Annotated in this window: 40 protein-coding genes; 16 read left to right on the top strand and 24 right to left on the bottom strand. The window is 65.8% G+C overall.

Annotated features, from left to right (window positions below; genetic code table 11):
* From F3J15_RS27220 to ureG, 7 genes are all read left to right on the top strand, one after another.
* On the top strand, positions 1-269 hold a 269-nt coding region (locus F3J15_RS27220; protein WP_205191006.1), incomplete at its 5' end, for an urease accessory protein UreD.
* Between the two features lie 236 nt (positions 270-505).
* Positions 506-808, top strand: coding sequence for an urease subunit gamma (gene ureA, locus F3J15_RS27225; protein WP_006406310.1), 303 nt, complete (start codon positions 506-508; stop codon positions 806-808).
* Between the two features lie 8 nt (positions 809-816).
* Positions 817-1122 carry an urease subunit beta gene (locus F3J15_RS27230; RefSeq protein ID WP_046545089.1) on the top strand — a complete coding sequence of 102 codons (306 nt, stop codon included), beginning with the start codon at positions 817-819 and terminating at the stop codon, positions 1120-1122.
* A gap of 29 nt (positions 1123-1151) precedes the next feature.
* A complete protein-coding gene (gene ureC, locus F3J15_RS27235) occupies positions 1152-2858 on the top strand; it encodes an urease subunit alpha (RefSeq protein WP_089445082.1) in 1707 nt (568 codons plus the stop codon).
* Positions 2859-2880: 22 nt separating this feature from the next.
* The gene (ureE, locus tag F3J15_RS27240; protein ID WP_166895105.1) at positions 2881-3492 is read left to right on the top strand and encodes an urease accessory protein UreE; all 612 of its coding nucleotides are present in this window, start codon (positions 2881-2883) and stop codon (positions 3490-3492) included.
* The gene (locus tag F3J15_RS27245) at positions 3479-4159 is read left to right on the top strand and encodes an urease accessory UreF family protein (protein ID WP_166895107.1); all 681 of its coding nucleotides are present in this window, start codon (positions 3479-3481) and stop codon (positions 4157-4159) included. Before ureE ends, F3J15_RS27245 begins: the two co-directional genes overlap by 14 nt.
* A gap of 17 nt (positions 4160-4176) precedes the next feature.
* A complete protein-coding gene (gene ureG, locus F3J15_RS27250) occupies positions 4177-4824 on the top strand; it encodes an urease accessory protein UreG (protein ID WP_046196649.1) in 648 nt (215 codons plus the stop codon).
* Between the two features lie 64 nt (positions 4825-4888).
* Here the strand turns inward: ureG and waaA are convergent, their stop codons facing one another.
* The 4 genes from waaA to F3J15_RS27270 form a co-directional block, all read right to left on the bottom strand.
* Positions 4889-6244 (bottom strand): lipid IV(A) 3-deoxy-D-manno-octulosonic acid transferase, encoded by a 1356-nt coding sequence (gene waaA / locus F3J15_RS27255; protein WP_166895109.1) that lies wholly within the window; start codon positions 6242-6244, stop codon positions 4889-4891.
* A gap of 37 nt (positions 6245-6281) precedes the next feature.
* A complete protein-coding gene (locus tag F3J15_RS27260; RefSeq protein ID WP_089445079.1) occupies positions 6282-7166 on the bottom strand; it encodes a Kdo hydroxylase family protein in 885 nt (294 codons plus the stop codon).
* A gap of 34 nt (positions 7167-7200) precedes the next feature.
* Positions 7201-8196: a lipopolysaccharide heptosyltransferase I gene (gene waaC, locus F3J15_RS27265; protein ID WP_089431360.1), complete on the bottom strand. Its 996-nt coding sequence runs from the start codon at positions 8194-8196 to the stop codon at positions 7201-7203.
* A gap of 174 nt (positions 8197-8370) precedes the next feature.
* Positions 8371-9765: a phosphomannomutase/phosphoglucomutase gene (locus tag F3J15_RS27270; protein ID WP_166895111.1), complete on the bottom strand. Its 1395-nt coding sequence runs from the start codon at positions 9763-9765 to the stop codon at positions 8371-8373.
* A gap of 263 nt (positions 9766-10028) precedes the next feature.
* On the opposite strand from F3J15_RS27270, the gene F3J15_RS27275 reads away from it, so the two are divergent.
* From F3J15_RS27275 to F3J15_RS27295, 5 genes are read left to right on the top strand one after another with little or no spacing between them, the layout of a single operon-like run.
* A complete protein-coding gene (locus tag F3J15_RS27275; protein WP_039361066.1) occupies positions 10029-11285 on the top strand; it encodes an oligosaccharide flippase family protein in 1257 nt (418 codons plus the stop codon).
* Positions 11282-12106 carry a glycosyltransferase gene (locus F3J15_RS27280; RefSeq protein ID WP_166895113.1) on the top strand — a complete coding sequence of 275 codons (825 nt, stop codon included), beginning with the start codon at positions 11282-11284 and terminating at the stop codon, positions 12104-12106. The genes F3J15_RS27275 and F3J15_RS27280 overlap by 4 nt, the downstream gene beginning before the upstream one ends.
* 51 nt (positions 12107-12157) lie before the next feature.
* Positions 12158-13294, top strand: coding sequence for a glycosyltransferase family 4 protein (locus tag F3J15_RS27285; protein WP_166895115.1), 1137 nt, complete (start codon positions 12158-12160; stop codon positions 13292-13294).
* Positions 13295-13309: 15 nt separating this feature from the next.
* The gene (gene galE, locus F3J15_RS27290; protein WP_166895117.1) at positions 13310-14332 is read left to right on the top strand and encodes a UDP-glucose 4-epimerase GalE; all 1023 of its coding nucleotides are present in this window, start codon (positions 13310-13312) and stop codon (positions 14330-14332) included.
* A gap of 27 nt (positions 14333-14359) precedes the next feature.
* Positions 14360-15466, top strand: coding sequence for a glycosyltransferase (locus tag F3J15_RS27295; protein ID WP_089445073.1), 1107 nt, complete (start codon positions 14360-14362; stop codon positions 15464-15466).
* 98 nt (positions 15467-15564) lie between these two features.
* Here F3J15_RS27295 and F3J15_RS27300 read toward each other — a convergent pair whose 3' ends face one another.
* The 4 genes from F3J15_RS27300 to F3J15_RS27315 are packed head-to-tail and all read right to left on the bottom strand — an operon-like array spanning position 15565 to position 20227.
* Positions 15565-17439 carry a nucleoside-diphosphate sugar epimerase/dehydratase gene (locus tag F3J15_RS27300; RefSeq protein ID WP_089445072.1) on the bottom strand — a complete coding sequence of 625 codons (1875 nt, stop codon included), beginning with the start codon at positions 17437-17439 and terminating at the stop codon, positions 15565-15567.
* A 12-nt stretch (positions 17440-17451) separates the two neighbouring features.
* Positions 17452-18468: a glycosyltransferase family 4 protein gene (locus F3J15_RS27305; RefSeq protein ID WP_089445071.1), complete on the bottom strand. Its 1017-nt coding sequence runs from the start codon at positions 18466-18468 to the stop codon at positions 17452-17454.
* A 5-nt stretch (positions 18469-18473) separates the two neighbouring features.
* Positions 18474-19439 carry an SDR family oxidoreductase gene (locus F3J15_RS27310; protein ID WP_089445070.1) on the bottom strand — a complete coding sequence of 322 codons (966 nt, stop codon included), beginning with the start codon at positions 19437-19439 and terminating at the stop codon, positions 18474-18476.
* Complete coding sequence (locus F3J15_RS27315; RefSeq protein WP_345891577.1) at positions 19436-20227, bottom strand: glycosyltransferase family 2 protein; 792 nt, start codon at positions 20225-20227, stop codon at positions 19436-19438. Before F3J15_RS27315 ends, F3J15_RS27310 begins: the two co-directional genes overlap by 4 nt.
* A 353-nt stretch (positions 20228-20580) precedes the next feature.
* Between F3J15_RS27315 and F3J15_RS27320 the strand changes: the two genes are divergently transcribed.
* Both F3J15_RS27320 and F3J15_RS27325 read left to right on the top strand, forming a co-directional pair.
* Positions 20581-22956, top strand: coding sequence for a glycosyltransferase (locus tag F3J15_RS27320; RefSeq protein WP_240159135.1), 2376 nt, complete (start codon positions 20581-20583; stop codon positions 22954-22956).
* Between the two features lie 115 nt (positions 22957-23071).
* A complete protein-coding gene (locus F3J15_RS27325) occupies positions 23072-23740 on the top strand; it encodes a NeuD/PglB/VioB family sugar acetyltransferase (RefSeq protein ID WP_089445067.1) in 669 nt (222 codons plus the stop codon).
* Between the two features lie 46 nt (positions 23741-23786).
* On the opposite strand, the gene F3J15_RS27330 is transcribed toward F3J15_RS27325, so the two are convergent.
* Together F3J15_RS27330 and F3J15_RS27335 are read right to left on the bottom strand one after the other, a co-directional pair.
* Entirely contained in the window at positions 23787-25691 is a 1905-nt protein-coding gene (locus tag F3J15_RS27330; protein WP_345891578.1) for a glycosyltransferase family 2 protein, read from the bottom strand.
* A gap of 55 nt (positions 25692-25746) precedes the next feature.
* Positions 25747-26706, bottom strand: a complete 960-nt coding sequence (locus F3J15_RS27335) for a glycosyltransferase family 4 protein (RefSeq protein WP_345891579.1) — start codon at positions 26704-26706, stop codon at positions 25747-25749.
* Between F3J15_RS27335 and F3J15_RS37880 the strand changes: the two genes are divergently transcribed.
* A complete protein-coding gene (locus F3J15_RS37880) occupies positions 26701-27117 on the top strand; it encodes a hypothetical protein (RefSeq protein ID WP_240159137.1) in 417 nt (138 codons plus the stop codon). The two genes, F3J15_RS27335 and F3J15_RS37880, sit on opposite strands and share 6 nt — an antisense overlap.
* Before the next feature lie 29 nt (positions 27118-27146).
* Here F3J15_RS37880 and F3J15_RS27340 read toward each other — a convergent pair whose 3' ends face one another.
* The 8 genes from F3J15_RS27340 to rfbB form a co-directional block, all read right to left on the bottom strand.
* A complete protein-coding gene (locus F3J15_RS27340) occupies positions 27147-28457 on the bottom strand; it encodes a glycosyltransferase (protein WP_166895128.1) in 1311 nt (436 codons plus the stop codon).
* Entirely contained in the window at positions 28444-29589 is a 1146-nt protein-coding gene (locus F3J15_RS27345; RefSeq protein WP_166895130.1) for a DegT/DnrJ/EryC1/StrS family aminotransferase, read from the bottom strand. Before F3J15_RS27345 ends, F3J15_RS27340 begins: the two co-directional genes overlap by 14 nt.
* A 77-nt stretch (positions 29590-29666) precedes the next feature.
* Positions 29667-30980, bottom strand: a complete 1314-nt coding sequence (locus F3J15_RS27350; protein ID WP_166895132.1) for an ABC transporter ATP-binding protein — start codon at positions 30978-30980, stop codon at positions 29667-29669.
* Complete coding sequence (locus F3J15_RS27355; RefSeq protein WP_166895134.1) at positions 30970-31776, bottom strand: ABC transporter permease; 807 nt, start codon at positions 31774-31776, stop codon at positions 30970-30972. Before F3J15_RS27355 ends, F3J15_RS27350 begins: the two co-directional genes overlap by 11 nt.
* A gap of 76 nt (positions 31777-31852) precedes the next feature.
* Positions 31853-32749 carry a dTDP-4-dehydrorhamnose reductase gene (gene rfbD, locus F3J15_RS27360; RefSeq protein ID WP_166895136.1) on the bottom strand — a complete coding sequence of 299 codons (897 nt, stop codon included), beginning with the start codon at positions 32747-32749 and terminating at the stop codon, positions 31853-31855.
* On the bottom strand, positions 32746-33294 hold the full coding sequence (rfbC, locus tag F3J15_RS27365; protein ID WP_089445059.1) for a dTDP-4-dehydrorhamnose 3,5-epimerase: 549 nt from the start codon (positions 33292-33294) through the stop codon (positions 32746-32748). The genes rfbD and rfbC overlap by 4 nt, the downstream gene beginning before the upstream one ends.
* Positions 33279-34172 carry a glucose-1-phosphate thymidylyltransferase RfbA gene (rfbA, locus tag F3J15_RS27370; protein ID WP_089445058.1) on the bottom strand — a complete coding sequence of 298 codons (894 nt, stop codon included), beginning with the start codon at positions 34170-34172 and terminating at the stop codon, positions 33279-33281. The genes rfbC and rfbA overlap by 16 nt, the downstream gene beginning before the upstream one ends.
* A gap of 11 nt (positions 34173-34183) precedes the next feature.
* Positions 34184-35245, bottom strand: a complete 1062-nt coding sequence (gene rfbB, locus F3J15_RS27375) for a dTDP-glucose 4,6-dehydratase (RefSeq protein WP_089445057.1) — start codon at positions 35243-35245, stop codon at positions 34184-34186.
* A gap of 339 nt (positions 35246-35584) precedes the next feature.
* On the opposite strand from rfbB, the gene F3J15_RS27380 reads away from it, so the two are divergent.
* Entirely contained in the window at positions 35585-36424 is an 840-nt protein-coding gene (locus tag F3J15_RS27380) for a symmetrical bis(5'-nucleosyl)-tetraphosphatase (RefSeq protein WP_089445056.1), read from the top strand.
* A gap of 32 nt (positions 36425-36456) precedes the next feature.
* Here the strand turns inward: F3J15_RS27380 and F3J15_RS27385 are convergent, their stop codons facing one another.
* From F3J15_RS27385 to F3J15_RS27410, 6 genes are all read right to left on the bottom strand, one after another.
* Positions 36457-37314 (bottom strand): lysophospholipid acyltransferase family protein, encoded by an 858-nt coding sequence (locus F3J15_RS27385; RefSeq protein ID WP_089445055.1) that lies wholly within the window; start codon positions 37312-37314, stop codon positions 36457-36459.
* Between the two features lie 19 nt (positions 37315-37333).
* Positions 37334-38614, bottom strand: coding sequence for a dihydroorotase (locus tag F3J15_RS27390; RefSeq protein WP_089445054.1), 1281 nt, complete (start codon positions 38612-38614; stop codon positions 37334-37336).
* A gap of 52 nt (positions 38615-38666) precedes the next feature.
* A complete protein-coding gene (locus F3J15_RS27395) occupies positions 38667-39698 on the bottom strand; it encodes an aspartate carbamoyltransferase catalytic subunit (protein WP_006476735.1) in 1032 nt (343 codons plus the stop codon).
* Positions 39699-39771: 73 nt separating this feature from the next.
* The gene (gene pyrR, locus F3J15_RS27400) at positions 39772-40284 is read right to left on the bottom strand and encodes a bifunctional pyr operon transcriptional regulator/uracil phosphoribosyltransferase PyrR (RefSeq protein ID WP_089445053.1); all 513 of its coding nucleotides are present in this window, start codon (positions 40282-40284) and stop codon (positions 39772-39774) included.
* Positions 40271-40720: a Holliday junction resolvase RuvX gene (gene ruvX, locus F3J15_RS27405; protein ID WP_089445052.1), complete on the bottom strand. Its 450-nt coding sequence runs from the start codon at positions 40718-40720 to the stop codon at positions 40271-40273. Before ruvX ends, pyrR begins: the two co-directional genes overlap by 14 nt.
* On the bottom strand, positions 40717-41295 hold the full coding sequence (locus F3J15_RS27410; protein WP_011351143.1) for a YqgE/AlgH family protein: 579 nt from the start codon (positions 41293-41295) through the stop codon (positions 40717-40719). The genes ruvX and F3J15_RS27410 overlap by 4 nt, the downstream gene beginning before the upstream one ends.
* Between the last annotated feature and the right edge of the window lie 325 nt (positions 41296-41620).

Genomic DNA, 41620 nt, shown 5'->3' on the forward strand with positions numbered 1-41620 from the left:
AGGGTCTGGCCGGCTTTCCCGCGTACGGCACGCTGTGGGCCGCCGGCGCCGCGTGCGACGCCGCGCTCGCCGAGTCGCTCGCCGCGCGGATGCCGTTCGATGCCACGCTGCGCGCCGGCGCGACCTGCGTGACGCCGGGCGTCGTGCTGGTCCGAGCACTGTCGACGTCGATGGAAGCGCTGCAACGGCACTTCACCGACTGCTGGCTGCACCTGCGGCCGATCGTGCACGGCGTGGACGCACGGCCGCTGCGCCTCTGGCAAACCTGAGCGCGGCCGCGCCACGCACCGTTTCGGCGCAGCGTCGCGGCGGGTGCTGCACGCTGTGCATGCATCGCGCACCACGAGCGCGCATCGCACTGCGTTCCATGCACATGGCACGCGCCTTGCTCCTTACATAACCGATACACGACGCACGCAAAACAGCGCGGTGCTACGATGACCCACACGTCCGCCCCGTCGCGCACGCACCGATAAAAATTACGTTTTCCTGAACGTTTGCCTTCATGAAACTGACTCCCCGCGAGAAGGACAAGCTGCTGATCTTCACGGCGGCGCTGCTGGCCGAGCGCCGTCGCGCACGCGGCCTGAAGCTCAACTATCCGGAGGCGGTCGCCTTCATCACCGCCGCGCTGATGGAAGCCGCGCGCGACGGCAAGACGGTCGCCGAGGTGATGCACTACGGCACGACGCTGCTCACGCGCGACGACGTGATGGACGGCGTGCCGGAGATGATTCCCGACATCCAGGTCGAGGCGACCTTCCCCGACGGCACGAAGCTCGTGACCGTCCATCACCCGATTCCGTGAGGCCCCGCATGATCCCCGGCGAAATCCTCACCGACGACGGCGAACACGAACTGAACGCGGGCCGCGCGACGCTGACGCTCGTCGTCGCGAACACCGGCGACCGCCCGGTGCAGGTCGGCTCGCACTACCACTTCTTCGAAGTCAACGACGCATTGTCGTTCGATCGCGCGGCCGCGCGCGGCTTTCGCCTGAACATCGCGGCCGGCACCGCGGTGCGCTTCGAGCCGGGCCAGACGCGCACCGTCGAGCTGGTGGCGCTCGCGGGCGATCGCGCCGTCTACGGTTTTCAGGGCAAGGTGATGGGGCCGCTGTAAGCCGCGCCCCGCTCTTCAGGAACAGCACCATGACACTACGCTTGAGCCGCCGCGCGTACGCGGAAATGTTCGGGCCGACGACGGGCGACCGCGTCCGGCTCGCCGATACCGAATTGCTGATCGAGATCGAACGCGACTTCACGACCTACGGCGAGGAAGTGAAATTCGGCGGCGGAAAAGTGATCCGCGACGGGATGGGCCAGTCGCAGCGCGTGGCCGCCGACGTGCCCGATACGATCATCACGAACGCGGTGATCCTCGATCACTGGGGCATCGTGAAGGCCGACATCGCGATCAAGCACGGCCGCATCGCCGCGATCGGCAAGGCCGGCAACCCGGACATCCAGCCGGGCGTGACGATCGCGATCGGCGCCGCGACCGAAGTGATCGCCGGCGAGGGTCTGATCGTGACGGCCGGCGGCATCGACACGCACATCCACTTCATCAGCCCGCAGCAGATCGACGAGGCGCTCGCCTCGGGCGTCACGACGATGCTCGGCGGCGGCACGGGGCCGGCCACCGGCACCAACGCGACGACCTGCACGCCGGGCCCGTGGCACATGGAGCGGATGCTGCAGGCCGCCGACGGCTGGCCGATCAACCTCGGCTTTCTCGGCAAGGGCAATGCGAGCCTGCCGCAGCCGCTCGTCGAGCAGATCGCGGCCGGCGCGATCGGGCTGAAGCTGCACGAGGACTGGGGTACGACGCCCGCCGCGATCGACAACTGCCTGTCCGTCGCCGACGATACCGACACGCAGGTCGCGATCCACACCGACACGCTGAACGAAGGCGGCTTCGTCGAATCGACGGTCGCCGCGTTCAAGGGCCGCACGATCCACACGTACCACACCGAAGGCGCGGGCGGCGGCCACGCGCCCGACATCCTGAAGGTGTGCGGCGAGTCGAACGTGCTGCCGTCGTCGACCAACCCGACGCGCCCGTACACGATCAACACGCTCGACGAGCATCTCGACATGCTGATGGTGTGCCATCACCTCGATCCGTCGATCGCCGAGGATCTCGCGTTCGCCGAATCGCGGATCCGCCGCGAGACGATCGCGGCCGAGGACATCCTGCACGATCTCGGCGCGCTGTCGATGCTGTCGTCCGATTCGCAGGCGATGGGCCGCGTCGGCGAGGTGATCATCCGCACCTGGCAGACCGCGCACAAGATGAAGGTGCAGCGCGGCGCGTTGCCGGAAGACGGCACGCGCAACGACAACTTCCGCGCGAAGCGCTACGTCGCGAAGTACACGATCAACCCGGCGCTCACGCACGGCATCGCGCACGAAGTCGGCTCGATCGAGCCGGGCAAGTGGGCCGACCTCGTGCTGTGGGAGCCGGCGTTCTTCGGGATCAAGCCGTCGATGATCCTGAAGGGCGGGATGATCGCGATGGCGCAGATGGGCGACCCGAACGCATCGATTCCGACGCCGCAGCCGGTCCACTATCGCGAGATGTTCGCCACCCGCGGCGGCGCGCTCGCGCGCACGTCGCTGACCTTCGTGTCGCAGATGGCCGCCGATGCAGGCATCGCGGAACGCTACGGGCTCGCGAAGCGGATCGTGCCGGTGCGCAACTGCCGCAACGTGACGAAGGCCGACATGATCCACAACGCGTGGCGCCCGTCGATCAGCGTCGACCCCGAAACCTACGACGTGATCGCCGACGGCCAGTTGCTCACCTGCGAGCCGGCCACGGTACTGCCGATGGCGCAGCGCTATTTCCTGTTCTGACCTGATTGCCGGTTTTCGATTCATGCGCACCCTCGACAAACGCATTGCCCCGAACGTGAAACTCGCCGCGTCGCTCGTCGCGCGCGCGCCGACGCTCACGCTCGCCTACGACGCCCGCTGCAAGAGCCGCCTCGCGGCGACGCTCGACACCGGCGAGGACGTCGCGGTCCTGCTGCCGCGCGGCACGATCCTGCGCGACGGCGACGTGCTCGTCGCCGACGACGGCGCGCTCGTGCGCATTGCCGCGGCGCCCGAGACCGTGCTGCGCGTGCGCGCGGCCGACCCGCTCACGCTGATGCGCGCCGCGTACCACCTCGGCAACCGTCACACGCCGGTCGAGATCGGCGACGGCTACCTGAAGCTCGAAGCCGACCCGGTGCTCGCGGACATGCTGCGCCGGCTCGGCACGCAGGTCGAGGAGACCCTTGCACCGTTCCAGCCGGAAGCCGGCGCGTACGGCGGCGGCCACAAGCACGGGCACGACGCGACGTTCGCCGAGGATTACGCGCTCGCGCAGCAGGTGTTCGGCGAGCATCACGGCAACGCGCATTCGCACGACCACGACCACGACCACGACCACGACCATCAGCATGGTCCCGGATGCGCGCACGGCCACGGCCATGACCACCACTGAACTCGTCGCGCTGCTGCACCTTGCATCGCCGGCGCTGCCGATCGGCGCGTTCAGCTATTCGCAGGGACTCGAAGCAGCGCTCGACGCGAACCTGATCCGCGACGCGGATACTGCGCGCGACTGGATCGCGAGCGGCCTGACCGACGTGCTCGCGCACGGCGAGCTGCCGTTCCTCGCGCACCAGCTCGCGCGCTGGCACGCGCACGACGCGCCGGCGCTCGTCGCCGAGAATGCGTGGTTCATCGCGAGCCGCGAATCGGCGGAACTGCGCCGCGAGACCGAACAGATGGGCTGGTCGCTCGCGCAGCTCTGCGCGTCGCTCGAATGGGGCGATGCCACGCGCCGCGCGACGCTCGCGGCGATTGCGCCGATCGCGCTGCCCACTGCATTCGCGTACGCGGCCGCCGCGCACGACGCGAGCGCCGACGCCGTACTCGCCGCGTACGCATTCGGCTGGGTCGAGAACCAGACATCCGCCGCGCTGAAGGCCGTGCCGCTCGGCCAGCTCGCCGGGCAACGCATCATCGTCGCGCTGCGCGGCGCGATCGACGCGGCCGTCCGCCGCGCGCTCGCGACGCCGCCCGACGCCGTCAACACGTTCGCGCCGCAGCTCGGCATCCTGTCCGCGCGGCACGAAACCCAGTATTCGCGGTTGTTCCGCTCCTGAACCCGACGCTACCCGCCATGAACGCACCTGCTCCCTCCTCCGCCCGCCGCACGAAGAAACTGCCGCCGCTGCGCGTCGGCATCGGCGGCCCCGTCGGCTCCGGCAAGACCACGCTGCTCGAAATGCTGTGCAAGGCGATGCGCGACAAATACGACCTCGTCGCGATCACCAACGACATCTATACGAAGGAAGACCAGCGGCTGCTGACGGTCGCGGGTGCGCTGCCCGAGGAGCGCATCATGGGCGTCGAGACGGGCGGCTGCCCGCATACGGCGATCCGCGAGGATGCGTCGATCAACCTCGAGGCCGTCGACCGGATGCTGTCGCGCTTCCCCGACGCCGACATCGTGTTCATCGAATCGGGCGGCGACAACCTCGCGGCGACTTTCAGCCCCGAGCTGTCGGACCTGACGATCTACGTGATCGACGTCGCGGGTGGCGAGAAGATTCCGCGCAAGGGCGGCCCCGGCATCACGAAGTCCGACCTGCTCGTGATCAACAAGACGGATCTCGCGCCGCTGGTCGGCGCGAACCTCGACGTGATGGCATCCGACACGAAGAAGATGCGCGGCGAGCGGCCTTACGTGATGACGAACCTGAAGGCGCTCGAAGGCGTCGCGGACGTGATCGCGTTCATCGAGAAGAAGGGATTGCTGACGGTCTGAGCGACGTGGCGGCATCGTCCGGTGCCGCCACGCCTCGCTCATGGCGGCATTGCGCCGCCTTCGCCTAGTCGTCGGAAGGGTCCTGCGTGTCCTGCAGCGTGCGCACGCCGCGTTCGGCGGGCGGCAACAGTGCCGCGAGCACGTCGACCGTGCGTGCGGTCGCGCCGCGATGACGCGATGCAAACGCCGCGCCGGCCGCGCCCATTGCGATGCGCCGCGCCTTGTCGGCGAACAGCGCGTCGAGCACGTGCGCGAGATCGAGCGGATCCTCGACCTGCAGCGCCGCACCGGCCGCGACCGCATCGGCGGTCGCCTGCGTGAAATTGAACACGTGCTTGCCGATCAGCACCGGCACGCCGACCGCGCACGCTTCGATCAGGTTCTGGCCGCCGAGCGGCAGCAGGCTGCCGCCGATGAACGCGATGTCGGCCGCCGCGTAATACGCGCCGAGCTCGCCCATCGAATCGCCGAGCAGCACCGTCACGTCATCCGGCAGCGGCTCGGCAGCCGGCCGGCCAGACGCGAGCGCGGCCGTGTCTGCCGCCCACACCGAGCGTCGCACGCACTTGAGCCCGCTGCGCTCGACGAGCGCCTCGACCTCGGCGAAACGCTGCGGATGACGCGGCACGAGCACCAGCAGCGCGCCGGGCGTGCGCATCGCCGCGAATGCGTCGAGCACCAGCGCCTCCTCGTTCTCGCGCGTGCTCGCGGCGACCCACACGGGCCGCGTGCCGATCGCCTCGCGCCACGCATGGCCGCGCGCCGCGAGTTCGGGTGGCGTCGTCATGTCGAACTTCAGGTTGCCGAGCACGGTCACGTTGCGTGCGCCGAGCGACGTCAGCCGCTCCGCATCGGCCGGGCTCTGCGCGAGCACGCGCGAGAAGCCGCCGAACACGTCATGCGTCGCCGCGCCGAACTTCGATGCCCGCCGGAACGAACGCGCGGACATGCGCGCATTGGTCAGCACCAGCGGCACGTCAGCACGGCGGCACTCGTCGATCAGCGTGGGCCACACCTCGGTTTCCATCACGAGGCCGAGCGTCGGCCGCCACGCGCGCAGGAAACGTCGCACCGCGCCGGGCATGTCGTACGGCAGGTAGCAGCGCAGCACGCGATCGCCGAAGATCTGTTCGCCGGTCGCGCGGCCGCTCGGCGTCATGTGCGTGAGCAGGATGCGCGCATCGGGACGGACGTGCATCAGCGCGTCGATCAGCGGCTGCGCCGCGCGCGTCTCGCCGACCGAAACCGCATGCACCCAGATCAGCGGCGCACGGTCGTCGCGCGAACGGCCGGCCACGTGGCCGAAGCGTTCGCCGATGTGTTCGCGATAGCCGCGCTCCTTGCGCGAACGCACGACAAGCCGGATGACGGCGATCGGTGCGACGAGCCACCACAGCGCGCGATAGATCACCCTCAGCATGCGGCGATCCTCATGTTGCAACGGAGAAGAGGCGCGCTCAAACCAGCGCCCTGCCCTTCAGGCGTTCGAGAATGCCGAGCGGCGCGCATTCGCGGCGCACCATCGCGTCGACCGGCAGGAAGAAGGTCTGTTCGAGCATGAACTGGCCGGACATCACAGCGTGCGAAGTCTGATCGGAGAAACATATCCACACGCTGCCCGGCGGAAACGGCATCGTTTGCTGTGGACAAGTCTTCTGGTAGTCGAGATCGGCCTTCATGCTGTCGTGCAGGTTCAGCATCAGGTGGTCGTACGCGCTGCGCGGCGATTTCGTCACGTGCAGCAGGTTCAGCAGCCATGCGGCGCCCGGCAGCTGCGGCTTGATGTGCGGCAGGAAGCGCTTCGCGACGTCCTCGAACGGCTCGCCGACGCGCCACACGCGCGGCACGCCGGCCGGGTTCACGTTCGTGAACACGCGCAGGATGCGCTCGCCGTAGTTCGGCCGCGACGGAAACGCGTCAACGTGCAGCCGGCTGTCGTCCTTGCGCCACGACGTCTGGCGCGTCTCGACCTGCATCAGCCGCAGGCTCGTCGGCGCGACGCGCAGCTTGCCGCGGTATTCGGGAAAGAGGCCGTCGACGAGCGTGCCGGCCTGCTGCTGGAAGCGCGCGACGAGCGCGCGCACCGCCGACTGCGTGACGCTGTCGCCGAGCACGCCGACGAGCGCGCCGCCGTTTGGCGCGAGGCTGATGTTCTTGCGTTTCGGGTCGGCGAGCGCCGGATCGAGCAGCGCTTCCTCGCCGCCCTCGATCGCGAAGCGCAGGTGCGGGAAATACAGCACCTTGCCTTCCTCGACGGCGGCCAGCAGTTGCTCGCGCGGCGCCGACAGGTTGTGTCCGCTCCAGTCGGCGGACGGGACTTCGATGATCTGGGATTCGCTCATGTTCGGTTCGCGTGGGTTCGCGCGTGTGACTGCGTTACAGGAGACCGAAGCCCGCGAGCGCCGACTTCACCTGCGCGATCGACGGGGGTTGCCCCGCCGTGCCGAGATTGACGACGTTCGGCGACCAGTAGCCGCCGGTCCGCCAGGCCGTCGCGAAATTGTACAGTTCGACCGTCGGACGCTTCAGCGCGGCCGCGATGTGAACCAGACCTGTATCAACCCCGACGATCGCATCCGCGCCGTCGATCAGGCCGACCACGGCCGGCAGCGACAGCTTCGGTGGCACGATCGCCGCCGCGCCGAACGCCTGCGCCAGCCGCTCGCTGGTCGCGCGCTCCGCGTCGTTGCCCCATGGCAGCACGAGCGATGCGCCGCGCCGCACGAGGGCCTGGCCGAGCTCGATCCATGCGGCGTCCGGCCACTGCTTGTCGGCACGCGACGTCGCATGGACGAACACCACGTACGGCACCGGCAGGTTCAGGCCGAGCGCGGCCACCGCGAGCGCCGCCGCGCGCGTGTCGAGGCCGAACTCGACCGGGTCGGCCGGCGTCGGCGCCGGGTCGCCCAGCGCGGCCGCGACGAGTTGCCGCGAGCGCTCGACGACGTGCGTGCGCGGCGCGATCGGCACGCGCTTGCGATAGAAGAAGCGCACGGGCCACTCGTAGCCGGCGCCGTCGGTGCGGTTGCCGAGCCCGACGAGCGGGCCGCGCGCCCAGCTCGCGACCCAGGCTGTCTTGATGAGGCCCTGGCAGTCGATCACGAGGTCGTACTGCTCGGCCGCGAGGCGCTGGCGAAACGCGCGGATCTCGCGCCACGTGGCGCCCGAGAACGGCTTCTTGCGCCAGCGGCGCAGCGAGAACGGCAGCACGTTGCGCACGCCGTCGACGAGCTTGACCAGGTCGACGAAGCTTTCCTCGACGAGCCAGTCGATCTGCGCATCGGGGTGGCGGCGCCGGATATCGGCGATCACCGGCATGTTGTGCACGACGTCGCCCAGCGACGACACGCGCACGATCAGGATCTTTTGCACGCTGAAAAAACGCCGGCAGGCAGCCGGCGACAAGCATAAAGGGGGGATTTTATCTCGCCCGGAGGGGCGGACAGACAAAAAGCGGCCGCGCACCTGAGGCACGCGCCGCTTTTCGGGGATGGCGCGACGATCGGACTCACTGTCGCGCCGGTGGCGGCCCGAGGCCGCCGATGCTCAGAACGGCAGCTTGACGTCCGGCTTCGCGGCCGTCAGCACACGGCGGAAGTCCTCCTGGATGCGCTTGAGCCCTTCCTGCGTCTCCGACTCGAAACGCATCACGACGACCGGCGTCGTGTTCGACGAGCGCGCGAGGCCGAAGCCGTCCGGGTACTCGACACGCAGGCCGTCGATCGTCACGACTTCCTCGGCGCCGTCGAACTTCGCCTCCTTCTGCAGCTTGTCGATCAGGCGGAAGTTCTCGCCTTCGTCGAGCCACAGCTGCAATTCGGGCGTGCTCATCGCGTCCGGCAGCCCGTTCAGCAGCGCGCTCGGATCGGCCGTCTTCGCGAGGATCTCGAGCAGGCGCGCGCCCGTGTAGAGACCGTCGTCGAAGCCGTACCAGCGATCCTTGAAGAATACGTGGCCGCTCATTTCACCGGCGAGCGGCGCACCCGTCTCGCGCAGTTTCGCCTTCACGAGCGAATGGCCCGTCTTCCACATCAGCGGCTCGCCGCCCTTCGACTTCACCCATTGCGCGAGGTGGCGCGTGCACTTCACGTCGTAGATGATCTGCGCGCCCGGGTTGCGCGACAGCACTTCTTCCGCGAACAGCATCAGCTGGCGGTCCGGATAGATGATCTTGCCGTCCTTCGTGACGACGCCGAGGCGGTCGCCGTCGCCGTCGAACGCGAAGCCGATCTCGGCGTCGGTGTCCTTCAGCGCCTGGATCACGTCCTGCAGGTTTTCCGGGTGGGCAGGATCCGGGTGGTGGTTCGGGAACGTGCCGTCGATGTCGGTGAAGCGCTCGACGAGCTCGCAGCCGAGCGCCTTGAACAGGCGCGTCGCGAGCGGGCCGGCCACGCCGTTGCCGGCATCGACGACGATCTTCATCGGGCGGGCCGGCTTGATGTCGCCCACGATGCGCGCGATGTATTGATCGGCCACGTCGAACTGTTCGTACGAGCCGCTGCCCGTCTCGAAACGCTCGTCGACGATGCGCTGGTACAGCGCCTGGATCTGCTCGCCGTAGATCGCGGCACCGCGCAGCACCATCTTGAAGCCGTTGTAGTCGGGCGGGTTGTGGCTGCCCGTAACGACGATGCACGAATCGACGCGGCGCTCGCCGCCCTTCAGCGCGAGCGGGACGTTCGCCGCGAAATAACCGACCGGCGTGGGCACCATGCCGACGTCGACGACGTCGACGCCCGCCGCACGCAGACCGTCGGCCAGCGCGCCGACGAGGTCCGGCCCGGACAGGCGGCCGTCGCGCGCGACGACGACCGCATCGCCGCCCTGCGCACGCACTTCGCTGCCGAATGCCCGGCCGATCCCGCGTGCGGTGTCGGTATCGAGCGTCTTGCCGACCACGCCACGAATGTCATAAGCCTTGAAGATGGATTGGGAGATCATCGATTCACTTCTCTCAGTTGCGTGCATGGAAAATTGTCTGGCTTGCCTGGCCGCCGCTCGCCGGTGCCGCGCATGATACATGCGGGCCCGGCACGGAGCGAAACCGTTGGCGCCGAACGGCGGGAGCGACCCCGATCCCACTTATAATCGCGGGTTTTGATGACGCGCATACCGCCCATTTTAATGCCTAGCCGTCCCGTCGCCGCCAACCTGCAGCCCCCGGGCGCCCTGCCGGCCGCCTCGCGCGCACGCCGCTGCCGCGCATGCTGAAGCGCTTCGGCAATCCGGACGTCGCGAAGGCCGTCGCGAATCTCGTCTGGCTGGGGCTCGAACGGCTCACGCAGATCGGCGTCGCGATCGCGATCAGCGGCCTGCTGGCCCGTTATTTCGGGCCAGATGTGTTCGGTAAATGGCAGTATGCGAATACGCTCCTCCTGGTACTGGCGCCGCTCACCTGGGTGTGCGGCGCGGAAATCCTCGTCCCGACCATCGTCCAGCGCCCGCCCGCCCAGCTCGGCGCGGTGCTCGGCAGCGCATTCGCGCTGCGCATCGCCGTCTCCGTCGCCGCACTCGTCGCGACCTGGATCGCGATCGCCGCGGGCGCCTTCGATCCGCTGGTCGGCGCGATGCTCGCGGGCCTCGCGGTCACGATGGTGTTCCGCGAGCCGTTCGTCGGCGTCATCAACGCGTGGCTGCAGAGCATGACCTACAGCAAGCCGCAGCTCGTCACCAGCATGGTCACGGCGCTGGTGAAGGCGCTGCTCGTCTGGCTGCTGGTCCGCGCGGCCGCAGGCCCCGCCCGCTTCGCGTGGCTGTGGGCGCTCGAGGCCGCCGCAATCGGCTTCGCGCTGCTGCTGTACTACCGGCATCGTAACGGCGGCGCGCTCGGCTGGACGTTCGACAAACCGCTGTTCAGGCACTTTGCAACGGCCGGCACGGTGTTCTGGCTCGGCCTCATCTGCATGTACCTGTTCCTGAAGCTCGACCGCCTGATGCTCGAGCGTCATGTTTCGTTCGCCGATCTCGGCCGCTACTCGGCCGCGCAGCAGCTCAACGAGAACTGGATCACGCTCGCGCTGATGCTCGCGCAGACGATCGCGCCCGCCTTCGTCTACCGCGTGCAGGACGTCGCGCGGCTGCGCCGCAACATTGTCCGGCTGATCGCGATGACGGCCTGCCTGATGACGGCCGGCGCGCTCGTGCTCGACGCCGCCGCCCCGCTGATCGTCGGCAAGGTGTTCGGCCACGGCTACGAGGCCTCGGTCGACATCTTCCGCTGGGCGGTCTGGCTGTCGGTGCCCGCCGGCATCGAGGCGATAGGCAATCTTATCGTTCTCAAATATCAAGCAAAATTCGTGTTGCTGTCGAAATGGCTGCTCGCGCTCGCGATCGCGGCACTCGTCAACCTGTTCGCGATCCCGCGGCTCGGCCTGTACGGCGCGCTCGTCGGGCTGGCGGCCGGCTATCTGGCCGCCGCCGCCGTCAATTTTTATTACATCCGTTTCAAGCTGCGACCATGACGTCCCCTGATTGCCCGACCCCGCTCGACGACGTGGCCGTGCTGATGCCGGCCTACAACGGGCACGACGACGTCGTTCGGACCCTCGCCTCGTTTCGCGAGGACACGCCCGTGCACGTGCTGATCGTCGATGACGGCAGCACGCCGCCGATCGTCGCGCCCGACCTGCCCGGCCTCACGATCGATGTGCTGCGCATGCCGCAGAACAGCGGTATCGAGCGTGCGCTCGCGGCCGGGATCGACGCGCTCGCCGCGCGCGGCTTCCGCTATGCCGCGCGCATCGACGCGGGCGATCTCGCCGCGCCGCAGCGCCTCGCGAAAGAGCGCGCGTACCTCGGCGCCCACCCGCGCGTGGCCTGTGTCGGCATGTGGACGCAAGTCGTGTCCCGCGCCGGCGAGCCGCGCTTCATGCTGACCCCGCCCGCCGATCCGCGCACGCTGCGCCGCACGCGCTTCCTGCGCTCGCCGCTCGTGCATCCGTCGGTGATGCTGCGCATCGACGCCGTGCGGGAAGTGGGGAACTATCGCGCCAAATACCGTGCGGCCGAGGATCTCGATCTTTTTTTACGGTTAATGCAACGCTACGATTGCGCGAACCTGCCGGAACTGGGTCTCTATTACGAACTGAACGAGGGCGGGATCAGTGCGACCAAGCGCCGGCGCCAGCTGGTATCGACGCTCACGCTGCTGCTGAGCCATTTCAACGCGCTGAACCCGTACGACTGGGCCGGCCTCGCCAAGAACCTGCTGCATTTCGTGACGCCGTACCGGACGTTGCAGCGGATCAAGCAGACGCTGTTCGCCGCGCGGCCGTCCGCGTGACGCCCATTCGGCGTATCCGGCATTTACGACGCTTTATTTATTCTTTTTTTCATGTCCGCCACCTCCCCGCTGCGCATCGCGCTCGTCTGCAACACGGCCTGGGCGATCTACACGTATCGCCACGGGCTGATCCGTGCGCTCGTCGCACGCGGCGCCGAGGTCATCGTCATTGCGCCGCACGACCGCACGGTGCCGCTGCTCGAGCAGATGGGCTGCCGCTACGTGGCGCTCGCGGTTGCATCGAAAGGCACGAGCCCGCGCGAGGATCTCGGCACGCTCGCCGCGCTGGTGCGTCACTACCGCGCGCTGAAGCCCGATCTCGTGTTCCATTACACGATCAAGCCGAACATCTACGGCTCGGTCGCCGCGTGGCTCGCGCGCGTGCCGTCGATCGCGGTGACGACCGGGCTCGGCTACGTCTTCATCCAGAAGAGCCGCGCGGCAAGCGTCGCGAAGCGCCTGTACCGGTTCGCGTTCCGCTTCCCGCGTGAAGTGTGGTTCCTGAACCGCGACGATCTCGCGACCTTCACCGACGAGCAGTTGCTCACGCATCCCGATCGCGCGCGGCTGCTGCACGGCGAAGGCGTCGATCTCGAACAGTTCGCGCCCGTGCCGTTGCCCGCCGGCGACGCCCCCGTCTTCATCCTGATCGGCCGGCTGCTGTGGGACAAGGGCGTGCGCGAATACGTGGAGGCCGCGCGCATCGTGCGCGCGCGCTTCCCGAATGCGCGCTTCCAGCTGCTCGGACCGCTCGGCGTCGACAATCCAAGCGCGATCGGCCGCGCGGATGTCGATGCGTGGGCCGGCGAAGGCGTGATCGAATATCTCGGCGAAGCGCACGACGTGCGCCCGCATATCGCGGCGGCCGACTGCGTCGTGCTGCCGTCGTACCGCGAAGGCGTGCCGCGCACGCTGATGGAAGCATCGGCGATGGGCCGCCCGATCGTCGCGACCGACGTGCCGGGTTGCCGCGACGTCGTCGCCGACGGCGAAACGGGCTTCCTGTGCCGCGTGCGCGACAGCGCGAGCCTCGCGGAGCAGTTGCTCCGCATGATCGAACTCGGAACGGCCGGCCGCGACGCGATGGGCGCGCGCGGCCGGCAGAAGGTCACGGCGGAATTCGACGAACAGCAGGTCGTCGAACGCTACCGGCGTACTATCCATTCGTTAACCGGTATCACCCTCTGAAGGAGCGCATCAGCAATGACCGCGAAAGGCACCATCCTCGTCACCGGCGGAGCGGGCTATATCGGCTCGCACACGACCGTTGAACTGCTCGGCAACGGCTACGACGTCGTGATCGTCGACAATCTCGTCAACAGCAAGGCCGAATCCGTGCGCCGCATCGAGCGGATAACGGGCAAGACGCCCGCGTTCCACCAGGTCGACGTGTGCGACGAAGCCGCGCTCGCGAAGGTGTTCGACGCACACCCGATCACCGGCACGATCCATTTCGCCGCGCTCAAAGCCGTCGGCGAATCGGTGGAGAAGCCGCTCGAGTACTACCAGAACAACATCGGTGGCCTGCTTGCCGTGCTCAAGGTCATGCGCGAGCGCAATGTCAAGCAGTTCGTGTTCAGCTCGTCCGCAACCGTATACGGCGTGCCCGAGCGCTCGCCGATCGACGAATCGTTCCCGCTGTCCGCGACGAACCCGTATGGCCAGTCGAAGCTGATCGCCGAGCAGATCCTGCGCGATCTCGAAACCTCGGACCCGATGTGGCGGATCGCGACGCTGCGCTACTTCAACCCGGTCGGCGCGCACGCGAGCGGGCTGATCGGCGAGGACCCGGCCGGCATCCCGAACAACCTGATGCCGTATGTCGCGCAGGTCGCGGTCGGCAAGCTGGAAAAGCTGCGCGTGTTCGGCTCCGACTACCCGACGCCGGACGGCACCGGCGTGCGCGACTACATCCATGTCGTCGATCTCGCGAAGGGGCACATCGCCGCGCTCGACGCGCTCGCGAAGCGCGACGCGAGCTTCGTCGTGAACCTCGGCACGGGCCAGGGCTACAGCGTGCTGGAAGTCGTGCGCGCGTTCGAGAAGGCGTCGGGCCGCCCGGTGCCGTACGAGCTCGTCGCCCGCCGCCCGGGCGACATCGCCGAGTGCTACGCGAACCCGCAGGCCGCGGCCGACATCATCGGCTGGCGTGCCGCGCTCGGCATCGAAGAAATGTGTGCCGACCACTGGCGATGGCAGGAGGGGAACCCGCGCGGTTTTGTATAATCCGCTGTCCATTTTTCGAGCGATCCCATGCTCAGCTTCGCGTCCGGCTTCATCGTTTCCCTGCTCGTCACGCTGTTCATCGTGCGCTATGCGCACCTTCACGAGAAATTCTCGATCGACAGCGATCTGGCCGGTGTGCAGAAATTCCACGTGCGGCCCGTGCCGCGGGTCGGGGGCATCGGGATCCTCGCGGGCGTCGTCATTGCCGCGCTGATCCTGTCCCGGCGCTATCCGACGATCGCCGGCAGCATTCTCGGGATCGTTGCCTGCGGAATGCCGGCGTTCCTGTCAGGCCTCGTCGAGGACCTGACGAAGCGCGTGTCGCCGCGCGCACGGCTGCTCTGCACGATGGGCGCGGCCGCGCTGGCGTTCTGGCTGCTGGGCATCGCGGTCAAGCGCATCAGCGTGCCGCCGCTCGATTTCCTGCTCGGCTACGTGGTCATCTCGGCGTTCATCACCGTGCTCGCGGTCGCGGCGCTCGCGAACGCGATCAACATCATCGACGGCTTCAACGGGCTCGCGTCGATGGTCAGCTTCATGATGTTCGCGTCGCTCGCGTATGTCGCGTTCCACGTCAACGACCCGGTCGTGATGTCCGCGTCGATCATCATGATGGGCGCCGTGCTCGGGTTTTTCCTGTGGAATTTCCCGGCCGGACTGATCTTCCTCGGCGACGGCGGCGCGTACTTCATCGGCTTCATGCTCGCGGAGCTCGCGATCATGCTCGTGATGCGCAACCGCGAGGTGTCCGCGTGGTATCCGGTGCTGCTGTTCATGTACCCGATCTTCGAGACCTGCTTTTCGATCTACCGGAAGAAATTCATCCGCGGGATGTCGCCCGGGATTCCGGACGGCGTGCACCTGCACATGCTCGTGTACAAGCGGCTGATGCGCTGGGCCGTCGGCACGAAGCACGCGCACGACCTGACGCGCCGCAATTCACTGACGTCGCCGTACCTGTGGCTGCTGTGCCTCGTCGCGGTGATACCTGCGACGCTGTTCTGGCGGCATACGGTGCACCTGTTCGTGTTCGTCGTGCTGTTTGCGCTGACCTATGTGTGGCTGTACATCAGCATCGTGCGGTTCCGCGCGCCGAGGTGGATGGTGGTGCGCAAACACCGGCCCAGTCGCTGAGCCGTTCTCGGCCCGGCATGAAAAAAGCGCCCTGCGGGGCGCTTTTCTTTTTGGCCGGCCGGCTGGCCGCTGCGGGGCGACCACACGGACCTCCGCGTTCAGCGGTTCGACGCGACCCGTACGCTCTTCAGCGCCGGAACGGCAGCCGTCTGATACTCGGGCACCCAGCGCCGCAGGTCGCGCCGCACTTCGTCATCGGGCAGGACACGATGCTGCATCAGCCACGGCAGCAGCTCGTCGAGGAAATTGTCCGGCACTTCCCGCGCCCGCGCGATTCGCAGCTTCGGATGCGGGGTACGCGTCGTTGCCTCGTCATCGGCGAGCAGTTCCTCATAGAGCTTCTCGCCGGGCCGCAGCCCGGTGAATTCGATCCGGATCTGCTCTTCCGAGAAACCGTACAGGCGGATCAGGTCGCACGCCAGATCGACGATCTTCACCGGCTCGCCCATGTCGAGAATGAAGATCTCGCCGCCATGCCCCATGCTCGACGCCTGCAGCACCAGCTGCGACGCTTCCGGAATCGTCATGAAGAAACGCGTGATCTCCGGGTGCGTGACCGTGACCGGGCCGCCCTTCGCGATCTGCTGCTGGAACTTCGGGATCACGCTGCCCGCGCTGCCGAGCACGTTACCGAAGCGCACCGTCTCGAACTGCGTGCGCCCGCTCGTCTGCTGCAGCGCCTGACAGGCCATTTCGGCGAGGCGCTTGCTCGCGCCCATCACGTTGGTCGGATTGACGGCCTTGTCGGTCGAGATCAGCACGAAGTGACGCACATCGTGGCGAATCGCCGCGCGGGCCACGCGATAGGTGCCGAGCACATTGTTGCGCAAGGCCTGCCACGCGTTGTGCTCCTCCATCAGCGGCACGTGCTTGTAGGCAGCTGCGTGGAACACGATGTGCGGCGCATGACGCGACATCACCTGGTCGAGCAGCAGCGAATCCTTCGCATCGCCGATGATCGGCACGACAGGCAGGTCGGGAAAGCGCTCGCGCAGTTCCTCGGTCAGCCGGTACATCGCATACTCGGACAGGTCGAACGCAACGAGTTGCGCCGGCGCGAAGCGCAGGATCTGCCGGCACAGCTCGGAGCCGATCGACCCGCCCGCGCCCGTCACCATCACGACGCGGCCGCGCAGCAGCGCCTCGACGTGCGGCGTGTCGATCGTCACCGCGTCGCGGCCGAGCAGATCCTCGAGATCGATGTTCCGCACCTGCGACAGGAAGCCCTGCCCCGGCATCAGCGCGGTCAGCGACGGCAGCACCATCGCCTTCACGCCGGCCCGCACGCACAGCGTCGCGACTCGGCGCTGTGTTTCGACCGACGCTGACGGAATCGCGATGATCGCGTAATCGACCTTCATTGCATCGGTCCAGTGCTTGAGGTCGTTGAACGAGCCCAGCACCTTGTAGCCGTAGATTTCGCGGCCCTGCTTCGTGACGTCGTCGTCGAGCAGGCCGACGAGGCGCCATTCGCCCGAGCGCGACAGTTCGCGGGCGAGGCTCGCGCCTGCCGTACCGGCGCCGAGCACCAGCACCGGCTTGCCCTTGCCGACGAGCCCGCCGTACAGGTAGTACTCCTTCGTCGCGCGATACAGCGCGCGTGCGCCGCCCATCGCCAGAAACAGCATCAGGGGCGACACGAGCAGCACCGAGCGCGGAATGATCGGCACCGGCTGGAACATCACGGCGCCAATCATCACGATCACGCCACCGCCACCCACTGCCTTCGCGATACGCATCAGGTCTGGCAGGCTCGCGAACACCCACAGCCCGCGATACAGGCCGAACACGTGGAACATCAGCGCGTACACGGGCAGCACCCACGTCAGCGCCATCAGCGCGCCGCTCAGGAAATCGGTCGGGACGCTACCGTTGAATCGGACGAGATAGGCGAACAACCACGCTGCAAGCACCGCCAGCAGGTCGAACAGGAAAGCACTCAATGACAGCCAAGATGCTTTGGATCGCAACATCGGCGGGAGACCTCAAGATTTGTTTTCGGTGGCCATGCCGACACGGCGCCAGCGCGCGTCGATCACGCAACCGATGCACGCAAGAACGCCATACCAGGCGACAAACAGCCCCCACTGCTGCAGTGTGGGACGGCCCAACGCCCACAGGGCTACAATTATGCCCGCGAGCATCACGAGGTACCAGTAGATGGCAGTGCGCCGATGACCGGTGCCGGAGCGAACCATGCGCTGATAATAATGCTCCCGGTGCGCCTGCCAGAACTTTTCGCCGCGTAACAAACGTCTCGCAAGTGTTACAGATGCATCCGCAATAAAGGGCGAGAACACCATCGCCGGAAACCAGATCGGCCAGACCCCGCCTCGCCACCCCCAGTAACCGAGCGCGCCCGCCATGAACCCAAGCGGAATCGAGCCCGCGTCGCCGAGAAACAGCTTCGCTGGATGGAAATTCAGCAGCAGGAAGCCGAACGCGGCGCCTGCGATCGCCGCGCCGCCCGCCACGAGATCCGGCTCCGGCTGCGCGCCCGCCAGGGCGGCGGCCGCATACGCGCCGAAGCCGAATAGCGCCATGCCACCGGCAAGGCCGTCCGCGCCGTCCATGAAATTGTACAGATTGGTCAGCCAAACCATTCCGAAACCGATGCCGACGAGAAGCCACCACGGCGCGGCGGCCGGATAGACGACGATCAGCGCGACGACCGCGGCAAGGTGTGCCGCGAACCGGACCCGCGCGGGCAGCCCGCGCCGATCGTCGAGTTGCGACAGCGCGGCGAGGCCCGCAGCGGCCACGGCGACCAGCCACATCGACGGCGCGAGCCACAGCATTGCGATCACGGACACCGGCACAATGCCCCAGCCGCCCACACGCGGCGTCGGCAGTGTATGCAGCGAACGGTCGTTCGGAATATCGGTCGCGAGGCGCCAGGCCAGCCCCGTCGCGAGCAGCGTCCGCAGGATAAGGGTCGAGGCGAAGGCAGCGGCTATTGCGACGCCGGCCACCGTGAGCCACGTGGTAATCGCGGGATGCATATTGTCTATTTCTGTTTGTCGCGCGAACGATACCACGCGGCGGTCGCCTCGAGGCCCTGTCTCGTCGTATAAGGTGGTCGCCAGTCGAGCATGCGCTTCATGCGGCCGGTGTCGAGCTGCAGGCTGCCCGTCAGGCGGTCGACGGCGGCGCTGCGGCCGGTCAGCCTGCCGAGCGTGCGTAGCATCGCGGCCGGTACAGGGAACAGCCGTGCCGGCCTGCCGAGCGCGTCGCCGACCAGCCTCAGCAACCCGGCCACCGACGGCGCGTCGTCGTCGGCGACATGAAAGCACTCGCCCGCTGCCCTTGGATCGGTTGCGCACCGCAGCAGCGCGTCAGCGAGGTTGTCGATATAGACGAGGCTGCGGCGTGCCTCGATCGCGCCGAGCGGGAGCGGCAATCCTCGCGCGACGGCGTCCATCATTCGCAGGAAGTTGGCCCGCACGCCGGGGCCGTAGACGAGCGGCGGACGGACGGTGACTACATCGATGCCCGCCTGCCGCCCGAATTGCGCGAGTGCCTGCTCCGCATGCAGTTTCGAACGGCCGTATGGATCCTGCGGTGCGGGTACGATGTCCTCCGCGAGCGGCACGCCGCGATCGCCCTCGGCGATTGCCTTGATGCTGCTGGCAAATACGAAGCGGCGTGCGCCGTGCGCATGCGCCGCTTCGGCAACGCGCAGCGTCCCTGCGACGTTGGTCGCCTCGAACGCGGCATCCGGATCTGGCGATTCGTCGTGCATCACATGGACACGCGCGGCCAGGTGGATCACGCAATCGGCCTCCAGATCATCCGGCCACGCGTGCGCGAGCCCGGCGAAATCCGGCGCGTCATGCACCCACTCGCGAACGCCGTCGACGCATCCGCCGGGACGGCGTACCAGCGCCGTGACCGTATGTCCTGCCGCGAGCGCCAGCCGGCAGACCGCACGGCCGACGAAGCCGTTTGCCCCCGTCACGACGATGCGAGTCACCACAGCCTCCAGCCAAAGCGGTTATAGAACTTGAACGCCGACGCCGCGAACATGCGGATGTGCGCGGAACCCTTGCGGGATGCGCCGCCGCCGTGATGAATCACGCGCGCCAGCGGCAGGTAGACCGTTCGTGCGCACTCACCGGTCCGCAAGCTGAGGTCGTAGTCCTCGAAGTAGAGGAAATAGCGTGGATCGAAGCCCTGCAGACGCACGAGCACATCGGTGCGGAACAGCATGAAACAGCCGCTGACGATAGGCGGATCCCACACGACGTCGGTTTCATTGATACGGTCGCGCATCTCGTAACTTGCCAGCCGTCGCTCGAACGGCGGGCGCAAGGCCGCAGGCAGGAATCCCCTGACCAGAAGATCCACCAGCGCCGGATAGCGGCGGCACAGATACTGGATCCGTCCCGATTCGTCACCGATGCGCGGCGACAGCAAACCTGCTTCAGGATGCGCGTCGAGAAAGTCGAGCGCGTGCACGAGCGCATCCGGCTCGAGGTCGATATCGGGATTCAGGATCAGATGATAGCGGCTGCGTGCCGCTTCCATCGCAAGGTTGTGCCCGCGTCCGTAGCCAACGTTGCCGTGACCGGACAGCACGCTACAGGAGATGCCGGCCTGCTCGAATGCGGCAAGATCGGCTGCGAAATCCGGCAAGCCGCCGTTGTCGACAAGGCAAACGCTGATGGCACCGCCGCCGCGCACGGCCCGGAGACGCGCGCACGCCGCACGAAGGCTGGAGAACGTACGAGCGAGGAGTGCCTCGTCCGGATGGTACGTCACGATGGAAATCGACAGTATTTCGTCGACGGGGTGCGGTGAGCGAGTGGATGCTTGCGGATGAGAAGTCACGTGCTGACTATTGTTTACATTTTGCGCGTAAGGCGCGTTACTAGTGTGCGCAGGCAGGCCAGCCCGCGCAACCGAGATTGCCATTTGTAGCAATTATGACGTGGCGGCGCGCGCCACAGGCGCCATGACCGGAAAAAGGGGCACAAGGCAGGGGCTCATCTGCACGGAGCGGGCAGCCCTCGCGTGCGCTGCCCCCGCCCCCGCGGGCGGGTGCGCGCGCCGAAACGCCAAATGCTTCTGTATATAATGCGTGACCTCGATACGCATCCGGCCAGCTGCACCCTATGTTTGATATTTCGGTGATTCTCAACGCCCACAATGAGGGCGGCATCATCAACCGGACGTTGCGGTCCCTGACTGAAGCGGCAGACTTCGCAAGAGCCCGCGGTATCACCCTGGAAATTGTCGTCGTCCTTGATAACCCGAACGAAGCGACCCGCTCCGTCATCGCGTCGGCAGATTTCTCCAGTTTTGATGGGGTCCAGACGATCGAGGTCTCGAACCGGTCGCTGGGCCTGAGCCGAAACTCCGGTTGCGCAATTGCACGAGGCGAATATTTCGCCACGGCCGACGCCGACGATCTCGTGTCGTTCAATTTCTTCGTCGAAGCGCTAGCGGCTGCGAAGCAGTACGGCAACGATGCCCTGCTGTTCCCGCAGTACCTGATCGCATTCGGTTCGATGTACTTCATTACCGAGTACGGCGAAGCGGATCTGATGCCGTTCCTGCTTGCGGACATCCATCCGTACGTGTCGCGCGTGTTCTTCCATCGCTCGACATTCGATCGTCTCAAGTACGTTCACTGCGACACGCAACGCGGCCACGCATTCGAAGACTGGCACTTCAATTCGTGTGCGATTGCGCTCGGGATGAAGGCGCACTACATCCCCGATACGGTTCTGTACTATCGTCAGCGCCAGCAAAGCATCATGGCAACCGCGCGCAACCAGAGCGTCGAGCTCGAAACGCCGGACACCAACCTGTTCGCCCCGGATGTCTACCTGCGCGTATTCGCCGACGATTATCGCGCGTATCGCGCCGGCGAACGTACGCTGCCGCCGTGGTACGACGTCAAGCAGAAGTTCCTCGGCAGCCGGATGCTGTCGGATATGACCGAAGCCGCCAACCGGATCGATCCTGCCGTCGATACGTTGTCGCTGCGGCACGGCAGCCAGACGAGCGCGATGTGGTCGACGCCCGAGCCCTCCGCGGTCTACTACGAAATGTGCGAAGCCATTCGCGACGCCGGACCGATTACGGACGTGTTCCTGATTCCGTTCCTGCCCGCCGGCGGCGCGGAGCGCTACGTTCTCGACGTAATGAACGGCCTGCTGGCAAGCGGTGCATCGAAACGCATCCTCGTGCTGTCCGGCGAACCAATGGACAAGCATGCGTGGCTGTCGCGGCTGCCAGACGCTGCGATCTTCATCGACGTCGCGGTGCTCGGCAAGGATCTCGACGATCGTCAACGCGATCGCATCACCGCACGCCTGATTCGCTCAGCGGCGCCCGACGCCCGGCTGCACATTCGTGCGTGCGTGTTTTCGCATCGCATGCTGAGCCGCCATTTCGCGCAATTCAGCGGACGTGATGTCACGTACTATCGTTTCTGCGACACGCGCGTCTACGAAGACGACGTCTCGATCATTTCGGGCGGCGCGGTCGAGTTTCTGACGAACAACATCCAGCACATCACACGGATCGTCACCGACAACGAACAGACGGTCGTCGACGACAAGTTCATCTTCGGCGCCAGCGCGTCCCGCTGGATCAATCTCCCCGCGCTGCTGCACGGCGTCAAGGAGCCGACGATTCATGCGACACCGCGACGACGCCTGCTGTGGGCGTCGCGGCTGGACGGCCAGAAGCGGCCGCAGCTGGCCGTCGCGCTGTCGAAGTACTTCGCACAGAGCGGCAACGGCATCACGCTCGACCTGTATGGCGGCATCACGCCAGGCTTCGAAATCGACTTGACCGGCGCAAACTACAAAGGGCCGTTCTCGGCGTTCGCGGATCTTCCGCTGCACGAGTACGACGCGCTCGTCTATACGTCGTGGTTCGACGGATTGCCGAACGTGATTCTCGAAGCCATGGGCTCGGGACTCCCGGTCATCGCACCGAACATCGGCGGCATCGGCGAAGCCGTGCTCGACGGTCAAACCGGCATGCTCATCGAGGCATCCAACGACATCGACGAAGCCGTCGACGCGTATCGGGAGGCCGTCGAGCGCCTGTACGCACAACCCGATCTGCTCGGAGCGCTGTCGAAGCGCGCTTCCGACTACGTTCACGACAAGCACGGCGACGCACAGTACGTCGCGAACATTCAGCGGATATTCGGTATGAATGCCTCCCATCAAGAATCCCATCCGCCTGCCCAGGTGCCCGCCGATCAAGCCGCTTCGTCCGCGGAAAACCAGGAAGAACTGCGTCGATTGAGACGGGAACTCGCAGACGCGCGCGCAAAGCTGCTCGTTCATGCGCGCGAAGCCGATCTCCTCAGGAACGAGTCCGTCGAACTGCGGCAGTACGCGAACCAGTGGGTCGCGTTTCAGCGCGCACGGATATTCATCATCTATCGCGCGTATCTGCGCCTTCACCGGATTCCGGTACTGGGTCCGCTGCTGCGGGCGATCATGCGGCCGTTTACAGGAAGGTGATCGCCGGTCCGTGCCGCCGCCATACCGCGCAAGCCGGTCGGGCAACCCGCATAATGAGGTTGCCCGCCGTGTATCGCTACCTTTAGACTGCTCCCCATTCAGACCGGAGTAAATGATGGAGCGAATCGCTATTTACGGGTGCGGCGGGTTCGGGCGCGAGATCCTGCCGCTGGCACGGCAACATCAAGCCCGGACCGGTACCGGTTCGGCATCCGGAATCGTCTTCGTCTCCGACACGCCGTCGGAAATCGGCACCGTCCAAAATGGCGTCGAAGTCATTTCCTTCGATGCCCTCATCACGCCGGCGCATCGCGACCGCGCGGTCGTCGTGTCGCTCGGCTCGTCCGCGGCCCGCCGCACGCTAGTCCAGCGCTGCGAAAGCGAAGGCCTCGCGTTCGGATCACTGACTGCCGGTTCGCATGTGTCGCTCGACAACGTCGAGGTTGGCGAGGGTGCGGTGTTCTGCGATTTCTCGATGTGCACATCGGATATCAAGATCGGCCGCCATTTCCAGTGCAACATCTACAGCTATGTCGCTCACGACTGCGTAGTCGGCGATTTTGTGACGTTCGCTCCGCGCGTCGCCTGCAACGGCCGGATCGTGATCGAAGACGATGCCTACATCGGTACGGGCGCGGTGCTGAAGCAAGGCACGCCCGACAAACCCCTGACGATCGGCAAGGGTGCGGTGATCGGTATGGGGGCCGTCGTGACCAAGGACGTACCACCGGGCATGACCGTTGTCGGCAACCCGGCTGCGCCGATGGTGAAACGGCCGGCGTGAACCGCGCAGGCGCACGCCGTGGTGTGCGCGTCGCGCGCCGCCGCGGTCAGTCAGGCTGCTCCTGTCCGTGCGCGACCATCACACCTGGCTGCACGTACCCGAGCAGGCCCGCATAGGTTTCGGCACTCGTCCACACGATGCGGTCGAAGTACGAATTGAATTCCCGCAGGAAATTGAGCACGGGAGGCGGTGCGTCCGCCGCGACGAACATCTCGCATCGTCGCCCCTGCCGCCACGCTTCCTTCAGTTGAGCAATCGACGGCATCGATCTCGCGTCGCTCGAAAACCGCTCGACCGGCCCGGTTCGATCGCGCCCGCCACAGAGCCATCTGGCGGCAAACTGCCGGCGAACGATATTGGTCTTCCTGAACTGGCCGACGCTGTCCGACGACGTGACGGATCGCGTATGGATCCGATGCCGATAGAGCGGCTCATGCAGGTAGTGGAAGCTGCCGAATTCCGCGATCTTCAGCGCCAGTTCCCAATCCTGGATGCCGGAATACGCGTCGATCGAACCACCTGACTGCAGATATGCATCGCGTCGAATGACCTTCAGGTGCGACGCGACCATGCCGTCGAGCAGATCGTCCTTGATGCCCTCGTCGTTCCTGAACTCAATAGCCGGATATCCGCCGTAGTCGGCCCGCCGGATTTCGTTGCCACTTTCGTCGATGTCGAACCGGTCCGTGAACAGGTAATCGCATGGCTGCCCCTGCGTCACGACTTGCGCGACACGAGACAGCGCGCCGAGCGCCAATGCATCGTCACAATCGACGAAGGCAACGTATTCTCCGACCGCCTGCGCGACCGCCTCGTTCTGCGTGCGCGAAATGCCCTTGTTCTCGCTGTTGAGGACAATCCGCACGTTCGGGTGAGTTCCCTGCAACGCGCGCAACAGCGCCGTCGTACGCGCATCGGGAGAACAATCGTCGACGCAAATGATCTCGAATGCGACGTCCTGCTGCTCGATAACGGACAGCAGGCAACCATCGATATAGTCGAAATGGTTGTATGCGGGGATCACGACGCTGATGAGCGGCGCCGCCGACACCGGCATCTTCGCGATGGCCGCCTGCAAGCGCGCGAGCTTCTGCGCGTGCAGATCGACGGGAACGGCCGGCGTCGCGGCAGCGCCCGATCCGGCTGCACGCGGGAGGCCGCGCAACTGCGCGATTTCCTCTGCGTACGCAGGGTGCTTCCGATAGAAATTCTCGAACCAGTCGACCGCAGACTCGAAAAACGCCGGTTCGCGCGCGGACACCATCGCGTCGATCTTGGCAGCCGCGTGCAGCCAGCTCTTGCCCATCTTCACATAGGACCGGCGCATGCTTTGCGCGTGCTGCCGGTAGATCGCGTTGTGCGCGTTGATATAGGCCATCCGTGCGCCGCGCGCACTCAGGCCGCACCAGAACAGCCAGTCTTCCTTGGCGCGCGCGGATGTATCGAACGGCGTGTCCAGCAGCACGGCGCGGCGGAACAGTGCGCAATGAATCGGAATCGCGAAGCCGCGCTCCCATTTGTACAGAAAATCGGACAGCACGAGCGCCGAATGTGCGATCGCCTCGTCATGCTTCGAAAAGACCGAGCGGGAATCGTCACACAACAGGAAGTTGGACACCGATACGTCGAGCGCATTCGCCACCTGGAAATGCGCAACCTGCAAGTCGAGCTTCGGCGGAACGATGAGGTCGTCCGCGTCCAGCAATTGCACGAATTCGCCGTTCGCAGCGGCAATACCCGTGTTGCGCGCGCCCGAAAGCCCCGCGTTCTGCTGCGAAATCACCCGTACTGCGGGCGACAGCGCTTCCGCCGCACGTAAGTGGATATCGGTCCGGGATGCCGTGCTGCCGTCGTCGACGACGATGATTTCCAACGGCCCGCGGTATGCGTCGAGCACCGACGAGATCGACTCATTCAGATACTGCGCCTGATTGAAACAGGGGATTACCACCGATACGAGCGGCAACGACAAATCACGCGAGTCGTCCGTGCCCGATTCTTTCCGGTCAGATCCCATAACCTTCCAACTCCTTGACATGCTCGACGAACCGCTGCCACGTATGCCGCTCGTCGATCAGCTCGACGAGCGCGCGTGCGCGTGCTTCGACTTCCTGCGAATTCGAAATGACTGATTCCATCGCCGCGCGATAATCGGCGACATCCGGCTTCTCCGACAGCAGATATCCGGTCGAATCCGATATCAGCTCGCCCACGCCGCCGACCGACGGCGCGATGATCGGTACGCCCAATGTGCCGATTTCCAGCAGGATATTCGGCATACCTTCCCATTTCGATGTGAAGATGAAGCCGGTGTACGCGCGGTCGCGCACCAACTCGTCCGGGGACGTGAACGGCCCCATCAGATGCAGGTTCGCGAGATCGGGAAGCTGCTCACTGACGTTGACGACAGCCTGGCCGTAGACGTAGAAATCGATGTGCGGGCACGCCTGCACGAGCGCCAGCAACAGGTCGATGCGCTTCTCCTTGTCGAGCCGCCCGGCCCACAGAAACGCAGGGCGCTGCCCCGCCAGGTCCTGCCCGCGGCTCGCGATGCGCGCGAGCGCCCGGGCCTTCCACCCGGCGGTCGCCAAGCGGCTGGGGTTGTACACGGCGCGCAGCTTGTCGCCCTGCTGCCCGAGGCCGTACTCGGCGCGTGCATCGGTCACGAAGCGCTGGTTGTCGGACAGCAGCGCAGTCAGCGCCGGCAGCCCCGGTTGCAGGAAATAGGCCGCGTAGCCGATCTTGCTCTTTCCGTCCTCGGCGAACTGGAACGCGAAAATGCTGGCGAACAGGCGCGTGACTTCCTTGAGCTGAGGCCCTTGCGCGATGACCGCGTTCCACGCGACCTCGCTGTTGATGTTGTGGAATACGGCGGGCCGGATCGCCAGCAGCATGTCGTACAGCAGCGCCTGCTTCAGCGCGTACGAATCGTCGCGCGTGAAATCGCGCAGGACGACCACATGCACACCGTCGATCCGCGCAACGCGCTCGTCGACCAGATCGCGATCGGCAACGACGAGCAGGACCTGACGGTCCGGATGGATCTCGCGGAGCGCTTTCGAGAAATTGAGCGCGACATTCTCCGCGCCCCCCGTTCCAAGGAACGGCACGGCAATGACATGGCTGACATTTCTCACGCCATGCTGCGCGAGGTCGAGCATCAAGTGTTGCAGGCGCGACTCACGCGCGTGGTCGAGCAACACCTCACGCGTGACGGCAGACCGCAGCGCCTGACGAATCGACTTGCCGTGGCGCAACGACGTGATAACCGGCGAAATGGCCTTGCGGACGCGCCACTTCGCCTCCTGGCTCAACGGCAGGCGATGGTAGACGCGTTGTGCAAAGTACAGAAGATGCTGGTATCGCGGCATGGTTAGATATCTTGAATCATTCGCTGGTGCATGGGCTATCGGCTCAGGCGCCGGTACAGATTATCCGCCTTGCCCCAGATGGTGCCCCTGACACGATCGAGTTCCGTCTGCGCGTCAGCCAGGCTGGCGGTGAGCCGCCCTTCCCGGTCGGCCGCGGCACGCAGCTCCGCTTTCGCGTGCTCGAGTTCCGCGGCGACACGTTCGTGCTCGGTACGCACCTGATCCAGTTCGGCAAGCGCACGGTCGCGCTCGCCTCGAATCAGCAGTTGAAACGTCGCGGCGCCTGCGGCCGCCTGCGCGTCCGCCGCCGGCGCCGGCGCCGAACCATCGTACGCACCCTTCGGCTTCGACAGGCGCTCGCGAACGGCGGCAAAAGCCTGCGGCGACCACCCGGACGCGAGTCTCGTGACGAACGCTGTCAGTTCGCCATTGAAGAACAGATGCGGCGGAATCCTGAACGTGTCCTCGTGACGGTCGTACACGCGCAGCATCTCGATCAGCTCCAGGAACCGCCGCCAGTCGCCGTCAATCTCGAAGAAGCGCCCGACGAACGACTCCATGCTCTTGCGGAGCAGGTCGAAGCGCTCGATCCGCTCGAGGTACGGGTGCACGACGCCGCCGGAGATATCCGCATACTCCCACATCAGCGCATCGCGATTGCGATGCGTCACGTTGCCGCCGTGCGCACGGTAGAGGAGGAGCGCGTCCTTCATCACATGAAACCGGGCGCCGCCGGCGAGCGAACGAAGCCAGAAATCCCAGTCTGGCGAGTAGGTCAGGTCCTCCCGGAAAAAGCCGATCCGGTCGTGCGTGGATTTCCTGACCAGCACGGTCGAATGGCACAGGTGGTTCTCCCACACCCAGCTATCGGGCGCATTCAGGTCGAGATCCTGATTGAACCACGGCGCATAAAAGCATTTGTCGGGGTCGACCGGCTGGCTCGACGCATCGATCTCCGCCATGAAGCTGCCGCAGATATCGACACCCGGATGGGCGTCCATGAACGCAACCTGCGCGGCAAGCTTCTCGGGCACGAACACGTCGTCGGAATCCAGGCTCGCGATGAATTCGCCGGACGCGAGACGCAGCGCCGTGTTGTACGCCGCGCACGCGCCCTGGTTGCGCTCCTGGCGCATCGCGCGAATCCGCGGGTCATCGAACTGCTGGATGACCTCCCAGGAATCGTCTGTCGAACAGTCGTCGACAATGATCAGTTCCCACGACGCGTACGTCTGGGACAGCACCGACCGGATCGTCTCCCCGATGAATCTGCCGTAGTTGTAAGACGTCGTGAGAACGCTGACACGCGGCCGCGAATCTCCGGTCGAATAATTACTGTTTGCCATTGCAGATGTATTGAATGATGTCGACGATGCGATTCGCCCCGTCTTCCCCGAGTTCACCGTACAGCGGCAACGCCAGCACTTCGCGCGACACGCGCGTCGCAATCGGCAATCTCCCAGGATCGGCGCTCGGTAGCGCGCGATAACAATTGTGCTCACTGCAAAGCGGGTAGAAATAGCGCCGCGAAAACACGTTGAACTGCTTCAGCATGTCGTACAACCGATCGCGCGACACGCCGCATGCCTGCGGGTTCACGCGCACGATGAAATACTGCATGCTATGGCCGACGTTCGGAGGCAGCCGGAAGCACGTGATGCCGGGAATCTCGTCCAGGCGGCTCAGGTAAACTTGGGCAACGCGCTGCCGCGCGGCATGCTCGGCATCGTAATGGGTGAGATTGACGAGACCCAGTGCCGCCTGTACTTCGTTCATCTTGCCGTTGGTGCCCGGCATGATGACTTCGGTCTCGTTCAAGATGCCGAAATTCTTTAGCAGATCGACGCGCCGCTTCATCGCCTCGTCAGCCATTGCCAGCCCGCCGCCTTCGGCCGAGTGGAACAGCTTCGTCGCGTGGAAGCTGTACATCGTCGCGTCGCCGAACTCGGCGACCGGCTTGCCGTCGATTTCCGTGCCGAACGCGTGCGCGCCGTCGTAGAGCACCTTGACGCCGTACTGCTCGCGAATGCGCTCGAACGCGTTCACGTCGCACGGCATCCCGTATACATGCACGCCGAGCACACCCGTCGTGCGCGGCGTGATCAGCGCTTCGGCCACCGCCGGGTCGATGGTCAGCGTTTCCTCATCGATGTCGCAGAAGACCGGCGTCACGTTGTTCCAGTGCAGCACATGCGGCGTCGCGGGAAACGTAAACGGCGTCGTGATGACTTCTCCGGCGAGCCGCAGCGCCTGGCAAGCGACGAGCAGTGCGCTCGTCCCGTTGTTGAACAGCGAGAAGTGCCGGGCACCGAGCCGCTTCGCGAGCGCTGCCTCCAGTGCGGCGTGCTTCGCACCGCCGTTCGTCAGCCACGCGCTGTCCCAGATGTCTTCCAGCTGCGACGTGAACTCGCCGAGCGGCGGCAACATCGGTTTCGTCACATAGATCGGATTGGCGAAACCATCCGGCTTTTGTCTCATAGGGCACTCCTGATTGATTCCTCGTGCGGATCCGCACGCCGGCCCCGGCGCCGGATCCGCTGCCGGCCAACGCTGCGTCAGGCTACCGTCTTCGACAACAGCCGCGTCTGGACCTTGTTGTCGAAATGCACGGCGCCATAAAGCGGCAGATAGGTGCCGCGCGAGACGTTGAATTGCACGGCGATCGGCACATGATCGCACGTGTCGACCTGGCCGATGCTCAGGTCGGTCGGCACCGACGTGGCGGCGCTGATGCTGTAATCGCCGCCGCGCAGCGATACCTTGAACGTCCAGTCGACCACGTGGACTTCGCCCGCATGCACGTCGTACAAATGCGCGTGCTCGAGGCCGGTGTCCGAGTACGCGATATCGAACCCGTTCTTGTCGCGCAGGTGATAGCCGAATGCCAGCAGCGGCAAGTCTTCCTCGACGCTCACGACCATTCTCAGCGTCACGGTGTCGCCGTAAGTAACCTGGCGCGTCGCGCGCCCCTGCTCGTTCAGCAGTTGCACGTTGACGAAGCTCGCGCGGCCGTTGCGGATCCGCTGAAACGCCGCCTGCTTCTGGAACTCGTCCGCGCCGTCGTTGAGGTCGGCGTCGAGCTCGGCGATCTGCGTCGACGGCGCCTCGTCGTCGGCAATCACGTGCTGCTTCTTGCGGACATAGGACGAGTAATACGATTCGATCACATGGTCCGTCGATCCGACGGCAAGCATGTTGCCGTGATCGAGCAGGATCGCGCGGTTGCACAGTGCCTTCACCGAACCCGGGTCGTGGCTGACGAACAGCAGCGTCGTGCCGCGATCCATCAACTTCTTCATCACGGCCATGCACTTCGCCTGGAACAGCGCGTCGCCGACCGACAGCGCCTCGTCGACGATCAGGATGTCCGGATTGACGTGGATCGCGACCGAAAATGCGAGGCGCACGTACATGCCCGACGAGTACGTCTTCAGCGGCTGGTTGACGAAATCGCCGATCTCGGAGAAATCGACGATGGCCGGATACTTCTCTTCCAGCTCCTCCTCGCTCATCCCGAGAATCTGGCCGTACAGCATCACGTTTTCGCGACCGGTGAACTCGGGATTGAAGCCCGACCCGAGCTCGAGCAGCGCGGCAACCTTACCGTTCGTTTCGACGTTGCCGGTGCTCGGCGCGAGCGTCCCCGAGATCACCTGGAGCAGCGTGGACTTGCCGGAGCCGTTGTGGCCGACAATCCCCACCGTCTCACCCCGCGCGATATCGAACGAGACATCGCGCAACGCCCAGAATTCCCGGTAATACTGCTTGCGGGAGCCGAACAGCATCTGCATCAGGCGTGCGCGCGGGTTATCGTAAATATGAAAGACCTTGCTCAGATCCTTCACGCTGACTGCAAGATCAGAGGACATCTGCGAATCCTTTCCGCGTGCGATTAAACCATTGGTAGCCCAGTACCGCGACGCCGACACTGACGATCACCATCACCAACACACCGGTCCAGCTCGGCACGCCTCCAAAGATCACGACGTTGCGGCTTTGCTCGATGACGAACGCGAGCGGATTCATTCTGACGATACGCTGGTAACTGGCCGGCAACGAGCTCACCGGATAAAACACCGGCGTCAGGAACATCAGCACCGTCGTCACGAGCCCGATCGACTGGCCGATATCCTGGATGAACACGCCCAGCGACGCCAGGAACCAGCAGACACCGAGGGTGAACAGGATGAACGGCAATACGATCAGCGGGAAATAGAGGATCGTGAGATGCACCTGGAAACCCAGCACAAGCATCGCGAGCACCAGCACGCAGAAGCTGATCGCGGCATGGAACAGCGCGACAAGCAATGCGACGACAGGCAGCACCTCGAGCGGGAACACGACCTTCTTCACGTAGTTCGCGTTACTGATGATCAGTGATGGCGCACGGTTCACGGCTTCCGAGAACACCTGAAACATGATCATCCCGACGAATAGCACGACTGCAAATTCCGTCTTCGAATCGGATCCGGTATTCCAGCGCGCCTTGAAAATCACGCTGAACACGAACGTATAGACGGTCAGCAGCAGCAGCGGGTTGAAGAACGACCACAGCAGGCCGAGCACCGAGCCGCGATATCGGCCGACCACTTCGCGGCGCGCCATTTGGAGGATCAGGCGGCGATGCCGCCAGATAGGCAGTGATGGTTGAATGATTTCCCGCATGACAATCTCTAGCTAAACCATGCCGCACGAACGACTCGGCATGAGATGTGATGTGCACCGCCCGGGCAGGGCGGCATCAGGCATCGAACAGTTCCGCGAGGACGAGCGCAAGCCCGTCCGACCACTGCGGCCGATGCAATCCGAAACGCTCGTCGAACCGCGTATTGTCGAGCACCGAAAAGGTCGGACGCGGCGTCTTCGCCGGATACTCGGCTGCGGGGATCGGCTTCACTTCGCGGACAGACAGGCCTATCTGTGGGGACAGGCTTCTGGCGCCGGCAAAAATGGCTTCCGCGAACGCGTGCCAGGTCGTCGAGCCTTGCGCCGTCATGTGATAGAGGCCGCTCGCGAACAATTCCGCCCGCTGCTCGACGAGCGCTTTCGCCGCCGCGTGCGCGGTCAGGTCCGCAATCATGCGCGCGCTCGTCGGCGCGCCGAACTGATCGCTGACGACCGACAGGGTCTCGCGACTCGCACCCAGCCGAAGCATCGTGCGCAGGAAATTCTGGCCGCGCGACGCGTAGACCCACGACGTGCGGAACACGAGCCAGTCGCCGCCGGCTTCGGCGATCGCCTGTTCGCCGGCCAGCTTGCTCGCGCCGTAAACGTTCAGCGGGCGGACGTCGTCGCTCTCGGCATACGGCGTCTGCTTGCTCCCGTCGAACACATAGTCGGTCGAGAAGTGGATCAGCAATGCGCCACGCTTCCGGGTGGCACGCGCGAGCGCGCCCGCCGCATCGCGGTTGATTGCAAATGCAGAGTCGGGCTCGTCCTCGGCGCGATCCACCGCGGTATAGGCAGCCGCATTGACCACGAGATCGGGCGCGAGCGCGTCGACATATGCAGCGATGGCCGCCGCATCGCCGAGATCAACGACTTGACGTGTCGCGGCTACCACCTGGCCCAGCGGTTGCAGCGCACGCACGAGCTCCCATCCGACCTGCCCGTTCGCACCCGTCACGAGAATCTTCATGCGTAGGCCTCCAGATCCGCCAGCACGGTGCCGGCGAGATCCTTCGGTGCGATCACCGGAGCGCCGTCGAGCGGCCAGTCGATGCCAACGTGTGCGTCGTTCCAAAGCAGCACGCGCTCGAATTCGGGATACCAGAAATCGGTCGTCTTGTATTGAAACGTCGCCGCCTCGGACATCACCAGAAAGCCGTGCGCAAATCCGGCAGGCACCCACATCTGAAGGTGGTTTTCCGCGGACAGAACACTGCCAACCCATTTGCCGAACGTCGGCGAGGAACGACGCAGATCGACGGCGACGTCGAACACTTCGCCTTCGACGACGCGGACCAGCTTGCCCTGCGCATGGCGGACCTGATAGTGCATCCCGCGCAGCACGGACTTGACCGAGCGCGACTCGTTATCCTGAACGAACTCGACATCCGCAACCTGCTCACGGAATTCCCGCTGATTGAAGCTCTCGAGGAAATACCCGCGAGCGTCGCCGAAGACTTTGGGCTCGATCAGCTTGACGTCCGGAATTGCCGTGGAAGTTACCGTGATTGCCATAGAATCTTGTCCGTCAGTAGGTTCTTCAGATATTGCCCGTACGCGTTCTTGGCGAGAGGCGCGGCGAGCGTCAGCAGGCGCTCGGCATCGATCCAGCCCATTCGGTATGCAATCTCCTCCGGGCATGCCACCACGAGGCCTTGGCGCTTCTGCAGGGTCGCGATGAAAGCCGCGGCCTCCATCAGCGAATCGTGCGTGCCCGTGTCGAGCCATGCGTAGCCGCGCCCCATGATCTCCACTTGCAGCTTGCCTGCCGCGAGATAACGGGAATTGACGTCGGTGATTTCGAGCTCGCCGCGCGCTGACGGCTTGATGTCAGCCGCAATGTCGCACACGTCGTTGTCGTAGAAATAGAGACCGGTCACGGCGTAGCGGGAGCGCGGCTGGGCCGGCTTCTCCTCGATCGACATCGCGCGCATCTGGTCGTCGAATTCGACGATGCCGTAGCGCTCCGGATCCTGCACGTGATAGGCAAACACGGTCGCGCTGTCGGTACGCCCATTCGCCGCGTGAAGCTGCTTCGCGAGATCGTGACCGTGGAAGATGTTGTCGCCGAGCACCAGTGCGCTCGGATCGTTACCGATGAAATCCCGCCCGATGATGAACGCCTGCGCGAGCCCGTCGGGCGACGGCTGGACCGCGTACTGCAGGTTCATCCCCCACTTCGAGCCGTCGCCCAGCAACGCCTCGAAGCGCGGCGTGTCCGCCGGCGTCGAAATGACCAGCACGTCGCGAATTCCCGCGAGCATCAACGTCGAAAGCGGGTAGTAAATCATCGGCTTGTCGTACACCGGCAGCAGCTGCTTCGACACCGAGTGGGTAATCGGATACAGCCGCGTGCCCGAGCCGCCGGCGAGAATAATGCCTTTACGTGCCATCGATCAGATCCTCACGTGCGTTGCGCATAGTTCGTTTCGACCCACTTGCGGTAATCGCCGGACACGACCTCGTCCACCCATCCCTGATTGTCGAGATACCAGCGCACGGTCTTCGCGAGCCCGGTCTCGAACGTTTCGGCCGGCTTCCAGCCAAGCTCGCGCTCGAGCTTGCGCGCATCGATCGCATAGCGGCGATCATGGCCCGGGCGGTCCGTCACGTACGTGATCAGATCGCGGTACGAGCCCGTCGCCTTCGGCCGCGCCGCGTCGAGCAGATCACAGAGCGTGTGCACGACGTCGAGGTTCTTCTTCTCGTTCCAGCCGCCGATGTTGTACGTCTCGCCCGGCACGCCGCGCGCAAGCACTTCGCGGATCGCACTGCAGTGATCGCCGACGTACAGCCAGTCGCGCACGTTCTGGCCGTCGCCGTAGACCGGCAGCGGCTTGCCGGCGAGCGCATTTGCGATCATCAGCGGGATCAGTTTCTCCGGGAACTGGTACGGACCGTAGTTGTTCGAGCAGTTCGTTGTGAGCGTCGGCAGGCCGTACGTGTGATGATACGCACGCACCAGATGGTCGGAGCCGGCCTTTGTCGCCGAATAGGGGCTGTTCGGGGCGTAAGGCGTCGTTTCCGAGAACTGGGGGTCGGTCGCGGACAGCGACCCGAACACCTCGTCGGTCGACACGTGCAGGAAGCGGAATGCTGCCTTGTTCGCGTCGTTCAGGCCATTCCAGTACGTACGCGCTGCTTCGAGCAGCGTGAACGTGCCGACGACGTTGGTCTGCACGAAATCGGCCGGCCCGTGGATCGAGCGGTCGACGTGGCTCTCGGCGGCAAAATGGATCACGGCGCGCGGCCGATGCTCGGCAAACAGCGCATCGAGTGCCGCGCGATCGCAGATATCGACACGAGCGAACACATGATCCGGATTCCCGTCGAGCGGTGCCAGCGTCCGCAGATTGCCCGCATAGGTCAGCTTGTCGACGTTGAGCACGGCTTCGTCCGAGACGCCCATCCAGTCGAGTACAAAGTTGGCACCGATAAAACCCGCGCCGCCGGTAACCAGGATCATGAAACGTCCTCTAGTAATAATGTGCGGCGCGCCAGGCAGGCGCTCGTCGCACTTCTTGTCATGTCACAGTGGCCGAGTCTCGGCCGATCAGGCCCGGCATTTTAACCGGTCGTCATACCAGCAAAGTCACGAGATGTTAATTTCAGAGTGAAAATGTCAATTATAGGAATCCAGCCGGTGCCAACTCCATGCTGCTAACAACTTGATACAGCGCGAGGACCCTTTTCGCCACGAAGAATCGCATGCCTGGCGGGCCGCCCGATGTGGAACAGCCATGGCGCTACCTTATATTCATACGATTCTCCCCAGTTCACCCCGTTTCGGCACGATCTGACCCTCATGCTTCCCGCCCCCATCGCCATCGGCGACATCCAAGGCTGTCATTCCGCCTTCCAGTCTTTGTTAGAAAAGCTTTCAGCCCCCGCCGACACGCCCCTCTGGATCGCCGGCGACGTCGTCAACCGCGGCCCGGACTCCCTCGCCGCGCTGCGCGCACTCGTCGACCTCGGCCCGCGCGCGACCGTCGTGCTCGGCAATCACGACCTGCACCTGCTCGCGGTCTCCGCCGGCCTGCGCACCGAACGCCCGGGCGACACCATCGGCGAGATCCTCGACGCGCCCGACGCCGATGCGCTGCTCGACTGGGTCCGTCACCGCCCGTTCGTGCATGCGGAGAACGGGATGCTGCTCGTGCATGCGGGCGTGCTGCCGCAGTGGGATGCGACCCTCGTGCTGGAACTCGCCGACGAACTGCAGCGGGCACTGCGCGCGCCGGACTGGCGCGACACGCTGCAGCACCTGTACGGGAACGAACCGAACCAGTGGCATCCGAACCTGAAGAAACGCGACCGGATGCGGGTGGCATTCAATGCGTTCACGCGCGTACGCTTCTGCACGCCCGACGGTGCGATGGACTTCAAGGCGAACGGCGGCCCCGGCAGCGCGCCGCCTGGCTACCTGCCGTGGTTCGACGTACCGGGGCGCCGCACGGAGGACGTGACGGTCGTGTTCGGCCACTGGGCCGCGCTCGGCCTGATGGTGCGCGAGAACGTCATCGCGCTCGATTCAGGGTGTGTGTGGGGGAACCAGCTGTCGGCCGTACGGCTGACGGCCGATCCGGCGCAGCGCACGGTCACGCAGGTGCAATGCGAAGCGTGCCGCGCGCCGGGCGGAGAGTGATTAAAGGCTGACCCGCGTCGCCTGAACGCGCGTCAACCCTCACGCCCCGGCACGGGTGCGTCAGCCGCCTCGTCGCCTGCCGCACCGGCACCGAGTTCCGTCGCTGGATACGCATGCTTCTGCAATTCCGCGAGCGACTCGGCCGTCGGCTTGCCAACCTTCTCCTGCAGCTTTGCAAGCGCAGCCGCGATCGCATCGCGCGCCGCCGCGGACGTCGCCCGCCGGTCGCCGCCCGGCGCGATGGGTTCGCACACGTAAAGGTGCGCGACGAGCGGGCCGCCGCGCAACACCATGTCGAGCGACGTGCCGAGCGCCAGTTCGCCCGTGTAGGCCGGCGCGACCGACTGCCGCCGCTGCGCGTCCTCGTACATCAGGCAGATCGGCTGCACCGCGCAGCCGGCCGATACCGCGGCCTGGAACAGGTTCGCGTGGAACGGCAGCAGCTCCTGCCCGTCGGTCGTCGTCCCTTCCGGAAACACGCACATCAGCCCGCCGTTGCGCAGGCGCTCGGCCATCTCGTGCATGACGCGCATCGCCTCGGTGCGCTTCTCGCGCTGCAGGAACACGGTGTCGAGCTTCTCGGCGAGCCAGCCGACCACCGGCCACTGCCGCACCTCGGCCTTCGACACGAACGGCGTCGGCCGCCACGCGTTGACCGTGTAGATGTCGAGCCACGACACGTGATTGCCGACCACGAGCGCGCTCGCGTCGAGCCGCGCGCTGTCGTTATGGACGACGAGGCGCATCCCGCAGATCCGCAGCAGCTTGAGCGACCAGCGGCGTATCAGCTCGGCGCGGCGCGCGGGTGTGACGTGCGAAAAACGCAGCGCGACGATCGCCATGCCGCGCAACAGGTGAAAGACGAGACGCAGCTTGCGAATGGCAATCATGGCGATAGTCCGGCGTGGTTCAGTGGCGCTCGAACGCGACCCGCCCGGCCACGAGCGTCGCGCGCACGGTGGCCGGCAGTTCGTAGCCGAGGAACGGCGAGTTGTGGCCCTGGCTCTTCAGCGCCCGCGGCTCGACACGCCAGTGGGCACGCGGATCGAACACGCACAGGTCGGCCGCGCCGCCTTCGGCAAGGCGGCCGGCCGGCAGCTTCAGCACGTCGGCCGGTGCGGACGTGATGCGGCGCAGCGCCTGCGCAAGCGGCGTACGCGTCTCGTCGGCCCACTTCAGCGTCAGCGACAGCAGCAGCTCGAGCCCGGTCGCGCCCGGCGTCGCTTCGCCGAACGGCAGCAGCTTCTCGTCGTCGTCGACCGGCGTGTGGTCGGAGCAGATCGCATCGATCGTGCCGTCGGCGAGCGCCACGCGAATCGCTTCGCGATCGCGCTCGCTGCGCAGCGGCGGATCGAGCCGGAACTGCGAATCGAAGTAGCCGATGTCGACGTCGATCAGATGCAGGTGATTCACGCCGACGTCGCAGGTCACGGGCAGCCCCTCGGCCTTCGCCTCGCGCACGAGCGCGAGGCCGGCTGCCGACGACAGCCGCGCGAGGTGCACGCGTGCGCCCGTCACGCGCATCAGTTCGAAGATCGTGTGCAGCGCGATCGTCTCGGCCGCGACCGGCACGCCGGACAGCCCGAGCCGCGACGCCAGCGCACCGCTCGCGGCGACACCGCCGCGGCCGATGAAGGCGTCTTGCGGGCGCAGCCACGTGGTGTAGTCGTAGGTGCTCGCGTACTGCAGCGCACGCAGCAGCACCTGCGTGTCGCGCACCGGCACGTTGGCATGCGTGAAGCCGACGCAACCGGACTCGGTCAGCGCGACCATCTCGGTGATCACCTCACCCTTGAGGCCGACCGTCAGCGCGCCGAGCGGATGCACGTTCGCCTGGTGCAGGTTGCGCGCACGGAACTTGAGCATCTCGACGAGGCCCGGCTCGTCGAGCACGGGGTCGGTATCCGGCGGGCACACGAGGGTCGTGACACCGCCCGCGACGGCCGCGGCCATCTCGGACGCGAGCGTCGCCTTGTGTTCGTAGCCGGGCTCGCGCAGCCGCGCGCACAGGTCGACGAGGCCGGGCGCGACGATCAGGCCCGCCGCGTCGATCGTGTTGTCCGCGTTGAAACCGGCCGGCGCCGCCGTGCCGAGCGCGGCGATCTTGCCGTCCGCGACGAATACGTCGGCCCGCTGCTCGGTGCCGGCGACCGGGTCGATCAGCGTGCCGCCTTTGATATGAATCTTCATGCGCTGTCTGTGAATGCGTTGATTGCGTGAATAAGGAGGCGCGAAAGCGGGCTCAGTCGCTGTTGCCGGCGACGATGCCCATCACCGCCATCCGCACGGCGATGCCGAACGTGACCTGGTTGAGGATCACCGACTGCGGGCCATCGGCGACCTGCGAATCGATCTCGACGCCGCGGTTCATCGGGCCCGGGTGCATCACGATCGCGTCGGGCGCGGCGAGCGCGAGGCGCTCGGGCGTCAGGCCCCAGGTCTTGAAGTATTCCTGCGCGGACGGCAGCAGCGCGCCGCTCATCCGCTCGTTCTGCAGGCGCAGCATGATGATCACGTCGACGCCCTTCAGCCCTTCGTCGAGGTTGTGGAACACCTTCACGCCCATCTGCTCGAGACCGCCCGGCAGCAGCGTGCGCGGGCCGATCGCGCGCACTTCCGGCACGCCGAGCGTGGTGAGCGCGTGGATGTCGGAGCGCGCGACACGCGAATGCAGGATGTCGCCGACGATCGCCACGCGCAGCTTCGTGAAGTCGCGCTTGTAGTGACGGATCGTGTACATGTCGAGCAGGCCCTGCGTCGGGTGCGCATGGCGGCCGTCGCCGGCGTTGATCACGTGCACGTGCGGTGCGCAGTGCTCGGCGATCAGGTACGGCGCGCCGCTCGACGCGTGGCGCACGACGAACAGGTCGGCATGCATCGCCGACAGGTTGTTGATCGTGTCGAGCAGCGATTCGCCCTTGCTCGTCGACGACGCATTGATGTTCAGGTTCAGCACGTCGGCCGACAGGCGCGTCGCGGCGATCTCGAAGGTCGTGCGCGTGCGCGTCGAGTTCTCGAAGAACAGGTTGAACACGGACTTGCCGCGCAGCAGCGGCACCTTCTTCACTTCACGGTCCGTCACGCTGACGAACTGCTCGGCCGTATCGAGGATGTGGTTGACGATCGAGCGCGGCAGGCCCTCGATCGACAGCAGGTGCTTCAGTTCGCCGTTTTTCGTGAGCTGCGGGTTGCCCTTCAGGAAGCCGTAGCGGAACCGGTCGGGGCTCGCGGCCGCAGCGGGATTGCCGGTGCGGCCAGTGGTGTCGGTGGTCATGGTGTGCGTGATTCCAACTATGCAAACGGGCCGCGGTGCAAACCAGCGGCCCGGGATACGGTTCGCGTGTCGTTCAGGCGCCGTGCGCCTCGACGCGCAGCGTGAACTGCGCATCGTCGCGTGCGAGCACGAGCGTCGCGCCGGCCGGCACGTCGAGCGCGCCGCCCGCGAAGCGCGCGGCGACCGGCAGCTCGCGGCCGCCGCGATCGGCGAGCACCGCGAGCTCGACCGCGGCCGGACGGCCATAGTCGAACAGCTCGTTGAGTGCCGCGCGCACGGTGCGCCCGGTAAACAGCACGTCGTCGACGAGCACGATGCGCGCGCCGTCGACCTCGAACGGCAGCGACGTCGGGCTGGCCTGGCTGTGCAGCCCCTTCTTCGCGTAATCGTCGCGGTGCAGCGCGACGTTCACGACGCCGAACGCCGTCGCGCCGAGGTCGCGCGCGAGGCGCTCGGCAAGCCATGCGCCGCCGCTGTGAATGCCGGCGAGCCGCGGGCCGCCCGGTTCGGCGAAAGCCGTGCCGTACGCGGCGCGGATCTGGTCGAGCAGGACGCGGTAAAGCGCCTCGGCGTCAATGGTGCTCATGGTCGGACGATTGATCGAAATACTGTTGAAGGATGACGCGCGCGGCCTCGGCATCGAGCATGTCGGCCCGTGCGCGGCCGCGCACATTGCGCTCGCGCAGCCCGGCCTCGGCCTCGACCGACGAATAGCGCTCGTCGACCCACGTGACGGGCAGCCCGAAGCGGCCGTTCAGCTGGTTGCCGAAGCGCTTCGCCTGCTGCGTCATGTCGTGCGGCGTGCCGTCCGGATGCATCGGCAGGCCGACGACGAGCGCGTCCGGCCGCCATTCGGCCAGCAGGTCGCCGACCGCCTTGAAGCGGTGTTCGCGGTTCAGGTTCTGGATCACGACGAGCGCGCGGGCCGAGCGCGTCAGCGCATTGCCGACCGCGACGCCGATACGTTTTTCGCCGTAGTCGAACGCGAGGAACGTCGCATCGCGCGCACTCGCGCCACTCATGCGTGCCCTGCTTCGCCGGACAGCATCGACGAGCTGACGCCGAGCAGGCCGAGTGCGGCTTCGAAGCGCTCTTCGGCCGGCGTGTCGAACACGATGCGCGGATCGGCGGCCACGGTCAGCCAGCCGTTGCGGGAAATTTCTTCCTCGAGCTGCCCTGCCCCCCAGCCCGCATGGCCGAGCGTCAGCAGGAAGCGTTTCGGGCCGGTGCCCGTCGCGACCGCCTCCAGCACGTCCTTCGACGTGGTCATCTCCAGCCCGCCCTCGACGGACATCGACGAGTTGTAGCTCGCGCCCTCCACCGGCTCGTGCAGCACGAAACCGCGCTCGGTCTGGACCGGGCCGCCGAAGTACACCGGGATGTGCAGCAGCGGCTCGATGTCGAGCTTCAGGTCGATGCGGTTGAACAGCGATTCGAGGTCGATGTCGGTAGGACGATTGATGACGAGGCCGAGCGCACCGCGCTCGCTGTGATCGCAAAGATAGACCACCGTTCCCGAGAACGTCGGATCGGCCATGTTCGGCATGGCGATCAGGAACTGGTTGGTGAGATTGATGCGATCGGAAGGCTTTGACATGGTTTGAATTTTAGCAAAGACGCCGCGGCCTGACCGGGCCGCGATCAACAAGCAACGCCGCACCGCGCTGGCAACGGCGCGCACGGATCACACGGCACTCTAACACGCGCGCGGGCGCTGTCGGCAGCGTGTTGCGGGCCCGCGCGGCAAGGGCCGCCGGCGCGTGTTCGTCCCCTTGTTCGTCAGGCCCGTCCGAGCGCCGCGCCGAGCGCGCCGGACACCGCCGTGAGGTCCGGCGGCGCAACGCCGGCCGCAATCTTCAGCAGCGCCGCGCGCAGCATGTCGGACGCGTGGCCGTGTGCATCGAGGCCGCCGTCGGCGAGCG

Source organism: Burkholderia sp. Ap-955, from assembly GCF_011753045.1.
Classification (GTDB): domain Bacteria; phylum Pseudomonadota; class Gammaproteobacteria; order Burkholderiales; family Burkholderiaceae; genus Burkholderia; species Burkholderia lata_D.

Coding starts and splice junctions, on each gene's coding strand:
- ureA (WP_006406310.1), top strand. CDS start 506: ATGAAACTGACTCCCCGCGAGAAGGACAAGCTGCTGATCTTCACGGCG.
- F3J15_RS27230 (WP_046545089.1), top strand. CDS start 817: ATGATCCCCGGCGAAATCCTCACCGACGACGGCGAACACGAACTGAAC.
- ureC (WP_089445082.1), top strand. CDS start 1,152: ATGACACTACGCTTGAGCCGCCGCGCGTACGCGGAAATGTTCGGGCCG.
- ureE (WP_166895105.1), top strand. CDS start 2,881: ATGCGCACCCTCGACAAACGCATTGCCCCGAACGTGAAACTCGCCGCG.
- F3J15_RS27245 (WP_166895107.1), top strand. CDS start 3,479: ATGACCACCACTGAACTCGTCGCGCTGCTGCACCTTGCATCGCCGGCG.
- ureG (WP_046196649.1), top strand. CDS start 4,177: ATGAACGCACCTGCTCCCTCCTCCGCCCGCCGCACGAAGAAACTGCCG.
- waaA (WP_166895109.1), bottom strand. CDS start 6,244: ATGCTGAGGGTGATCTATCGCGCGCTGTGGTGGCTCGTCGCACCGATC.
- F3J15_RS27260 (WP_089445079.1), bottom strand. CDS start 7,166: ATGAGCGAATCCCAGATCATCGAAGTCCCGTCCGCCGACTGGAGCGGA.
- F3J15_RS27270 (WP_166895111.1), bottom strand. CDS start 9,765: ATGATCTCCCAATCCATCTTCAAGGCTTATGACATTCGTGGCGTGGTC.
- F3J15_RS27275 (WP_039361066.1), top strand. CDS start 10,029: ATGCTGAAGCGCTTCGGCAATCCGGACGTCGCGAAGGCCGTCGCGAAT.
- F3J15_RS27280 (WP_166895113.1), top strand. CDS start 11,282: ATGACGTCCCCTGATTGCCCGACCCCGCTCGACGACGTGGCCGTGCTG.
- F3J15_RS27285 (WP_166895115.1), top strand. CDS start 12,158: ATGTCCGCCACCTCCCCGCTGCGCATCGCGCTCGTCTGCAACACGGCC.
- galE (WP_166895117.1), top strand. CDS start 13,310: ATGACCGCGAAAGGCACCATCCTCGTCACCGGCGGAGCGGGCTATATC.
- F3J15_RS27295 (WP_089445073.1), top strand. CDS start 14,360: ATGCTCAGCTTCGCGTCCGGCTTCATCGTTTCCCTGCTCGTCACGCTG.
- F3J15_RS27300 (WP_089445072.1), bottom strand. CDS start 17,439: ATGTTGCGATCCAAAGCATCTTGGCTGTCATTGAGTGCTTTCCTGTTC.
- F3J15_RS27305 (WP_089445071.1), bottom strand. CDS start 18,468: ATGCATCCCGCGATTACCACGTGGCTCACGGTGGCCGGCGTCGCAATA.
- F3J15_RS27320 (WP_240159135.1), top strand. CDS start 20,581: ATGTTTGATATTTCGGTGATTCTCAACGCCCACAATGAGGGCGGCATC.
- F3J15_RS27325 (WP_089445067.1), top strand. CDS start 23,072: ATGGAGCGAATCGCTATTTACGGGTGCGGCGGGTTCGGGCGCGAGATC.
- F3J15_RS37880 (WP_240159137.1), top strand. CDS start 26,701: ATGCACACCGTCGATCCGCGCAACGCGCTCGTCGACCAGATCGCGATC.
- F3J15_RS27340 (WP_166895128.1), bottom strand. CDS start 28,457: ATGGCAAACAGTAATTATTCGACCGGAGATTCGCGGCCGCGTGTCAGC.
- F3J15_RS27345 (WP_166895130.1), bottom strand. CDS start 29,589: ATGAGACAAAAGCCGGATGGTTTCGCCAATCCGATCTATGTGACGAAA.
- F3J15_RS27350 (WP_166895132.1), bottom strand. CDS start 30,980: ATGTCCTCTGATCTTGCAGTCAGCGTGAAGGATCTGAGCAAGGTCTTT.
- F3J15_RS27355 (WP_166895134.1), bottom strand. CDS start 31,776: ATGCGGGAAATCATTCAACCATCACTGCCTATCTGGCGGCATCGCCGC.
- rfbD (WP_166895136.1), bottom strand. CDS start 32,749: ATGAAGATTCTCGTGACGGGTGCGAACGGGCAGGTCGGATGGGAGCTC.
- rfbC (WP_089445059.1), bottom strand. CDS start 33,294: ATGGCAATCACGGTAACTTCCACGGCAATTCCGGACGTCAAGCTGATC.
- rfbA (WP_089445058.1), bottom strand. CDS start 34,172: ATGGCACGTAAAGGCATTATTCTCGCCGGCGGCTCGGGCACGCGGCTG.
- rfbB (WP_089445057.1), bottom strand. CDS start 35,245: ATGATCCTGGTTACCGGCGGCGCGGGTTTTATCGGTGCCAACTTTGTA.
- F3J15_RS27380 (WP_089445056.1), top strand. CDS start 35,585: ATGCTTCCCGCCCCCATCGCCATCGGCGACATCCAAGGCTGTCATTCC.
- F3J15_RS27385 (WP_089445055.1), bottom strand. CDS start 37,314: ATGATTGCCATTCGCAAGCTGCGTCTCGTCTTTCACCTGTTGCGCGGC.
- F3J15_RS27390 (WP_089445054.1), bottom strand. CDS start 38,614: ATGAAGATTCATATCAAAGGCGGCACGCTGATCGACCCGGTCGCCGGC.
- F3J15_RS27395 (WP_006476735.1), bottom strand. CDS start 39,698: ATGACCACCGACACCACTGGCCGCACCGGCAATCCCGCTGCGGCCGCG.
- pyrR (WP_089445053.1), bottom strand. CDS start 40,284: ATGAGCACCATTGACGCCGAGGCGCTTTACCGCGTCCTGCTCGACCAG.
- ruvX (WP_089445052.1), bottom strand. CDS start 40,720: ATGAGTGGCGCGAGTGCGCGCGATGCGACGTTCCTCGCGTTCGACTAC.
- F3J15_RS27410 (WP_011351143.1), bottom strand. CDS start 41,295: ATGTCAAAGCCTTCCGATCGCATCAATCTCACCAACCAGTTCCTGATC.